Raw genomic sequence first — 53,878 nt, forward strand, 5'->3', positions numbered from 1 at the left:
CCGACGCCGCTGAAGCCACCCTGAAGCCTCCTGAAGCCCCGTTCAGGAACCGATATCTCGGGCCCGACTTCGGAGCTCGGGAACGACACGCCGCCGCGCGGCGGCCATGACCGGGGTGTCGTCGGGGATCTCCGAAACTGTGCCCGGGCGGTCGGTCAGGAGAGAGGGCCGGCGAGGGGGAGGGTGACGGTGAAGCGGGCGCCGCCCCACCGGGAGGTGTCCACCGTGATCGCGCCGTGGGCGGCGGTGGCGATGCCGTGCGCGATCGCGAGACCGAGCCCGCTGCCTCCCACGTCGCGACTGCGGGCCTCGTCGAGCCGGACGAAGCGTTCGAAGATGCGGTCCCGCTCCTCCGGCGGGATGCCGGCCCCGTCGTCTTCGACCGTGAGGACGACGTGCTCCGCCTGCGGCTCCACCCCGATCGCCACGCGGCCGTTGCTGTGCCGCGCGGCGTTGTCGGCGAGGTTCCGCAGCAGCTGGCCGAGCAGCCGGGGGTCGCCGACGGTGCGGGCCGCACGGATTCCGGAGCCGTCGACGTCGAGCCCGGTGGCTCGCAGCCGACGCACCTCCGCGAGGGCCAGGTCGTCCAGGTCCACCGGTTCGGTGCTCCCGGTGACACCCTCGTCGAGGCGGGCGAGGAGCAGCAGCGACTCCACGATGCCCTGCAGCCGCAGCCCCTCCTCGGACACCACCTCCGCGAGCTCGTCGATGCTCGTCACCTCCGGGTGCGCCTGGGCGAGCTCGGCGTGCTGACGGATCGTCGCCAGGGGCGAGCGGAGCTCGTGCGAGGCATCGGACACGAAGCGGCGCTGCGCGGTCGCCGCCGCGTCGAGCCGGTCGAGCATCCCGTTCATCGTCACGGCGAGGGAGTGGATCTCGTCCGCGGTGTCGGGAACGGGCACCCGGTGATCGAGGCGCTCGGCGGTGATGCCCTCGACCTCCTGGCGGATGCGGGTGACCGGGCGCAGCGCGCGCCCCGTGACGAGCCAGGTCGTGACGGCCACGAGCAGCAGCAGCGCGGGGACGGCGATCACGAGCAGCGTCGCCACCGTCGACAGGGTCTCCGCATCCTCGTCCATCGGCACCGCGAGGACGAGGGTCTGGTCGCCCTCGACGTCTTCCGACACCACGACCATCGGCTCGCCGTCGATCCGGACGACTTGCGGATCGTCGTCCACGGGCAGCGGGGTGGCGCCGAGCGCATCGGCGGCCTCCTCGCTCGCCGCGCGCACCGCTCCGTCCCGCCCGAGCAGCTGCACGAGGTCATCGTCGAGCTGGTCGGGTCCGCGTCGGCCCGGACCGTCGAATCGGCTGACGAGCTCCTCCAGCCGCTGTTCCGCCGCGCGTTCGGTGCTGCCGTGGATGCTCGCGCTCAGCACCCCGTAGAAGGAGAAGGCTCCGAGGAGCAGCGCGACCGCGACGACGAGGGTGGCGCCCAGGGTCGTCCGACCGCGGACCGACCGCCAGAGCCGCCTAGCCACCGTTGGCCGCCAGCCGGTAGCCTGCACCGCGGATGGTCTCGATCGCCTCGCGCCCGAACGGCTTGTCGACCTTGCGGCGGAGGTGGCCGATGTACACCTCGACGATGTTCGGGTCGCCGTCGAAGTCGTCGTCCCAGACGCCGGCCAGGAGGTCGCGCTTCGACAGCACCTGCCCGCGGTGGCGCATCAGATGCTCGAGCACCGCGAACTCGCGGGCCGTGAGGGAGATCGGGGTCTCGCCACGCCACACGTGGTGTCCGGCGGGGTCCAGCCGCAGGTCGCCGGCCTCCAGGATCGTCGGTCGTGCCACGGCACCGCGGCGCACGAGAGCCCGGAGCCGCGCCACGAGGATCGCAAACGAGAAGGGCTTGGTGACGTAGTCGTCGGCGCCGCTCTCCAGCGCCTCCACCTGATCCCACTCGCCGTCCTTGGCGGTGAGCATCAGCACGGGAGTCCAGTTCTCCTCGGCGCGCAGGGCCTCGCACACCTTCCACCCGCTCATGCCGGGCATCATCAGGTCGAGCACGATGGCGTCGTACCGGGTCTCGCGGGCCCGCCAGAGGCCGTCGATGCCGTTGTGGGCGACGTCGACCGCGAAGCCCTCCGCCTCGAGTCCGCGGCGCACGCCCTCGGCCAGACGCACCTCGTCGTCCACCACCAGGATCCGCATCCCTCCAGTGTGGTGGCTCGTCGCTGAATCGGGGCTGAAGCCGTCGGCCGCTTTCGAATCGCGCACCTGGTTCCATTCCGGGCTCAGATGCAGCAAGTTGCGCGATTCGAAGAGGGACTTACGACGAGAGGTGCGTCTGGATCTCGCGGATCACCACGCCGAGGGGGCCGGAGGAGAGGAGTCCGGGGCCGAGGGGGCCGGCGGGGTCGGTGCCCAGGGGCGGGAGGGTGCGCAGGGCTGCAGCGGCTTCGGGGGAGAGCTGCGCGAGTTGCCAGCGCACTTCGGCGGCACGGGCGTCGGGATCATCCGGGCGTGCCAGCTCGACAGCTCGCGCGGCGTAGGCGGCTGCCCCGAGAGCATGCGCTCCCATGTGCGCGACCCCGGCGGCCTGCGCCGCGGCGCGGGCGGCCGCGGTGCCGGCAGGGGTCACGGCACTGCGGGAGGCCCTGCCCGCGACGAAGCGGCGACGGATCTCGCCCGCAGCCGTGAGCTCGCCCCGCGCGAAGGCGCGCGTCCTGGCGATGGCATCGCGCGCACGGTCATCGTCCGGGGCCTCGCTCTCGAACAGCGGCAGCACGCGCGCGGCGCAGTCGGCCGCCCACACCGCGACGATCCGGCGGTCGGTCTCGGTCATGCCCTGCGGAGCGGACATGGGGTCACCTCGCCCGTCGTCCGGTGCGAGCGCGCGCGGCCTCGTGCGCCTCCCGGAGAAGGGCGAGCACGGTACCCGCCGTCGCCTCTGCGGGATCGATCACGCACACCCAGCCGGCGTCGCCGTACAGGGGGTGAGGGCGGAAGACGTCGACCGCCGTCGGGTCGGTGTCGCCGAGCGTGAGAGACGCCGCCGCGATGATCGACTCCGCGCGCTCGCGTCCGACGTGGATGTTCACCCGGAAGCGCCCGGGAGCATCCAGAGCGGAGGACGTGTCGTCGGGATAGTCCTTCGTGATGATCGTTCCGTACGGCTGCGTGCGCTCGGGCATCCGGCCGTCGGGGGCGTGGTAGAAGTACGCGTCTCCCCATGACAGCTCGGGGAAGTCGCTGCCCGCCTCCGGGGCCACGACGAGCACACCGTCGAACGAGCGGACCTCTTCGATGATCTCCTGCATATCCATCCTTCAATGCTGAGGCTGATGTGCTTATGTGGACGCAAGGGCCGGAAAGACGAGGAACCGCGTGCAGAACCCTCAAGAGCAGGTGATGACCACTGTGGCGCTCGGACGGCTGGTCGACTACTCGACGCAGCAGGTGCGCGACCTCGAGCGCCTCGGTGTCCTCCCCGCCGCCGAGCGCGGTGCGAACGGGTACCGGCGGTATCGGACGTCGCATGCCCTGGCGCTGCGCGCCTATCGCGCGTTGGCGACGGCGCTCCGTCCGGTACCCGCGCGTCGACTGATGCCCGCTCTCATCGGCGGATCGGTCGAGCACGCGGCGGAGGAGATCGACACTCTGCACGCGGATCTCGCCCTCGAACGCTCACGGGTGCGCGCGGCCCTGCGCGGACTCGAGGACGCGGTGGCGGAGGCCGACGATCCGTTCGTCGAGGACGATGCGATGACCATCGGCGAACTCGCCCAGGCTCTCGGCGTCCGGTCCTCCGCGCTGCGGCACTGGGAGCGAGAAGGGCTCGTGCACCCCCGTCGTCGTGCGGGATCGGTGCGCTCCTATGACTCCCTTGCGATCACCGAGGCGCGGATCGCCGCCGCTCTGCGCTCGGGCGGCTACGGCATCCCCGCCGTTTCGCGCATCATCGACGAGGTGCGCGCGCATGGTGACACCGAAGAAGTTCACCGCATCCTCGCGGAGCGGCTGGCCGACCTCACGCGCCGCAGCATCGCGCTTCTCGCGGCGGCAGGTCACCTGCATGCCCTGCTGACGGAACGCCTCGCGGAGGAGGAGGGTTCGTCGCTCACGCCCGCGCCGGGATCTGCGCCAGCACATCCGGGATCAGCGGATTCTCGTCGAGCGGGTCCGTGATGACCGCGGCGACCGCCTCGAACGGCAGCACCGGGTAGCGCGAGGCGGCGCCGATCTTCTCGTCGCTGGCCAGCACGATGGTCGCGGCGCATCGGGAGGCGATCGCCCGCTTGGTGACGGCATCGTCGAGTTCGCCCGTCGTGAGACCGTGTCGGGGGTCGACGCCCGTGACGCCGACGAAGAACACGTCGGCGGCGAGGTGCTGGATCGCCTCCATCGCGAGTCCCCCTCCGGCGACGAGGGAGTGCCGGGTGAGCTCGCCGCCGATCATGATCACGCGCGCATCCGAGTGCTCGGCGACGGCCAGGGCGACGGCAGGACTCGGGGTGATGACCGTGATGTCGGTGCCGGAGGGCAGCAGTCGCGCCATCGCGAGCGTGGTGGTTCCGGCATCCAGCACGATCGTCGATCCGGGGAGGATGGTCGTGACCGCCTGGCGGGCGACCCGCTCCTTGCTCTCGGTCGCCAGATCGTGGCGCTCCCGCACCGGGCGATCGGCCGCGGCGATGGGCAGCGCCCCGCCGTACACGCGCTGGAGCCTGCCCTCCTCGGCGAGCTCGCGGAGGTCGCGGCGGATGGCGTCCTCCGAGACTCCGAGTTCATCGGCCGCAGCCTTCGCCACGACCCGTCCCTCGCGGGCGAGCACGGCGAGCAGGTGGTCCTTGCGCTGAGCAGCGAGCATACGTTTCCTCACGAAGTTGCACGTTTATGCACGATTCAGACTACAGTCATCTCCATGATGAAGCCACTCCTGATCCTGATCGCGGGTCCCTACCGTTCCGGCACCGACGGCGACCCCGTCCTGATCGCTCGGAATCTGGCGCGCCTGGAGGAGGCGTCCGGTCCGATCTTCCGCCTCGGCCACGTGCCGATGATCGGGGAGTGGGTCGCGCTGCCGGTCCTGCGCACCCTCGAGCACGCCGACTCCGGCGAGGGCGACGTCATGTACGAGACCGCCCGCCGACTGCTCCTGCACTGCGACGCGGTGCTCCGGCTGCCGGGAGAATCGTCGGGCGCCGACAAGGACGTCGCCATCGCGCACGAGCTCGGGCTGCCCGTCTACCGATCGCTCGACGAGATCCCCGCAGCGTCGACTCCGTAGGCTGGAGGCATGACCAAGAACATCTGGACCGTCCTCGGCGTCATCCTCGCCGTCGTGATCGCGTGGTGGATCGTCAGCGCGCTGTTCTCGGTGCTCTGGTTCATCGCGAAGCTCGCCATCGTCGCTGTCGTCGCCGTGGTGGTCTTCCTCGTGCTGCGGAGCCTCTTCACCCGCGACGCCGACTGACCTGCCTTCGAATCGCTCACTTTGCGGCAAAACGGCCGGTTTTGCAGCAAAGTGGGCGACTCGAACGGGGTCAGAGGCGGTACTGGGCGGCGCGGTGCGTGGGCTGGACCCGGTCGCCGCGGCCGTGCAGTTTGTGGCGGAGCGTGCCGGGGACGTACTCCTCGGGGTACGCGCCCCGCTCGCGCAGCACCGGGATGACGTGCTCGATGACGTCCTGCCAGGTGCCGGGAGTGACCGCGTACGCGAGGTTGAAGCCGTCGATGTCGGTCTGCTCGACCCAGGACTGCAGCTCGTCGGCGATCTCGACCCCGGAGCCGACGATCGTCGGGCCGAGCCCGCCGATCGCGTTGTGGCGCCCGAAGTCGCCCACCGTCCACTCGCGACCGAGGTCGGCCTCCTCCTTGAGGTGCTGCAGCACCGACTGGATCGCGTTCGACTCGACGTTCCCGACCGGCTCGTCCTCCGCGTACAGCGACAGGTCGACGCCCATCCACCCCGACATGAAGGTGAGCGCCCCCTCCGGGCTCGCGTAGGAGAGGTACTCGGCGTGCTTCGCGGACGCCTCCTCGCTCGTCGCCGCGGTGATCACCGTCAGCAGCGTGTAGATGCGGGCGTCATAGCGATCGCGCCCCGCGGCCTCGAGGGCGTCGCGGATGCGCTTCACGGTGCCGGCGAGCACCTCCTTCGACGGGGCAGCGACGAAGATGGCCTCGGCGTTCTCCGCCGCGAACCGCACCCCGCGCGGACTCGCGCCGGCCTGGTAGATCACCGGGGTGCGCTGCGGGGACGGCTCCGAGATGTGGATGCCGGGTACGGAGAAGTGCTTCCCCTCGTGCCGGATCGGGTGCACCTTCGACGGGTCGGTGAAGATGCCGCGCTCGCGGTCCTCCACCACCGCGTCGTCCTCCCACGACCCCTCCCAGAGCTTGTAGAGCACCTCGACGTACTCGTCCGCGTGGTCGTAGCGGTCGTCGTGGGCGAGCTGGTCCTCCTGGCCCATGTTCCGCGCGGCGCTGGGCAGATACCCGGTCACGACGTTCCAGCCGACCCGGCCCTGGGTGAGGTGGTCGAGCGTGCTGAGTCGTCGAGCGAACGGGTAGGGGTGCTCGAAGGCGGTGCCGGCCGTGACGCCGAACCCCAGATGCTCGGTCACCGCGGCCATCGCGCTGACCAGGAGGATCGGGTCGTTCACCGGCACCTGGGCGCCGTTGCGGATGGCGGCCTCGTTCGTGCCGCCGTAGACGTCGTAGGTGCCCAGGACGTCGGCGATGAAGATGCCGTCGAAGGTCGCGCTCTCCAGCAGCTTCGCCAGGTCGGTCCAGTACGACAGGGTGTTGTACTGCCGCGAGCGGTCTTCCGGATGCCGCCAGAGGCCGGACGACTGGTGGGCGACGCAGTTCATGTCGAACGCGTTGAAGCGGATCTGCCGGGTCATGCCCCCATGAAACGGGACCGGACGGGGCCGGGGCGAGCGGGAACGACACGCACGGAAACAATCCGTGGTGTGGCTCAGCCCTCGTCGTCCGGACGACGGGGGCTCGGGTCGGGAGGGAGGATCTCGATCGGGCGTGCGGCCTGTCGCTGCGCTCGCCACCAGATCACGAATCCGACCGCCGTGAAGACGCCGTAGAACACGTACATGAGGCCGGTCGCGTAGTAGCCGGAGCTGAACAGCAGCGGCACCCCCACCACGTCCACGGCGATCCAGATGAGCCAGAACTCGGTCCAGCCCTTCGCCATGCCGTACGTCGCCAGCAGCGACCCGACGAAGGTCCAGGCGTCGGCCCAGACAGGTTCCCACGAACCCAGGGCGCGGAACAGGGGGGTGAGCGCCACGGTTCCGACGACGAGGACCACGACCAGACCGATGCGGGCCCCGGTCGGCGCCCACCGCGGCACGATGCGACCGCCGTCGGCATTCCGCCAGCGGATCCATCCATAGATCGCGACGGCGATGAACATGATCTGCCGCCCGGCCTGACCGAGGAGATGCGGGAGCGACGGGTCGGGGCTCAGCGCGGAGCCGAGGAACACCGTGAGCAGCAGGAGGTTGCCGACGATGCCGATCGGCCACGCCCAGACCTTGCGCCGCATGCCGCCGAGGGCGCTCGCGAGTCCGAACGCGTTCCCGACGACCTCACGCACCAGGAGCGTCTGCCCACCCGGAAGCACCCAGGACGAGGAGAAGGCGTCGACGAGCCACTGCAGGAAGCCCATCGCTAGAGCACCGCGTCGGGGGTGGGGCGCTCGTCGAGCACGAGCTGCAGCATGCTGAGGTCGAGCCACCGGCCGAACTTCGCGCCGACCTGGGGCATGCGGCCCACCTCCCGGAATCCGAGGCGTTCGTGGAGGGCGAGGGAGGCGGTGTTGCCACTCTCCACACCGCCGATCATCACGTGCATCCCGGCTGCCCGGGCCCGGGCGATGAGCTCGATCATGAGGAGCGTGCCGATGCCGCGTCCGCGCTGATCGCCGCGCACGTAGACGGAGTGCTCCACGGTGAGGCGGTAGCCGCTGTGCGGGCGCCACTGGGCGTAGGACGCATAGCCCACGACGCCGCTCTCGACGGCGGCGACGATGACGGGACAGCCGCGCGCGGTCCGGTCGGCGAGCCACGCCTCCCGGTCGGCGCGATCCACGGCTTCCTCGTTCCAGATCGCGGTCGTGTGCAGGACGGCGTGGTTGTGGATCTCGGTGATCGTGTCGAGGTCGGCGCTCTCGGCGGGCCTGAGGTGCACGGCGGTCATCGTCAGACGCGGATATCGGCGGGAGAGGCCTCGCCCTCGTGGAAGCTCGGCTTCCTGCCGAAGAGCTTCGCGATGCCGAGGACGACGCCGACGATCACGAGGCCCCAGACGAGACCGGCGATCGCGGAGATGATCGTGTCGACCACCCACACCACGAAGCCGCCGAGGGGCTCCAGCGCGTGCTCGACCGCGTGGAGAACATCGGCCGGAGCGTGCAGCCCGACCTCGCCGAGGTTGATGAGGACGAGGTGCCCGCCGACCCACAGCATCGCGACGGTGCCGAGCACGCTGATGAAGCGGAAGACCGCGGGCATGGACCGGACGATCCGGGTGCCGGTGTGCCGGACGCGCTGCGCGGGGTTCTTCGCCATCTTCAGGCCGATGTCGTCGATCTTCACCAGGAGCGCCACGGCCCCGTACACCGCGACGGTCATGACCAGCGCGATCACGGCGAGGATCGCCAGGGTGGACCAGATGCCGAGTCCCTTGTCGAGGCTGGCGAGGGAGATGAGCATGATCTCGGTCGAGAGGATGAGGTCGGTGCGGACGGCGCCGAGCACGAGCTTCCTCTCGTCGCGGGCGCCCTCGTCGGCGTGGCCGTGCTGCACGCCGAACCACTCCAGCACCTTTTCCGCGCCCTCGAAGCACAGGTACGAGCCGCCGAGGATCAGCAGGTAGGGCAGCACCCACGGCGCGAAGGCCGTGAGCAGCAGTGCGATGGGGATGATGATGACGAACTTGTTCACCAGCGACCCGAGGGCGATCTTGCCGACCACGGGGAGCTCGCGGGCCGGGGTGAGGCCCTGCACGTACTGCGGGGTCACGGCGGCGTCGTCGATGACGACTCCGGCTGCCTTCGCCGACGCCTTCATCGCGGCGCTCAGGATGTCGTCGACGACGGCGAGCAGTCCAACGGACATGCGGGTCCTCTTTCCGTGGTGGGAAAGTCAGACTACCGACTCCCGGGCTCAGGCCCGCACGTCCTCCGCGGTCGCCAGCACCCGCTGCAGCGGCTGGTAGTGCTCGATGACGGCCTGGCGGTAGCGCTCGACGTCGCCGGAGCGCGCGGCGTCCAGCATGTCACCGTGCGCCTTGGCGGTCTTGTGGATGTCGTCGGGCTGCGCGATGCCGAGCTGCGGGAGCACGGCGGTGTGCACGTCCCAGAACGCACCGACGAGCTGGCCGACCAGGCGGTTGTCGATGGCGCCGAAGAGGCGGGTGTGGAACGCCCTGTCCTCCTCGAGGAAGTACTCGCCGCGGCCGGCCTTGTCGACCATCTCGGCGACGAGCTCGTCGAGCTCCGGGTCCGCCTGCGCCTGAGCGGCCTCGACCACGCGCTCGGCCATGGAGAGGTCGAGCGCGAGACGCACCTCGACGACCTCGCGCAGGGCCTGCAGCGACCCCTCGGGGGACAGCACGCCCCGGAAGACGAGCGCCTCGACCATCGGGTCCAGCGACATCGGACCCACGTAGGTGCCGTGTCCGTGACGGACGTCGACGATGTCGAGGGTGGAGAGCGTGCGGATCGCCTCCCGGACCGAGGAGCGCGACACGTCGAGCTCCTCGCAGAGCTCGGCCTCGGTCGGCAGCGGGTCGCCGGGGGTGAGTCCGCGCGTCAGGATGAGCTGCTTGATCTGATCCGCCGTCGTGGCTCGCCGCATCCGCGACGCCCTCCCCGTGGTGGACTTCATAGGGTCCCTCTCCTGCCTGCCGGAAACGCTCCGATCCTCTCACTCTTGTGATCCGGTCGAACGTGTGTTTAGAGTACATCAGACGTCAGATGTCCTCAAGGCGTCGCCCCCCACCACCTGGAGCACACATGAACCGACACAGCACTCGCCGCCGCGCGGGTCGTCTCGCGATGGCGGTCGCCGGCACGGTCGCCGCGTCCCTCGCCCTCGCCGGCTGCGGCGGCGGCGCCGCCAGCACCGCCGAGAGCCCCGCCGCGAGCGACATCGACCCGGACGGCATCATCGAGGCCGGGATCTCGTACACCCTGAACGGCAGCTTCGACCCGATGGTCGCCTCCGGCGCCGTGACGGTCTCGGCGAACTGGCACGTCTTCGAGGGACTCATCGACCTCGACCCCGTCACGCAGGAGCCCGCCCCCGCCCTCGCCGCCGACTTCCCGACGCAGGTCGACGAGACGACCTACGACATCGACCTCCGCGAAGGCGCGACGTTCCAGAACGGAGACCCGGTCACCGCCGACGACGTGGTCTTCAGCTACGAGCGCGTCCTCGACCCCGCGAACAACTCCCTGTTCCGCTCGTTCGTCGAGTTCATCGACACCGTCACGGCCGTCGACGAGGACACCGTCCGGATCACCACCGACTACCCGTTCTCCCTCATCGACGACCGTCTCGGCGTCGTCAAGATCGTGCCGAAGGCCCTGGTCGAGGCCGATCCCGAGGAGTTCGGGGCGAACCCGATCGGCTCCGGTCCGTACGCGCTCGTCTCCGCCGTCCCCGAGGACAAGATCGTCTTCGAGCGGTACGACGACTACAACGGCCCGCGTCCCGCGCTCGCCGCGGGCATGAACTGGAACCTCCTCGCCGACGCCTCCGCCCGCGTCACCGCGATGTCGACCGGCACGGTGCAGGCGATCGAGGACGTGCCCTACATCGACGCCGACGGGCTGGCCGCCTCGGCCGAGGTCGAGAGCGTGCAGTCCTTCGGCCTCCTCTTCATGATGTTCAACACGAAGGCCGAGCCGTTCGACGACGTCCGCGTCCGCCAGGCCCTGCACTACGCGCTCGACATGGACAAGATCATCGAGACCGGCATGCTCGGCAACGCCACCCCGGCCACGTCGTTCCTTCCCGAGGACTACCCGAACTACCACGAGGCCTCCACGGTCTATTCGTACGACCCGGAGAAGGCGGAGGAGCTGCTGGCGGAGGCCGGGGTCTCCGACCTCGCGATCACGCTGCGCATGACCGACACCGGATGGGTGAAGGAGGTGGCCCCGCTCATCAAGGAGTCCCTCGACGCGATCGGCATCGACACCACCCTCGACATCAGCCAGTCGGCGTCGATGTACGAGAAGGTCGACTCCGGCGACTACACCGTCGCCATCGCCCCCGGTGACCCGTCGGTGTTCGGCGTGGACCCCGACCTGCTCATGAACTGGTGGTATGGCGAGAACGTCTGGACCCAGACGCGCACCGCCTGGGCCGACTCCCCGGAGTACGCCGAGCTGCGCACGCTGCTCGACACCGCCGTCACCCAGGAGGGCGAGGAGCAGCAGGAGTCCTGGAACCAGGCGTACGACCTGATCTCCGACCAGGCCGTGCTGTACCCGCTGTTCCACCGCAAGCTGCCCACCGCCTGGAGCTCGCAGGAGCTGGTCGGCTTCCAGCCGGTCCCCACGACCGGACTGTCGTTCCTCGACGTCGGCGTGGCCGCGAAGTAGCACCTGCCCGACAGGACGGGGGCGCGCTCGCCCGAAGAGCGCGCCCCCGCCACCCCACCCCCGGAAGGAGCGGCACGTGTCCCACACGCTCCGCCTCGTCGGCCGGCGACTGCTGCAGTTGCCGCTGATGATCCTCGGCATCACGTTCCTGGTCTTCTTCGTGATGTCCTTCTCGCCCGTCGACCCGGCACGCACCGCGCTCGGCGAGACCGCGTCCCCCGAAGCGCTGGAGGCGTACCGCGAAGACCACGGACTGAACCTCCCGCTGTTCGTCCGCTACGTGAACTTCCTGTTCGGCCTCGTCCAGGGCGACCTGGGCACCTACTCCGCCCGCAGCCTGCCGGTGGTCGACGAGGTCGCCAGGGCCTTCCCGGTGACGCTGGCCCTGACCTTCCTCGGGCTCGTGATCGCGGTGGTCGTGGCGTTCGTGATCGGCGTCCTCGCCGCGGTCTACCGCGACCGCTGGCCCGACCAGGTCATCCGCGTCTTCGGCGTCGCCGCGCTGTCCACGCCCTCCTTCTGGCTCGCGATCCTCCTCATCCAGGTGTTCACCCTGGCGCTCGGCGTGCTGCCGGCCTCGGGCCCGCTGCCGGCCTTCGCCGACGACCCGTCCGGGTGGCTCGCCCGGATGACCCTTCCCGCGGTCGCGCTCGCCGTGCCCGTGATCGGGCAGCTCTCCCGGGTCGTGCGCACCTCGATGGTCGAGGAGCTCGACCGCGACTACGTGCGCACCGCCCTCGGCGCCGGGATCCCGCGGGTGATCGTCGTCGGCCGCAACGTGCTGCGCAACGCGCTGATCACCCCCGTGACCGTGCTCGGTCTCCGCATCGGGTACCTGCTCGGCGGCGCCGTGGTGATCGAGATCATCTTCGCGATCCCCGGGATGGGCACGCTCATCCTCAACGGGGTCACCAACAACGAACCCAACCTCGTGCAGGGCGTGACGCTCGCGGTCGCGCTCGCGTTCGTCGTGATCAACATCATCGTCGACCTCCTGTACGTGCTCATCAATCCTCGAATCCGGGCGGTGTGACATGCGACGCAGACTCACGGAACGGCTCTCCGTCCCCGGCCTCCGCTGGGGCCCTCTCTCCTTCGGCTCGGTCATCTGCCTCGCCGTGCTCGCGATCATCGCGCTCGCCGCGATCCTCGCTCCGCTGATCTCGCCGTACGACCCGCTCGCCTCCGGCCCGCCGGTGCAGCCGCCGAGCGGGGAGCACTGGTTCGGCACCGACCGGCAGGGTCGCGACATCTTCTCCCGACTGGTCTACGGGGCCCGCTACTCCCTCGTGATCGGGCTCGGGGCCACCCTCGTCGCCCTCGCGGTCGCCTGCGTGCTGGGCACGATCGCCGCGACCGCGCCGAAGTGGATCTCCGAGACCCTCATGCGCGTCATGGACGTGATCATGTCGTTCCCCGGCATCGCGCTCGCCGCGGTGTTCGTGGCGGTGTTCGGCAAGTCGCTGCCGGTGCTCGTGCTCACGATCGCATTCCTCTACGTGCCGCAGCTGACCCGCATCGTCCGCGCGAACATCCTCGACCAGTACGGCGAGGACTACGTCTCGGCCGTCCGCGTGATGGGCGCGGGGACCCCGCGGATCATCGTGCGGCACGTCGCCCGCAACGCCATGGCACCCGTGCTCGTCTTCGCCACGGTGCTCGTCGCCGACGCGATCGTGTTCGAGGCCTCGCTGTCCTTCCTCCAGGCCGGTGTGCCGGACCCCGAGCCGTCCTGGGGCAACGTGATCGCCGCGGGGCGCAACCTGCTCATGAGCGGAGCCTGGTGGGCGACCTTCTTCCCCGGCATCCTCATCATGATCACCGTGCTGTGCCTCAACATCCTGTCCGAGGGGATGACCGACGCCATGGTCTCGCCGCGCGCCAGGAAGATCACCGCCGACGCCGCGAACACGGAGGAGTCGACGCACGACCTGGAGGAGGCCGCCGCCCCGGACGACACCCACGTCATCCCGACGGTCGACACCGCGGTCAACCTCTCGGTGCCCAGCGGTGTGCCCGACGTGCTCGTGCCCACCGCGGAGACGGTGCCGCTGGCGGAGCGCCTCGCCGAGCTGCGCGTCCGCGAACTCTCCCGTATCGATCGCCTGGTCTACACGGGAGACGCCGTGCCGCTGCTCGAGGTGCAGGACCTGTGCATCTCCTTCCCGCGCCACGGCGACGTCGACGTGGTCGACCACGTCAGCTTCACCGTGCGCCCCGGCGAGACCATGTCGCTCGTGGGGGAGTCGGGGTGCGGCAAGTCCATCACCTCGCTGGCGATCATGGGGCTGCTCGATCCGAAGGCCGACATCCGCGGGCGCATCCTGTTCGACGGGAAGGATCTGCTGCGGATGACGCCGAAGGAGCGCAACGCGCTGCGCGGCCACGACATCGCGATGATCTACCAGGACGCCCTGAGCTCGCTGAACCCCGCGATGCTGATCCGCGCGCAGATGAAGCAGCTCACCTCCCGCGGCGGCACTCGCACGGCCGAGGAGCTGCTGGAGCTCGTCGGTCTCGATCCGAAGCGCACGCTCGCCTCGTACCCGCACGAGCTCTCGGGCGGCCAGCGGCAGCGCGTGCTCATCGCGATGGCCCTGACCCGCGACCCGCGGCTGGTGATCGCCGACGAGCCCACCACGGCCCTCGACGTGACAGTGCAGGCGCAGGTCGTGGAGCTGCTCATGCGGCTGCAGCGCGAGCTCGGGTTCGCACTGGTGTTCGTCTCGCACGACCTCGCCCTCGTCGCCGAGCTCTCCCACCGGATAACCGTGATGTACGCGGGCCAGGTCGTGGAGCAGGGCACCACCCGCGAGGTGCTCACGCAGCCCGTCCACGAGTACACCCAGGGCCTGCTCGGGGCGGTGCTCTCGATCGAGGCCGGCTCCGACCGCCTGCACCAGGTGTCCGGTGTCGTCCCCTCCCCGCGGGACTTCCCGCAGGGCGACCGCTTCGCGCCGCGCTCCGCGGAACCCGCCCGGTACGCCGGAGTGGAACCCGTGCGGCGGCACATCGACGGCACCGAGCACTACTACTCCGCGCATCCCGACGATGCGCCCGTCGAACCGATCGGAGCAGGACGATGAGCGAACCCGTCATCCAGCTGCAGGACGTGCGCGTCCGCTACCGGGCCCGCAGCTCGTCGTTGTTCCGCCCGCACTACGTCGACGCGCTCGCCGGGGTCTCGCTCACGGTCCGCCGCGGACAGACGCTGGGCATCGTGGGCGAGTCCGGCTCGGGCAAGTCCACCTCCGCGAAGGTGCTGATCGGCCTCGAGAAGCCCACGAGCGGTCAGGTCGTCTTCGACGGGGAGACCGTGCGCTCCTTCACCCCCACGGTGCGCAAGCGCCTGGGACGCATCCTCTCCGTGGTCTTCCAGGACCCGGCGACGGCTCTGAACGCCCGCATGACCGTGCGGGACGCGCTGCTGGATCCGCTGCAGGTGCATCGCCTCGGCTCCCCGGCGAGCCGGGAGCGCAAGGTGCGCGACCTCATCGGGCTCGTGGGGCTGCCGTCGTCGGCGCTGGAGGCGCTGCCCAGCCAGCTTTCCGGCGGCCAGCGGCAGCGCGTCGCGATCGCCAGGGCCCTCGTCCTCGACCCCCAAGTCATCGTGGCGGACGAGCCGACCTCGGCCCTCGACGTCTCCGTGCGCGCGCAGATCCTGAACCTGCTGACCGACCTGAAGCAGCAGCTCGGGCTCGGCATGGTCTTCATCTCCCACGACATCCAGACCGTCCGCTACCTCTCCGACGAGATCGCCGTGATGAACAAGGGCCGCGTCGTCGAGCACGGCGACGCCGCCCGGGTCTTCGACGACCCCGCCGACCCCTACACCCGCACGCTGCTGGGCGCCGCGCCCTCGCTGCTCGAACCCCACCACTGAAAAGACGGAACACCTATGCCTTCCCCCGCTCCCGCCCTGTCGTTCTCCGGCGTCGTCCCGCCGGTCGCCACCCCGCTGCTCCCCGACGGGACGATCGACCACGCGTCGCTCACCCGCCTGGTCGAGCGCCTGATCGGGGAGGGCGTCTCCGGACTGTTCGCGCTCGGCTCCACCGGCGAGACGGCGTACTTCACGGACGACCAGCGCGTCGAGTTGCTGCAGACCATCGTCGCCGCGAACGCCGGACGCGTGCCCGTCATCGCCGGCGCGATCGAGCTCACGGCCCCGCGCATCATCGAGACCGCCCGCCGGCTCGTCGCCGCGGGCGCGCAGGCGATCGTGACCACCGCGCCGCTGTACACGCTGAGCTCCCCGGCCGAGGTCGCCGCGCACTTCCGGACGATCGCCGCCGCGATCGACGTGCCGCTCTGGGCCTACGACGTGCCGGTGCGGGTGCACTCCAAGCTCGGCATCGACCTGCTCGTGCAGCTCGGCCGGGAGGGCGTCATCCAGGGGGTGAAGGATTCCTCCGGCGACGACGTCGGATTCCGCCGACTGATCGCGGCGAACGAGGCCGCCGGTCGTCCGCTGCAGCTGCTCACCGGGCACGAGGTCGTGGTCGACGCGATGGCCCTCGTCGGTGCCGCCGGGGTCGTCCCGGGCCTGGCGAACGTGGAGGCCGCGGGCTACGTGCGCCTCTGGGAGGCCGCGCAGCGCGGTGACTGGGCGACCGCCCGGGCCGAGCAGGAGCGCATCAACCGGCTCTTCGACATCGTGTTCCAGCCGCAGGGGCTGTCCGGCGACGCCACCGGCGTCGGCGCGTTCAAGGCGGCGATGCACGCGCGCGGCATCATCGACCACGCGGCGATGGCCGACACGGTGGAGTCGCTCTCCCCGGAGGCCGTCGCCGGCATCCGCACGATCCTCGACGAGCTCGGTCTGCTTCCGGTCGCCGTCTGATGCGCGAGGTCGTCCTCGCCGTCGACATCGGCGGCACCAAGACGGCCGCGGCGCTCGCCGATCGGGCGGACGCGCTGCTGCGCACCGCCGCGGCGCCGACTCCCGCGAGCGCGGGACCCGCCGCCGTCGTGGCGACCGTCGCCGCGCTCGCGGAGGAACTGCTCGACGACGGGACAGCGCTCGCCGGCGTCGGCATCGGCACCGCGGGCGTGGTCGACGCGCGGACGGGGACGATCGTGTCGGCCACCGACACCTTCGCCGACTGGCCGGGCACCCCGCTGGCCGCCCTCATCCGGGAAGCCCTCGCGGACCGCCTCCCCGCCGCCGCCCCGGTCGCGGTGCAGAACGACGTCGACGCGCACGCCGCGGGGGAGCACCGGCACGGAGCCGCCGCCGGAGCCGCGAGCGCCCTCGTCGTCGCCGTCGGCACCGGCGTCGGCGCGGGCGTCATCCTCGACGGCCGTCCGGTGCGCGGCGCCCATCACGTGGCGGGCGAGCTCGCGCATCTCCCGATCCCGGGTGCCGCGCACCTCCGCTGTCCCTGCGGGCGGAACGGACACCTCGAAGCCCTCGGCTCCGGCATCGGCCTGCACCGGCACTACCTCTCGCTCGGCGGCGACCCGGCGCTGCGCGATGCGCGCGGGGTCGCCGTCGCGGCCAGCGCGGGGGACCCGCTCGCCGCCCGCGCCATCCAGGACTCCGCCGCCGCCGTCGGCCGCGCGCTCGCCGGAGCCGCGACCCTCCTCGACCCGGAGCGGATCGTCGTCACCGGCGGCGTGCCGCGCATCGGCGAGCTGTGGTGGGACTCCCTGCGTGCGGCCTTCTACGCGGAGGCCATCGACGCCCTGCACGACACCCCCATCCTGCCGGGAACCCTCGGCGACGACGCGCCGCTGCGAGGAGCCGCGGCATCCGCCTGGAGGCGACCATGACACCGACCCCCATCCTCGAACGCCTGCGCGGCGGCCTGATCGTCTCCTGTCAGGCGTACCCCGGGGAGGCGATGCGCGACCCGCGGACCATGGCGCAGGTCGCCGACGCCGCCCTCGTCGGCGGTGCCGCCGGGATCCGCGTGCAGGGGATCGACGACATCCGCGCGGTCGCGGATCTCCCGGTGCCGATCATCGGACTGTGGAAGGACGGCGATGCCGACGTCTTCATCACGCCGACGCTGGAGCATGCCGTGGCCGTCGCCGACGCGGGTGCCGACATCGTGGCGATCGACGGCACCCGACGCCCGCGGCCCGACGGCCGGACCCTCGCGGAGACCATCGTCGGGCTGCGCGCGCATTCCGACGCGCTCATCATGGCCGACTGCGGTTCCCTCGACGACGCGATCGCCGCCGAAGCCGCGGGCGCCGACATCCTCGGCACGACCCTGTCCGGCTACACCGGGGAGCGGCCGAAGGGCGACGGCCCCGACCTCGAGCTCATCGGCCTCATCGCGGCACGCTGCACCCGCCCGATCGTCGCGGAAGGGCGCATCCACACCCCGGTGCACGCCGCCGCCGCGATCGCCGCGGGAGCCTACGCGGTCTGCGTCGGCACGGCCATCACCCATCCGGCCACCATCACGTCGTGGTTCGCGCGGAGTCTCGCCGAGGCCCGTCCGTGACCCCCGTGCTCCTCAGCGCCTATCCGCTGTCGCCCGCGCACGCCCGGTGGGATCCGGCGCTGGAGGCCACGCTGCTGCCGCAGCTCTGCGCGCTCCCCGGGGTGGCCGGGCTCGAGGTGCCGTGGATGGGGGCGGTCCATCCGCACGACCCGTCCTGGTTCCTCGGCCATGTGCCGGGCGTGCCCCTCGCGGTCACCCCGGTGCCGTTCGTGATGCGGCGGCTCGCGGAGGACCCGTCGTACGGACTCGCCTCGCCGCAGGAGGAGGGGAGAGCCGCGGCGGTGGCGGATCTGCGGCGCGTGGCGGACGACGTCGCGCGGCTCACCGCCGAGAGCGCCCCATCGGTCGCGGTGGTGATGCTGCACACCGCGCCCCGCGGGAGGGGAGACGGGGACGCGCTCGCCCGGTCGCTGGAGGAGGTCGCGGCGTTCGACTGGAGCGGAGCCCGGCTCGTCATCGAGCACTGCGACGCCGCCGTCCCGGGGCAAACGCCCGAGAAGGGGTTCCTCCCGCTCGCTGCCGAGATCGCGGCCATCCGGTCCGCCGACGCCCCGGTCGGCCTCTGGCTCAACTGGGGGCGGTCGGCGATCGAGCTGCGAGACGCGGACGCGGTGACCGCGCAGATCGCCGACGCCGCGGCCTCGGGGCTGCTGACCGGGCTCGCGTTCTCCGGGGCCGCGCCGGTCGAGAGCCCGTACGGCCCCGCCTGGGTGGACGCGCACCTGCCCATCGCGGAGGCCCATCCCGCGTCCGCCTCGCTGCTCGACGCGGCACACGTCCGCGCGGGGCTCCGCGTCGCGGGCGACGTGCCCTGGCTCGGCCTCAAGGTCGCGCGACGGCCGGAAGATCGCACGGTCGCGGAGATCGTCCGCACCGCGGAACGGAACCTCGCCGTCGTCCGGGACGCGGGCTGAGCGCGAGAAACTCTCAGCCCGCTCCCAGCCCCGCGGGACCAAAACGGGCTCGTCCCTGGTTCTCCTCAGTGACGCCGCAGCCAGCGGCGTCGGACAAGGAGCCACTCATGTCGAACGACTACGGCAGGACCCCCGAGGCTGTCAGCGGTCTCACGAACCTGCAGTACGAGGTCACGCAGCAGGACGCCACCGAGCCGCCCTTCCGCAACGCCTACTGGAACAATCACGACGACGGCATCTACGTCGACGTCGTCTCCGGGCAGCCGCTGTTCTCCTCCCGGGACAAGTACGACAGCGGCACCGGCTGGCCGAGCTTCACGCGCCCGATCGACGCCGACGCCGTGACCACGAAGACCGACCGCACGCTGTGGATGACCCGCACCGAGGCGCGGTCGTCCGGCGCCGACAGCCACCTGGGACACGTCTTCGACGACGGACCCCGCGCCGAGGGCGGCCTGCGCTACTGCATGAACTCGGCGGCCCTCCGCTTCATCCCGGCGGAGGATCTCGAGAAGGAGGGGTACGGTCGCTACAGCCCCCTCTTCACCACCCACACCTCTGAGGAGCAGTCATGACCGACACCGGAACCATCACCCGCACCCCCGGGACCGAGACGGCCGTCCTCGCGGGCGGCTGCTTCTGGGGCATGGAAGACCTCATCCGCCGTCAGCCCGGGGTGATCGACACCCGTGTGGGCTACACCGGCGGGGAGAACGACCACGCGACCTACCGCAACCACCCCGGTCACGCGGAGGCCGTGGAGATCGTCTTCGACCCGAGCGCGACGACCTATCGCGACATCCTGGCGTTCTTCTTCCAGATCCACGACCCGTCGACGCTGAACCGCCAGGGCAACGACATCGGGTCGAGCTACCGGTCGGCGATCTTCCCGCTCACCCCCGAGCAGGAGCAGGTCGCCCGGGACACGATCGCCGACGTCGACGCCTCCGGGCTGTGGCCAGGGAAGGCCGTCACGACGATCGAGCCCGCCGGTCCGTTCTGGGAGGCCGAGCCCGAGCACCAGGATTACCTGATCAAGTACCCGAACGGCTACACGTGCCACTTCCCCCGCGCCGGCTGGGTCCTCCCGAAGCGCGAGGACGCCACCGCCTGATCCCCGAGACCCCGCTTTCCCGCCGAGACCCCCTCCTGCACGCGGGTGTAGGAGGGGGTCTCGGCGCGTAGACGGGGTCTCGCGGGGTCAGGACTCGGCGAAGAAACCGAGCGCGGCCTCCTTGAAGTCGCGGGAGCCGGGGGCGTTGAAGTGGTGGCGGTTCGGGAGCTCGACGAAACGGGCATCGGGAGCCGCGGCCGCCAGCGCCCGGGAGCCCTCGATGATCGCGTCCTTCGATCCCGTCGCGAACAGCAGCGGCACGACCGGGGCGTCCGCGGGATCGGGATCGATCGTGCCGGAGCCCCGAAGTCCCTCGGCCAGGGCGATGAGCGCGCGCAGATCGTTCCCGGGCACCCGCTCGGTCAGCGCGATGTAGTTCTGCGTCGTGCGGTCCTCCACCGGGGTGCCGTCCGTGATGTACGCGCGCACCTGGTCGAGGTCCAGACGCGCGAGGGGGATGCCGTCGGGGACCCCGCCCAGGACCGCCCGGCCGATCCGATGCGGGAGCTCGCGGGCCACCTCCCACCCCACCCGGGCGCCGAGCGAGTAGCCGAGGTAGAACGCGTCGTCGACGAGGTACGTGTCCATGACGGTCTCGACGTCGGTCACGAGGTTTCGGATGGCGTAGGCGTCGGACTCGTGCGGCTTGTCGCTCTGCCCGTGGCCCCGCTGGTCGAGTGCGAGCACGCGGTACCCGGCCCTGGTCAGCTCGCGCACCCAGCCGGTGAGCACCCAGTTGTCGCGCGCGCCCGAGGCGAAGCCGTGCACGGTCACCACGACGGGGGCGTCGAGCTCCCCCCACGTGTACGTCGCCAGTCGTGTGCCGTCCGCCGCGTAGACGTGCTGCGGGTCGGGCATCTCGGTGAGGTCGGAGAGGGGAACAGCCACCCCACCATCCTCCCCCCACTTCTCCCTTCCCTGGCGCCGAGACCCCGGTTACACGCCGAAACCCCCTCCCCGCGGTGTCGCGGAGAGGGGGTTTCGAGGAGAACCCGGGGTCTCGGGTCAGACGCGGTCGCGCAGAGCGGCGCCGAGCTCGGCGTCCACGTTCGTCCAGTACTGGAAGAAGCGCTCGCGGATGGCGTCGACCGTGATCGAGCGGCCCTGACCGGTCAGGACCTCCAGAAAGCGGGCGCGCTGCGGGCCGTCGAAGACCTCGCGGTACAGCGTGCCGGCCTGACCGAAGTCATCGTCTTCAGCGTGCAGCGTCGCGGCGGAGCGGGTGAGCTCGCCGTCCGCCGACCAGTTCACCTCGATGCCCTTCGCCGGGTCGGCCGCGGGGCCGCCGGGGGTCCCGAAGGAGTTCGGCTGGTAGGTGCGGTGCGCGGCGTCGTTGTACTGGTACCGCATCGAGCCCTCGTGCTGGTAGTTGCGGGTCTCGGCGGCGTGCGGCTGGTTCACCGGCAGCTGGTTGTAGTTCGCGCCGATGCGGTGACGCTGGGCGTCCGGGTAGGCGAACATCCGGCCCATGAGCATCTTGTCGGGGGAGATGCCGGTACCGGGCACCTGGTTCCCCGGCGCGAAGCCGGCCTGCTCGATCTGCGCGAAGAAGTTCTCCGGGTTGCGGTTCAGGGTCAGCGTGCCGACCTTGATGCGCGGGTAGTCCTTCTTCGAGATCGTCTTGGTGAGGTCGAAGGGGTTGAAGCGGTAGTCCTTGGCCTCGTCGTACGGCATGATCTGCACGTACAGGTCCCACTTCGGGAAGTCGCCCTCGGCGATCGACTGGAACAGGTCGCGACGGTAGTGGTCCGCGTCGGAACCGGCCAGCTGCTCGGCCTCCTCCGGGCTCATCGCCTCGACGCCCTGGTGGGAGATGAAGTGGTACTTCACCCAGAACACCTCGCCCTCGGCGTTGATCCACGAGTAGGTGTGCGAGCCGTAGCCGTTCATGTGACGCCAGCTGCGGGGCAGGCCGCGCTCGCCCATGAGGTAGGTGACCTGGTGGGCGCTCTCGGGCGAGAGGGTCCAGAAGTCCCACTGCATGTCCGCGTCGCGCAGGCCGGAGTCGCCGAGGCGCTTCTGCGAGTGGATGAAGTCCGGGAACTTGATGGCGTCGCGGAGGAAGAACGTCGGGGTGTTGTTGCCGACGATGTCGAGGTTGCCCTCGGTCGTGTAGAAGCGCAGCGAGAACCCGCGCACGTCGCGCCAGGTGTCGGGCGAGCCCTGCTCACCGGCGACGGAGGAGAAGCGGAGGAGGGTCTCCGAGGTGGCGCCCGGCTGGAACACGGCCGCACGGGTGTACTTCGAGACGTCCTCGGTGACGACGAACTCGCCGAACGCGCCGCCGCCCTTGGCGTGCGGGTTGCGCTCCGGCACCCGCTCGCGGTTGAAGGAGGCGAGCTTCTCGACCAGGTAGTGGTCGTGCAGCGCGGTGGGGCCGTCGGGGCCCACGGTCAGCGAGTGGGTGTCGCTCGCGATCGGCGCTCCGGCCTGCGTCGTCGTGGCCGGACGGCCCGCGTCGGTGGGGTTGGTCATGGTCTTCTCCTTCTCCGCGCGGACATGCCGAACGGACCCTCGGGGAGGGGATCGGTGGATGCGCCTACGCGGCGTTCTGGCAGCTGGGGCAGAGGCCCCAGAAGGTGACTTCAGCTGTCTGCACGGTGAAGCCCCCCGTCGAGGACGGGGTGAGACACGGCGCCTCGCCGACGACGCAGTCCACATCGCCGACCGCACCGCAGGAGGTGCAGACGACATGGTGGTGGTTGTCGTCGATGCGCCGCTCGTACAGCGCCGCGGAGCCTGCCGGTTCGATCCGGCGGATGAGGCCCGCCGTCGTCAGGTCCGCGAGGATGTTGTGCACCGACTGGATCGACGTGGTCGGAAGCACGTCGGACACGGCGCGGTAGACCCGCTCCGCATCCGTGTGGGCCATGGAGCCGAGAGCCTCGAGAACGGCGACACGGCCCGCAGTCGCACGCAGCCCGGCGTCGCGCAACGCCGAGTCGAGTTCCGTCTCCATGCCCTCGACTCTACACGTGTTTTGAGTGATTCAAAAGAGCATGCCGGGATGCCGGGCGCGTCGCCGCCGTCAGACGAAGCGGACCGTCTGCTGCAGACGCGTGCGGACATCGAACAGCTCGTTGCCGCCGATGGCCCGCGCCCCGGGGACGCCCTGCCGCAGGACCATCGCCAACGCGCTGCGCCGCACCACCACGACGGGGACCCCGCGGTTGCTGCCGAGCGGGGTGACCGCCTGGGCGAGGTCGTCGTCGGGGAGCACCACGATCGCCCCGCCGAACTTCACCTTCGCGGCCTTCGCCACCGCGCGCATCCGGGCGAGAGCCGCCGTGACCGGGGCCCGGGTGCCGAGGCTCGGGCCGGTGATCTCCCCGCGGCGGAACCCCACGACCCCGCCGAAGTCCTCGGACATGACGCCGTAGAGGCCGGACGGGCTGAGCACCACGTGGTCGAGCTTGTCCTCGGGGGTCTGTCCTGCGGCGACGTCGTGCCAGACCGTGAAGCCCATGCCGAGGTCGGAGACCGTGCGGGCCGTGGCCTCCTCCGCCAGCGCGTCGGCGAGCAGCCGCCGGAGCTCCCGTGGGGCGGCGCGCACGAGGGCCGGGGCGTACGGGTCGGGGACCTCGACCCCGTGACCCGCCCACTCGCGGATCAGGGAGAGGTAGCGTTCGCGGCGCCAGCCCCCGGGGTGTCCATAGGAGCGGGCGCGCGGCCGGGTGTCGGTGCGTACCGTCGGGGGACGCCAGCCGCTCCATTCGCCGCCGTCGTCGGTCAGGCCTGCGCGGCGGTCGTACGCGGCGCGGTCCTCCGCGGTGCCGATGAGCTCCCACGCGCGCTGGACCTGGATGAACACGGCCGCGTCGCCGCCGGTGTCGGGGTGGGTCTGCCGCAGTCGCAGCCGATACGCCCGCCGGAGCTCGGCGTCGTCGACGGCCGGATCCACGCCGAGGATCTCGTACGGCGAGGCCGAGAGCGGACTGTCGAACATCGCTCTCCTTCCGCGACCGCGGCGTCCAGGATATCCGTCGGACGGTGTGCGGCCGCCGGGAGGCCTCAGTCCGCGACGTCGACGATCCGTTCGATCCCGGCCACCGGGGCCACGGCGCCCCCGGACGCGGCGGCGAGGTCGGCGGTCAGGCGCGGAAGCGCGGCGGCGGGCACCCACAGCTCGAGCTGGGCGGAGGCCCCGTAGGTCGGCGTGCCGAGCGTGGCCCCGTGGGACGCCGCCCAGTCGCGGAGCAGGTTGTCGTAGCGGCCGGCCTCGGCGTGCGGGACCTCGACGGTCGCCTGGGTGAGCGCCGCGCGACGGACGAGTGCGGCGCGGTCGAGCGTCTCGGACACCGCGGTGGAGTAGGCGCGGATGAGGCCGCCCGCCCCGAGCTTCACCCCGCCGAAGTAGCGGGTGACCACCGCGACGACGTCCGTGAGGCCGCGGCGCCGGAGGACCTCGAGCATCGGGACGCCGGCTGTTCCGGAGGGCTCGCCGTCGTCCGAGGAGCGCGCCTGATCCCCGTGCAGACCGGTCACCATCGCGGTGCAGTTGTGGTTCGCGTCCCAGGCGCGCTTCCGGATCGTCGCGATGACGGCTTCAGCCTCGGCCACCGTCGACACCGGCGCGACGTGCGTGAGGAAGCGCGACTTGCGGATGACGAGCTCGTGGTCGACGGCCGCCGCGATCGTCGCCGGGAACGGGTGCGGTGTCGACATCGGCCCCACGATACCTCCGTTCGAATCGCCTGATTGGTCCCAGATCCGGCCCGGATGGCGCCAATCGGGCGATTCGAACCGGGTCGACCGAACGATGGAGGCGCACACCGGCCCGGCGGACGAGAATGTCAGCATGCCGACCGGAGACACCGCCGAGACCGACCACCCGGGAGGGCGGACGGGACGCACGCGCTCCTGGGGGCGCCTGGTCACGTCGCTCCGTATCGGCCAGGCCGTCATCACCGTCGTGCTCACGGTAGTCGGCGTCGTCCGCTCCCTCGCCGACGGGGTCCCGGTGCCGTGGTTGCTCGCGACCGCCCTCGCCTTCCTCGGCTGGTACGGCGGCGGGCTCCTGCTCTCCTCCCGCACGGACGACCGGGCGCTCGCCGCCGGCTGGCTGCTGGGGCTCACGGCCATCTGGCTGGGGGCGGTGGCGCTGTCGCCGGAGTTCGTCTGGCTGGCGTTCTCGCTGTGGCTGCTCGCCGGCTTCCTGCTGCGACTGCGATGGGCCGTGCTGCTCAGCATCCTCATCCTCGCCGTCGTCATCGTGGCGCCGCTGCTGCACACCGGGACGACCACCTACGCGAACGTCATCGGGCCGCTGGTGGGCGGCATCTTCGCCCTCGGGATCTCCCGCGGCTACCTGGAGCTCGTCCGCGACGGGCGGGAGCGGCGGCGACTCATCGCGTCCCTCGTCGCGACGCAGCAGGAGATGGCGGCCCTCCAGGACGAGCTCGCCCGGACCCAGCGGGAGTCCGGCGCCGCCGCCGAGCGCACCAGGGTGTCGCGCGACATCCACGACACGGTCGCCCAGAGTCTGTCGTCCATCGTCCTGCTGGCGCGGTCGGCGGCCGAGCACGAGGACGGCCGGGAGCGGGCGCTCGGGCAGATCGGGGCGCTCGCCGCGGAAGGGCTCGCCGACGCCCGACGCATCGTCGACGACCTCATGCCCGCCGAGCTGGACGGCTCCGCGCTGAGCGACGCCCTTGCCCGGATGCTCGAGCGCCTGACCGCCGAGACCGGGATCGCGGCCACCTTCCATGCCGACGAGGATCTGCCCGCCCTCGGCCTCGACGCGGAGGTCGCCCTGCTGCGGACGGCCCAGTCCGCACTCGCCAACGTGCGCAGCCATGCCGGCGCCACCCGTGTCGTGGTGACCCTCGCGGACGCCGGCGACGCGGTGCGGCTGGACGTTGTCGACGACGGTCGTGGCTTCGACCCGTCGCGGCTGGACTCGGCGGGGCCCGGCGGCGGCTACGGCCTGCGGGCGATGCGCGCCCGACTGCGCGAGCTCGGCGGCGGTCTCGACGTGGAGAGCGCCCCCGGCGACGGCACCGCGCTGTCCGCACACCTGCCCCTCGGAGGCCGGTCGTGACCCCCGTGCGGATCCTGCTCGTCGACGACCACCCCATCGTGCGCGCCGGCGTGCGCTCGTTGTTCGACCGCCGCGACGACGCCGAGGTCGTGGGCGAGGCCGCGTCGGGGGAGGAGGCGGTCGTCCTCGCCCGGCACCTGCGTCCCGACGTCGTCCTCTGCGACCTGCGGCTGGGCGCCGGCATGGACGGCGTGCAGACGACGGCGGCGCTCCGGGCGCTCGACCCGGCGCCGGCGGTGCTCATCCTCACCACGTTCGACCGCGACGCCCAGATCCTCGGCGCGATCGAGGCAGGGGCGGCGGGGTATCTGCTCAAGGACATCGACCCGGAGGACATCGTCCGGGCCGTGCGACAGGCCGCGTCGGGCGGGCAGGCGCTGACGCCGGAGCTCACGGCGCGCGTCGGCCGCGCCCTCCGCGCCCCGCGGGTGCAGCTCACGGGGCGCGAGCTCGACGTGCTGCGGCTGCTCGACACCGGGGCCTCGAACCGGGAGATCGCGAAGGCGCTGTTCGTCACGGAGGCGACGGTGAAGACCCACCTCGTGCACGTCTTCGAGAAGCTCGGGGCCGACAGCCGCGCGAAGGCGGTCGCGATCGCCAGGGAGTCCGGTCTGCTCTGACGCCCGCGGTCTCAACCGTTCGATGGATCCGCGGCGACGGCCCCACGGCGAGGCTGGAGGCAGACAGAAAGGACTCCCATGCGCAGGCTCTTCACCGCCGCGTTCGCCTCCATGCTGGTGGGCGTCGCCTCCGGACTCTTCTACCGTGAGTTCACCAAGATCAACCGCTTCCCGGAGGGGGCGCCGACGCAGCTCGGACTCGTGCACACGCATCTGCTCGTGCTGGGCTTCGTCGTCTTCCTCGTGGTGATGCTCCTGGAGAAGGCGTTCGCGCTCTCCGAGAGCCGGCCGTTCGGCTGGTTCTTCTGGACCTACACCGCCGGGCTCGTGCTGACCTCGGCGATGCTCGTCTGGCACGGCTGCCTCACGGTGCTCGGCCAGGAGTCGACGAAGATGATCGCCGGCATCGCGGGCGTGGGGCACATGCTGCTCGCCGCCGGCATGGTGCTGCTGTTCCTCGCGCTCCGCCCCCGCGTCTTCGCCCCGAAGGTCGCGGCCGCACGGCCCGCGACCCTCGAGTCGGTCGCCTGACGCTCAGTCGGCCGGGATCGTGTCGTCGCGCAGGTACGCGATGTGCGCGGCGTGGCGCTCCAGGTGGTGCGGCGACTTCCGCACGAACAGCCAGGCGACGATGAGGATCGCGAACCAGATCGGTGTCACGAGCAGGGCGATCAGGGTGTCCGGCTGAGTGGTCAGCGCCCAGAGGATGAACAGGAAGAACGCGAGCACCACGAACACCATGAACACGCCGCCCGGCATCTTGAACGCCGAGGTCGCCGCCTTCTCCGGACGCCGGCGCCGGTACACGAGGTAACTGCAGAGGAAGATCGTCCACACGAACATGAAGCACACGGCCGACACCGTGGTGACCATCTCGAACGCCGTGCCGATGTCCTTGCCCGCGTAGAGCAGCACGACGCCGGACAGCAGCAGGATGCAGGACAGGAACAGGGCGTTCTGCGGCACGCGGCGCTTCGAGAGCCGGCCGAAGAACCGGGGGGCGTCGCCGTCCTGCGCCAGCCCGAAGACCATGCGCGAGGTGGAGTAGATGCCGGAGTTCGCGCTGGACATCGCGGAGGTCAGCACCACGAGGTTGACGACGATGGCGGCGATGCCGAGTCCGGCGAGGGCGAACATCGCGATGAAGGGGCTCTCGCCGGCGACGTACTCGGTCCACGGCGTGACGGACATGAGGATGATGAGCGCGCCCACGTAGAACAGCAGGACCCGGATCGGGATGGCGTTGATGGCCTTCGGAAGGTTGCGCTTCGGGTCCTTCGTCTCCGCGGCGGCCGTGCCGACGAGCTCGATCCCGACGAACGCGAACACCGCGATCTGGAAGCCGGCGACGAAGCCGAGGAAGCCGTGCGGGAACATGCCGCCGTGCTCCCACAGGTTGGCGAAGCTCGCGGTGCCGGCGTCGTGCGAGAAGCCGGTGAGGATCATGACGAGACCGGTCACGATGAGGGCGACGATCGCGACGATCTTGATGAGCGCGAACCAGAACTCCATCTCGCCGAACGCCGCGACGGTGGGCAGGTTGAGCGCCAGGAGGATCACGACCACGAGGAGGCCCGGGATCCACAGCGGGATGCCGGGGATGAGCGCATCGGTGTACCCCGCGATCGCGATCACGTCGGCCACGCCCGTGACCACCCAGCAGAACCAGTACGTCCAGCCGGTGAAGAAGCCCGCCCACGGGCCGAGCAGGTCGCTCGCGAAGTCGCTGAACGACTTGTACTTGAGGTTCGACAGCAGCAGCTCGCCCATCGCCCGCATGACGAAGAACAGCATGAACCCGATGATCATGTAGACGAAGATCACGGAGGGGCCGGCGACGGAGATCGTCTTGCCGCTGCCCATGAACAGGCCCGTGCCGATCGCCCCGCCGATCGCGAGCAGCTGGATGTGCCGGTTGCTGAGCGCGCGCCGCAGGTGCTCCTCGCCTCCGGCTGCGGTCTGCCCCTGGCGGATGGCCCCCGTGTCTTCCTTCGTCACGCTCATCTCCTCCGGTCGTCCTCGACTGATGCAGAGTAACCACCGCGGCCCGCTCGTTCGAAATCGACGCCCCGGCGACGGCAATCCGGCCCGGGATGTTCCGTTCGCCCGAAACGATTCGATAAACTGGGCGCACCCCCGATCCATCCCCTCTTTCCCTGCGAGCCCCTTCCTTCATGGCCACCACCCTCACCACGGGCCGTCCGTGGCGCGTCATCCTCGCCTTCTCGATCCCGCTCCTGCTCGGCAACGTCGTGCAGCAGCTCTACCAGTTCGCCGACGCGATCGTCGTCGGACGCCACCTCGGCGTCCAGTCCCTCGCCGCCGTCGGCGCGACGGGCAGCCTGCTCTTCCTGCTCCTCGGCTTCGCCTGGGGTCTCACGAGCGGCTTCGCCATCCCCATCGCCCAGGCCTTCGGTGCGCGCGACGACGCCGCCGTGCGCCGCTCGGTCGCCACGGGCGTGCTCCTCAGCGGCATCACGAGCGTGGTCCTCACGGTGGTCGCGCCGCTCATCGCCGGGCCGATCCTCGCCCTGCTGCAGACGCCGCCCGAGCTCATGGCCGAGGCGACGGTGTTCACGCAGATCAGCTTCCTCGGCGCGGGCGCGACGATGTTCTTCAACTACCTCTCCGCCATCATCCGCGCCATCGGCGACTCGAAGACCCCGCTGGTGTTCCTCACGGTCTCCTGCGCGCTCAACGTCGGTCTCGTGGTGCTCATGGTCGGTCCGCTGGAGTGGGGCGTCGCGGGTGCCGCGCTCGCCACCGTGGTCGCACAGGCCGTCTCGGTGATCCTCTGCCTGGAGTTCGTGCGCCGGCGGCTGCCCATGCTGCACCTGCGTCGCTCCGACTGGCGCATCTCCCGGACCGACATCGCCGACCACCTGCGCCTCGGTCTGCCCATGGGCTTCCAGGCCTCGATCATCGCGATCGGGACCCTCACGGTGCAGGTCGCCCTCAACACGCTCGGCGCCGACGCGGTCGCGGCCTACACGACGGCGTCCCGCGTGGACAGCCTGGCGGTCGCCCTGCTCTCCTCGCTCGGGCTCGCCGTGTCGATGTACGCGGCGCAGAACCACGGTGGACGCCGCCCCGACCGCATCCGGCGCGGCGTGGTCGAGGCCACCTGGATGGCGGTCGCCGCGGCGATCGTCCTCGGCGGGCTGCTCATCGCGTTCGGCGCGCCGATGGTCCGGCTGTTCGTCGGCGACGGCTCGGACGACGTCGTCGACATGGCGCACCGCATGCTCATCATCAACGGCTGCGGCTACTGGGCGCTCGGCATGCTCTTCGTGCTCCGCGGCGCGCTGCAGGGGCTCGGCCACACGCTGGTGCCGACGGTCACCGGCGTGATCGAGCTCGTGATGCGCGTCGTCGCCGCGGTCGTCCTCGGGGCGATGATCGGGTTCGACGGCGTGGCCCTCAGCAACCCGCTCGCCTGGGTGGGCGCGATCGTGCTCCTCGTGCCGGCCTACGTCAAGGCGCATCGCGCGCTCGCGACGCAACCCGTGGCCCCGGCCGAGGGCACCGAGACCTCCGCGATCGCGATCGTCGGCCCCACCGACGGCTCGATGGTGGTCGACGCGGTCGTCACCCGCCCGGTCCGCGTCGTGCGCCCCCGCCGGCTGCGGTGGCCGGTCCGGCGCTGATCCGCGATATCCACCGGAAGGATGACCCGGATCGGACTTGAGACGGATGGCCTTCCGGAGAGACACTTCTAATGTCGAAGGTGCGGAGGGGTTCCGCCGGACGGGGGGTCGTCATGACGACATTGGGAGTGGCCAGAGACCTGGCCGCCATTCTGGTACCGATCGGATACGTGGGTGCGGCGCTCGCCGCGGTCTGCGCGATCGTGGCCGCGATCGCGATCATCCGCGGAGCCGGGGGGCTCGCGGGCGGCGCGGTCGGACTGTGGATCGTGTGCGCGCTGATGAGCTTCACCGCGAGCTTCGCGAATCAGTGGCTTCCGCTGATCGTGGCGGGCGCGTCGCTCGTGGGCATGCTCGTGATCGGCGGGATCGTGCGCGCGATGCTCACGGCGGGCGGCTTCGAGTCGCGACGCCGGGCCGCGCGCGTGAAGCCGGCGCCGGCGACCACGACGACGGCCACGCTCAAGACCGGCTCGACCGCGACGCCCACCGCGCCGGTCGCCGTCGTCTCCTAGCGCTCAGCGGTAGTCGCGGTCGCGGTGCTGCCGCGCCTCGTCGCCCGCGGCCACGCGGGCGCTCTCGCGTGCCCGCAGCTCGACGCGGCGGATCTTCCCGGAGATCGTCTTCGGCAGCTCGGGCACGAACTCGATGATCCGCACCCACAGGTGCGAGGACAGCCGTTCGTGCGCGTAGCCGAACACGGCGCGCGCGGCGGCGGCCTCGTCCGCGCCCGCGTCCGGCGTCAGGCACACGTACGCCTTCGGGACCGCCAGGCGCGTGGGGTCCGGGCTGGGGATGACGGCCGCTTCGACCACGAGGTCGTGCTCCAGCAGCACGGACTCGAGCTCGAACGGCGAGACCTTGTAGTCGGAGGCCTTGAACACGTCGTCGGAGCGCCCGATGTAGGTCAGGTAGCCGTCGGCGTCGCGCACGGCGATGTCACCGGTGTGATGGAAGCCCCCGGCCCGCGACTCCGCGGTCTTCTCCGGATCGTCGTAGTACCCCGCCATGAGGCCGAGCGGCGGCTGGGCGAGGTCGAGCGCGATCTCGCCCTCGTCCTCCACGACCTCGCCCGTCGACGGGTCGAGCAGCACGACCGGGTAGCCGGGCAGCGGACGGCCCATCGATCCCACCTTGACCGTCTGCCCCGGGGAGTTGCCGATGCAGGCGGTCATCTCGGTCTGGCCGAAGCCGTCGCGGATCGTGCCGCCCCACGCCTCGCGCACCCGGTCGATGACCTCGGGATTCAGCGGCTCGCCGGCGCCCACGAGCTCGCGCGGAGGGTGCGCGAGCCGGGAGAGGTCGGCCTGGAGGAGCATGCGCCAGACCGTGGGCGGGGCGCAGAACGTCGAGACGTGATGGGTGTCCATGACCTCCATGAGCGTGTTCGCGTCGAAGCGGTCGTAGTTGTAGACGAACACCGTCGCCTCGGCCAGGAAGGGGGAGTAGAAGCTCGACCAGGCGTGCTTGGCCCACCCGGGGGAGGAGATGTTGAGGTGCACGTCGTCCGGGCGCACGCCGAGCCACCACATCGTGGAGAGGTGGCCGACCGGGTAGGAGACGTGGGTGTGCTGCACGAGCTTCGGGCGGTTCGTCGTGCCGGACGTGAAGTACAGCAGGGCCGTGTCGCCGGCGGGCGTCGGGCCGTCCGGAACGAACTCCTCCGTGGTGGCGGCGGCGTCCGCGAACCGCTTCCAGTCGGCAGGCAGCGACGCGCCCACGCCGATGCGCAGCACCGCGGAGTCGATCCCCTCGAGGCGGTCGGCCAGGCTGCCGAGGGTGACGACGGCGCCGGCGCGGCCGTGCTCGATGCGGTACGCGAGGTCGGAGGCCGACAGCAGCGTCGAGGTCGGGATCGACACCGCGCCCAGCTTCGTGATCGCGAGCATCACCTCCCACAGCTCGATCGTGTTGTTGAGCATGACGATCACGTGGTCGCCGCGGCCGATGCCGAGGCCGCGCAACCAGGCGGCGACCTGGTCGGAGCGGGCGGAGAGCTCCCCGTACGTCCAGGAGCGGAGGCTGAGGTCGGCCTCGACGATCTGCACGGCCGGACGGTCGGGGTTCTCCCCGGCGACGACGTCGAACCACTCGAGCGCGAAGTTGAAGGCGGTCAGGTCCGGCCAGGCGAACTCGCGGCGCGCGGCGTCGTAGTCCGTGGCGTGCGTGAAGAGGAGGTCCCTCATCCCGCGGATCGCTTCGGTGGCGGGGGTGGCACGACGGCTCATGGTGCTCCTTTGCAACGGCGTCCCTCCATCCTGCCCCCTCGTTCAGCGGGGGAGGAAACCCGTGCCGTCGCGGAGCTCGAACACGAGCTGCGTCTCGGTGCCGCGGACGACGGGGTGGACGGTGATGTGCTCGAGCACGATGTCGCGCAGAGCGGTCGCATCCTGGACGGCCACGTGCACGAGGAAGTCGTCCACCCCGGCGACGTGGAACACCTGGAGCACGCGGGGGATCGCGACGAGCGCGTCGAAGAGTGCCGTGACCTTGGGGCCGGTGTGATGCGCGAGACGGACCTTGATGATCGCCTGCAGCGGGTAGCCGAGAGCGGAGCCGTCGAGGCGGACGCGCGTGTCGCGGATGACTCCGCGCTCGCGCAGGCCGCGGATCCGGTGGGCGCAGGTGGATTCCGCGAGTCCGAAGCGGTGGGCCAGAGCCTTGTTGGTGACGGCCGCATCGCGGCTCAGGGCGGCGAGCAGCTCCAGGTCGATCTCGTCGAGTTGCGCTTTCGCCAACGTGCCCTCCTCGGTACGGCCGGATGTTGCACAGAATAGCGAGGATCCCGGATTCGATGAGTTGTTCTGTCGAAGACCAGCGAGAACCCCGCGATTCGGCCAGCGTGGAGGGATGACCGCACCGCTGCATCCCGACACCGTGGCCGTCCACAGCGGCCGTGCCGACCTCGAGGCGCTCGGGGTCCACGCCCTGCCGATCGACCTCTCCACGACCAATCCCCTGCCCGACGTCGAGCGCGGCGGTGACTCGTACGAGGCGATGGCCACCGGGGGCCGCCCGCCGCAGGACGGCAGCATGGTCTACGCCCGCCTCTGGAATCCGACGGTCGCGCGCTTCGAGGATGCGCTCGCCGAGCTGGAGCACGCCGAGGCCGCCGTCGCCTTCGGCTCCGGGATGGCGGCCATGACCGCCGTGATCCTCGCGCACACGGGTGCCACGGGAGCGCGGCACGTCGTCGCGGTGCGTCCGCTCTACGGGGGGACCGACCACCTGCTCGGGTCCGGTCTGCTCGGCGTGGAGACGACGTACTGCCGTCCCGACGAGGTCGCCGCCGCGCTGCGCGCCGACACCGGACTCGTCGTCGTGGAGACGCCGGCGAACCCGACCCTCGAGGTCGCGGACATCGCCGAGGTCGTGCGGCAGGCGGGGAGCGCGCCGGTCGTGGTCGACAACACGTTCGCGACCCCCGTGCTGCAGAACCCGATCGATCACGGCGCGGCGATGTCGCTGCACAGCGCCACCAAATACCTCGGCGGCCACGGTGATGTCATCGCCGGCGTCGTCGCCTGTGACGAGACGACCGCGGAGGCGCTGCGTCGCGTGCGTGCGGTGACCGGGGGGCTCCTGCACCCGCTCGGCGCGTACCTGCTGCACCGCGGTCTCACGACCCTGCCGGTCCGCGTGCGGCACCAGCAGGAGAGCGCTCGTCGCATCGTGCAGTGGCTGGTCGATCGGCCGGAGGTCGCCGAGGTCTTCTATCCCGGGCTCGACGGGGATCCGCGCGGCATCCTGGAACGGCAGCTCCGCGGGCCGGGGGCGATGATCGCGTTGCGGCTGCGCGGCGGCTATGCAGCGGCCGCAGCGGTGGCCGGGGCGACCCGCCTCTTCACGCACGCCGTGTCGCTCGGGGGCGTGGACTCCCTCATCCAGCACCCCGCCGCGCTCACGCACCGCCCGGTCCCCGCGGAGGCGCGTCCCGCCGCCGACGTCCTGCGCCTGTCCATCGGCCTCGAGGACGTCGACGATCTCCTCGCCGACCTCGCGAACGCCTTCGCGACTCTCGCCGACCCACCCCTTTCCGTGCGACCCACCCCCGAAAATGCGTCACATATGGGGGTGGCTCGCACATAAGGGGCCGGATCGGCGATTGTGTGAGGACGACAAGAAACTGAGTATCGCCTGAGGTGGGACTTGGTTCCTAGCGGCAAAACCGGGGGGTGGTGGAGAGGGCGGGCCTACAGTCGCGGGTGGCAACGACGCCACTGACCCCGGGAGTCCTCAATGACGAGTGAAAAGACCCACGCGCACGGCCTCGGCATGCGCATCGCCGTGATCGTCCTCAGCCTTCTGCTGGCGGCGATGGTGCTGTTGTTCTTCGCCACGATGAGCAAGGTGTCCGCGGGCGCTTCGGAACTCGCGGACGGCACCACCACCGCGCAGGGGGGATCCGCGGACCTCGCCGCCGGAGCTGCCGACCTCGCCGCGGGGGCCGACGAGCTGGCCGCGGGCACGCAGGATCTCGCGGCAGGCACCGCGACCGCGCAGCAGGGATCGGCGAAGCTCAGTGACGGCGCGACGACCGCCGCCGCGGGCGCCACCACGCTCGCGGAGGGTGCGGGCACCCTCGCCGCGGGAGCCGCCACGGCCCTCGACGGTGCGGGACGGGTGAGCGGCGGAGCCCAGACGGCGCTCGCCGGATCGCAGGAGCTCGCGGCGAAGATGGCGGCGGCGGACGCCGGGGCCCGGCAGCTCGTCGACGGCGCGACCACTCTCGCCGCCGGTGTCGACGGCGCGCACCGGTACGCGAACGGTGTGCTCGAGGGGGCGACGACCCTCAGCACCACCCTGCGCGCCGGAGTGAGTGCCGATGTGCAGAAACTCGCCCATCCGGAGACGAAGGCCCTGCTGACGGGCGTCGCCACGAGTGCTCCCGGCAATGCGCGGACGCTCGCCGCCGGTCTGCAGGGTCTCCTCGCGGCGAACCCTGCCGATGTGCAGCTCCAGCAGCTCGCGGGGCTCGCCGCCGGCGTCGAGAAGCAGGTCGGCGCGCTGGCCGCCCCCGCCGCGGCTGCTCCGGGCCTCGCACAGGGACTCATCGGCGCCGCCGACGGCTCCGCTCGTGTCACGGCCGGCGTCGGTGCGCTCATCAACGGCGACACCTCGAAGGGCTGGCCGGGAACCGTGGCGCTGGTCTCCCCGAAGGGCGCTCCCGCCCTCGTCGCCGGAGCGCAGACGCTGCAGGACGGCACCTCCCGGCTCGCGGCGGGCGCGGCGGATCTCTCGTCCGGGCTGCAGACCCTCTCGACCGGAGCATCGTCGCTGTACTCCGGCACCGCGGAGCTCAGCGCCGGCGCGGCCCGGCTCGACGAGGGTGCCGGGACTCTGGCCACGGGCGTCGGCGCGCTGCAGTCGGGTGCCGGTGACCTCCGGTCCGGGATGACCGAACTCCGTACCGGCGCCGACGCGGTCGCCGAGGGGTCCGGTACCCTCGCGGCCGGAAGCGCGAAGCTCGACGCGGGTGCCGCCGACCTCGCGGCGGGCAACGGGCGCATCGCCGACGGCTCCGGCACCCTCGCGACGGCCACGGCCGGCGCCGCACCCTCTCTGCTCCCGTGGATCCTCGGGATCGGTCTGGTCGGCCTGATCGCGATCGGCTTCTGGATCGGTCACCGCGTCACCCACCGCTGATCGTTGACCCACCCCCTTCCGTGCGACCCACCCCCCTAAGTGACGCACTTTCGGGGGTGGGTCGACCTCAAGGGGGTGGGTCGGCGAATGAGGGTCAGCGCTTCGGGAGGGGGATCGTGCCGGTGGCGATGCGCTCGGTGGGCATGCGGTCGCGATCGTAGGTGATCTCGTCGTAGCCGTGCGGGGTGGGCAGGCCGTCCTCGCCGATGCTGACGAACACGATCTCGTCGATGGTGAGGATGCGCTTGCGCGTGATCATGTTGCGCGCGACGGCCCGCATGGTGAGCGACGTGGTGCCGAAACGGGTGGCCTGCAGCCCGATCTCGATGAGGTCGCCCTGCACCGCCGACGCCTCGAACGTGATGGCGGAGATGTGCCGGGTGACGACGCGGTAGTTGCCGAGTTGCACGATCGCGTAGATCGCGGCCTCCTCGTCGATCCACTTCAGCAGGCTTCCGCCGAACAGCGTGCCGTTCGCGTTGAGGTCTTCCGGGCGCACCCACTTGCGGGTGCGGAAGTTCAGGCCGTCCTCGGACTGCCATGCGGGTGCTTTCTGTTTCGCCATGCCCCGAGGCTAGGCGGGTCGTGCGTCGGCGGTGTTACGTCGCGTTTTCCGGCGGGTGCACACGCCGCCGCCCACAGCGGATCTGCTCCGGGCGGATTCGCTTCCGCGGCCGCAGCCGGAGCCGGAGGCTGGGGTCATGAGCGAAGACAAACCTCTCCCGCAGTTCGGCCCCGAGGCCCGGCGCGCCCTGTTCCACGAGCGGGTGCTCGTCCTCGACGGCGCCCTCGACGACGACAACGGCACCCTCCTGATGACGCAGCTCCTCGGCCTCTCCGCCGAGGATCCGGCGGCCGACATCGCCCTCTGGATCCACTCGCCCGGCGGGTCCGTGCCGTCGATGCTGGCGATCCGCGACCTCATGCACCTCATCCCGAACGACGTCTCCACCCTCGCCCTCGGTCTCGCCTGCAGCGCCGGGCAGTTCCTGCTCTCCGCGGGGACGAAGGGCAAGCGGCGCGCTCTCCCGCACGCGCGGATCCTCATGCACCAGGGCTCGGCGGGGATCGGCGGATCGGCGGTGGAGATCGAGGCACAGGCCGACGACCTCCGGCACATGCGCGACACCGTCCTCGGCCTCATCGCCGACGACACCGGTCAGCCCCTCGCGCGGATCTTCGAGGACTCCCTCCATGACCGCTGGTACACCGCCGCCGAGGCGCGGGACTACGGGTTCATCGACGAGATCGTGCAGTCGACGGCGGAGATCCTGCCGCGTCGTCGTGCGCGGGTGGGACTGGGGGCGGACGCATGAGCAGCTACACGATCCCGAACGTCATCGCCCAGCATCCGCGGGGCGAGCGGGTCATGGACGTGTACTCGCATCTGCTCGCCGAGCGGGTCATCTACCTCGGCACCGGCATCGACGCGGGGGTGGCGAACGCCCTCATCGCGCAGCTCCTGCACCTCGACGCGGACAGCCCGGAGACCGGCGTCCAGTTCTACATCAACAGCGAGGGCGGGGATCCCGGTGCCGCGCTGGCGATCTACGACACCATGCAGCACATCCGTCCGCGGATCGCGACGACGTGCGTCGGGCAGGCCATCGGTCCTGCGGCCCTGCTCGTCGCGGCGGGAGCGCCGGGGGAGCGGGCGGCCCTCGCCCACGCGCGCATCGTGCTGCACCAGCCGGCCGGTCAGTCGCGCGGAGCCATCCCGGACCTCATCCTCGCGGCCGACGAGGTCGTGCGGGTGCGCGCGGACATGGAGACGATCCTGGGTCGGCACACCGGCCGCTCTCTCGCGGAGCTCCGCGCCGACACCGACCGGGACCGGGTCTTCACCGCCGCCGCCGCCCTCGACTACGGCCTCATCGACACTGTGCTCGGTCCCCGTGATCCGGAGGCACGATGAAGTGACGGGTGCACGACGGATCTCCAGGATCCGTCGTGCACCCGGACTCCGGTCGTGCAGGGGAAACGGGTCAGGCGGCGAGGGCGAAGGCGCCGCGGGAGGCCGACACCACCGCCGCGGCGGGGGTGGCCTGACGAAGCTCCTCGGCGACCGCGCTCGTGAGCTCCACGAGGGTGGCGTCCAGGGCCCCGGCGATCGCGGCGATCATCTCGCTGGACGGTTCCTTCCTGCCGCGCTCGACCTCGGAGAGGTACTGCGGCGAGACCCCGGCCTTCTCCGCGGTCTCGCTGAGCGTCTCGCCGCGGTCATGGCGCCGCCGCCGGAGCTGATCCCCGAGCAGGTCGCGCCACAGCGGTTCGGGGCCGTTCGACGGCGGACGGACGGGATGCGGGGCGTGGGGGAACGGGACGATGTCGGCCATGCCTCACGATAAGCCGCCGTCTGTGCGGCGATCGAGACGTTCTGCTCAGAGCAGAAAGCGGCTCACAGCGCCGCCGTGACGCCGGGAAGCAGCGCGCCCAGGATGTCCTGCAGCCGCTGCCGATCCTCCGCGGACAGCGGGTCGAGGATGAGCTCGCGGATCTGGGCCACGTGGACGGGCGCGGCCGCCCGGAGCATCTCCCGCCCCGCCGGGGTCAGCGTCGCGGAGAGCGTGCGCTTGTCCGTGGAGCACGACGTCCGCTCCACCCACCCGCGCTCCTCCAGGGAGTCCAGGGCGTGGCTCAGACGCGACCGGCTGAGTCCGGCGATGCGCGCGAGCTCGGTCATGGTGACGGCCTCCTCCCCCTGCCCGGCGAGGGTCACCAGGATCGCGTAGCGGGCGTGGTTCAGGCCCACCTCGTCCTTCAGCGCCCGGTCGAGGACCTGGGGCAGCAGCTGGACGAACCGGATGATCGGGAGCCACGTCGCGAGCTCGTCGTCGTCGAGCCGCCGCGGGTGCCGCGTCTCGTTCATGTCGTGCTCCTCGGAGGTCACGCCGCGGTCAGGTCGATCGTGTGCGCCGTGTGGTCGCGCTTCGCCTGGAGGTAGCGCGAGTTCGCCTCGGACAGGTGCACCTCGGTGCGCACCCGCTCGGTGACATGGATGCCGAGCCCGTCGAGCTGCGCGGCCTTGTCGGGATTGTTGCTCAGCAGGCGGATGCGGTCCACGCCCAGCGCGCGCAGCATCTGCGCCGCGACGGTGTAGTCCCGCTCATCCTCGCCGCGTCCGAGGGCCACGTTCGCCTCATAGGTGTCGAGGCCGGCGTCCTGCAGCGCGTACGCGTCGAGCTTGGCGTAGAGCCCGATGCCGCGGCCTTCCTGCCGGAGGTAGAGGAGGAAGCCGCCCTCGGCGGCGATCCGCTCGACGGCCTCCCGCAGCTGCGGCCCGCAGTCGCAGCGCTCGGAGCCGAACACGTCTCCCGTGAGGCACTCGCTGTGCGGGCGGACGAGGGGAGCTTCGCCGCCGGCGGCAGAGCGGGCGAGCGCCGCCTGCCAGTCACCGAGTCCGAGCAGCAGGTGCTCGCGCCCGTCCACGAGTCCATCGAAGGTCACGACGTCGGCCGTCGTCGCGAAGCCGTCCGCGAAGCGCAGGGGCACCCGCACGCGGGTGCGCTCCGCGGCGACCGTTGAAGTTTCAATCATGTGAGGGGAAACGCCGTGGGCGCGTGGCTATTCCCGGGCCGCGAGGACCGTGTCGGTCCGTGACGGCGATCGACGCGTGGCGCCGCGGACTCGGTAGCCTCGCACCATGAGTCACTTCGTCTCCGCGGCAGAACTCCACGACCTCCTCGAGAACGGCGCCCCGATCCGGGTCGTCGACGTGCGCTGGCGCCTGGACCGTCCCGAGGCGGGCCCGGGCGACTACCGCTCTGGCCACATCCCCGGCGCCGTGTTCGCGTCGTTGGATCAGGAGCTCTCCACGCCCGGAGCGCCCACCGAGGGCCGGCATCCGCTCCCCTCGACGGAGACCCTGCAGGCGGCGGCACGGCGCTGGGGCGTGCGGCAGGGCGACACGGTCGTGGCCTACGACGACACCAAGGGACTCGCGGCGGCTCGGGCGTGGTGGCTGCTCCGGCAGGCCGGCGTCGAGGTCCGGGTGCTCGACGGCGGGCTGCGGGCCTGGACCGCGGCCGGATACGACCTGGCGACCGACGACGTCGTGCCGGAGACCGGTGACGTCGTCCTCGCGGATCCCGGGCAGGACGCCCTCTCGATCGACGAGGCGGCGGCGTTCCCGGAAACCGGGGTCCTGCTCGACGTGCGCGCCCCGGAGCGCTACCGGGGCGAGACCGAGCCGCTCGACCCGATCGCCGGACACATCCCCGGGGCCCGGAACCTCCCCACCACGCGGCACCTCGACGAGAGCGGGCGCATCCGTGACCGCGACACGGTCCTGGCGACGCTCGCGGAGGTCGGCATCACGACGGAGACGCCGGTCGCGGCCTACTGCGGCTCCGGCATCACGGCGGCGCATACGGCTCTCGTGCTGCAGGAGGTCGGCATCCCGGCGAAGGTCTTCCCCGGCTCCTGGAGCCAGTGGTCCAACACGCCGGGACGACCGGTCGCGACGGGTGATCAGCCGGGCTGATCGCCGCCGCGAGGGCCGTACCCCCAGCGCAGACCGAGGGCGCCCGGACCGAACGCCCGGCGGACCTGATGCACCGACGTGCCGCGAGGTCGCGGGAGCGCGGTGACGACGGTGCCTCCAGCGGTCTCGACGAGCTCGTCGCACCAGTCCGGCACGGCATCGGGGTGGAAGCGCGTCCACACCAGGAGCTCGCGAGCCTGGCGGGACAGAGCATGCCCGGTCTCCCGATCCGAGGGGCGACCGGGCTCGTACTGCACCGACCACTCGACGACCGCGGTGTCCGGAGCCTCGAGCGGGACATCGAGCTCGATCAGCGCGCCGTGCGCCTCGCCGTTCGGGTGGGAGTAGCGCGCGGCGATCCGTCCGCCGGCCACGGCCGTGAGGAGCGGTGGAGGCCCGGGGACGCCGGGGGTGAGGTCGAGGACGGGGATGGCGGTGATCACGCCGCTCGTCGACTGCACGATGCTGCGGGTGAGGCAGGAGGACACCTCGCCGTCGGCGTCCACCTCCGTGACGGAGTGGACGGTGAGCTCCCGCGACGGATCCGGGTACGTGGCGCCGAGGGCCGCGTAGACCTCGCGGACCGCCCGCTCCATGTCGACCTGCTCCAGCGGGAACCCCTGCGGCCCCAGGGGCCCGGTGCGGTGCGGACGCAGGAGCCTGCTCAACGCACCGGACTCGAGGCACAGCAGGTCCTCGATGTCGGCGAGGGCGGCGAGCGACTGCGGTCCTTCCGGGCGGCGGGCTCCCGACCGCCAGTAGCTCAGCGTGGCCATCGAGACGCGGTTGCCCCGGTCGCGGAGCTGTCGCTGCAACCACGACAGCGTCACCGGTCTCGCGTTGATCGCATCCCGCAGCGCCGCCGCGAACGCGTCCGGCGTCGCGGCCCTCTTCTCGTCGTCCCCAAAACCCATCACAGCCCCCACCCGGTATGTGAATAACACACCTCTAGAGTGAGCATACGACCGCACGCGCACACCTCAGGGGACCAGGTGGGCAAGTGGGTCACGGGGCTGTGATGTCGCGGGGAGGGTGCCCGACCCTGCGGCAGCGGCCCGACGCAGTGATGCCCCCCTTGCTGCGTATGTCGTGAAGCCCGGCAATCGATCTGGGGAGATCCGCCGGGCTTCACGAGCATCCCCCGGCGCGTGCGGCTCGCGGCCCCGCGTAGACTGGTGGGGAAACCCCGGAGGATCTGGCCGTTATGTCTGCCCCTGCTCGCGCGTTCACCATGCGCCACGTGCAATTGCTGCGCGCGCTGTTCGCGGCCGTCGCCGCCCTGATGATCACCTTCTCCTCGGATCACTCCGCCGCGGTCGGTCTCGCCGTCTTCAGCGGCTTCGCGCTGGTCACCGCCCTGGTGCACATCCTCGCGGCCTGGCTCGTCCTCCCGTCGGGGTCGCGCTGGTCGGCGATCCTCCCGGCGGTCGTGAGCGCGATCGCCGGAATGGCCGGGGGCGTGCCGGCCTGGCGCACGGACGACATGTTCTTCATCGTGCTCATCACCTGGGGCGTGCTCAGCGGCGGCCTCGAGCTGCTCGCCGGCTTCCGCGCCCGCCGCGTCGGGGGAGCGCTCGCCACCGACGCGATCACGGTCGGGGCGCTGGGCGTGCTCCTCGCGGTCGTCCTGCTGCTGATCCCGTCGGGCTTCGTCCAGGAGTACACGATCGAGAAGGCGGGCACGTTCGAGCTGTCCGGCATCATCCTCGGCGTGGGGATGTTCGGCGGGTATGCGGCCATCGTCGCCGTCTTCCTCGGCATCGCCGGCCTCACCCCGAAGCGCGCGGACGCCGATGACGTCGCTGCCGCCCCCGAGAACGATGCGGCTCCTGTGGAGCACGGAGGAGAGCGATGAGCGACGACAAGCCCACCCGACGGGACATCCTGCGGCCCCTCCACCTGCTCGGCATCGCCCTGGGCTGCGGCGTGTTCGCCATGGTGGTCACCCTCGTCTCCACCGGCGCCTTCACCCTCCGCGTGAACACCGCCATCGCGAACGGCACCTATGAGGGTCTCACCCCGGTGGCACTGAGCCTCGTCGTGGGCGGCGGCGCCTTCATCGCGACCCTTCTGATCCTCGCGATGCTCATGCTCGCTGTCGATCCCGCCGACGTCACGAAGACCGTCGACCGCCCCGTGCTGTACGACGCGGAGGGCGAGGGCGCGAGCGACGGCCCCACCGACGAGCCGGGACGCCCCGCCTCGTCGTGACGCGGAGATCGGGCGGAATATCGGTGAGGTCGTCCCGCTTGTCTCTGGAGTGACTGCCTCCGTCGACCGCGCCTCCATCGGACTCCGGTCGGAGCGGGGACCCATCCTCGGCGCGCTCATGCTCGCCACCGGCCTCATCGCGATCGACGCCACGATCCTGGCGACCGCGGTGCCGAGCATCGTGCGCGACCTCGGCAGCTACCAGCAGTTCCCGTGGCTGTTCTCCGTGTATCTGCTGGCACAGGCCGTGAGCGTGCCGATCTACTCGCGGTTCGCCGACACCGTGGGCCGCAAGCCGATCATCCTGCTCGGCATCGCCCTCTTCCTGCTCGGATCCGTCCTCTGCGGGTTCGCCTGGAGCATGCCGGCGCTGATCGTCTTCCGCATCATCCAGGGCATCGGTGCCGGTGCCGTCGCGCCGATGTCGATGACCATCGTCGGCGACATCTACACGGTCGCCGAGCGCGCGAAGGTGCAGGGATACGTCGCCAGCGTCTGGGCCATCTCCTCGGTGGTGGGCCCCGCACTCGGCGGCATCTTCGCCCAGCTCGACGCCTGGCGATGGATCTTCTGGATCAACGTGCCCCTGTGTCTGATCGCCGGATGGATGCTGCTGCGCACGTACAAGGAGCAGAAGCGGACCCAGCGGCACAGCATCGACTACGGGGGCGCGGTGCTGCTCACGATCGGGTTGACCGCGCTCATCCTCGGCATGCTGGAGGGCGGGAACGCCTGGGCGTGGCTGTCCGTGCCGAGTGCCCTCTGCTTCGGGATCGGGGTGGTCGCGCTCGGGGCCTTCGGGTTCGTCGAGCGCCGGGTGGCGGAGCCGATCGTCGATCTGCGCCTCGTGACCCGTCGGCTCATCCTCACGACCACGGTGGTCTCGCTCGGCATCGGGGCCCTCATGCTCGGCGTGACCAGCTTCGCCCCTGCCTACCTCGAGGGGTCCATCGGCATCGCTCCGCTGCTGTCGGGTCTGGCGGTGGCCGCTCTGACCCTCGGCTGGCCGCTCGCCGCCGCGAACGCCGGACGGCTGTACCTGCGCATCGGCTTCCGTCGCACCACGCTCATCGGCATGAGCATCACGACCGTCGCAGCCGTCGCGCTCGCCGCCGTCGCCTCCTGGCCGAACCCGTTCGTCGTCGCCGGCATCGCGTTCCTCCTCGGCTTCGGGCTCGGGTGGAGTGCGGCCCCGACCCTCATCGCCGCACAGGCCTCGGTCGGCTGGGGGGAGCGGGGCGCGGTGACCGGGATGAACGCGTTCGCACGGTCAGCGGGAAGCGCCGTGGGCGTGGCGGTGTTCGGGGCGATCTCGAACGCGGTCATCGCGCAGGGTGCGGGACCCGATGACCCCGACACGATCGTCCGCGCGTCGGTGTGGGTGTTCGTCGCGGTCGCCGTGACCGCGGTTCTCACCCTCCTGGCGGCGTCGTTCATGCCGAAGGACAGGGTCGAGGAGCACTCCGGGGAGTCGGGCTCCTAGCTCCTCAGCGGGCGAGGCGCTCCGCGATGCCGGTGTAGGTCGCGGGGGTCAGCGCGAGGAGCCGCTGCTTGGCCGCGTCCCCGATCTCCAGACCCTCCACGAACGACGCGAGGTCGGCGGCGCCGACGCGGTGCCCGCGGGTGAGCTCCTTGAGCAGCGCGTACGGGTCCTGGATGCTCGACCGGCCGGCGACGACCTCGGCGCGGATCACCGTCTGGATCGCCTCGGCCAGCACCTCCCAGTTCACGTCGAGGTCGGCGAGCAGCACATCGCGCGAGAGCGAGATCGCGTTCAGGCCGCGGCGCAGGTTGTCGAGAGCGAGCAGCGAGTGCCCGAACGCGACGCCGATGTTGCGCTGCGTCGTGGAGTCGGTGAGGTCGCGCTGCAGGCGGCTCGTGACCAGCGTCTGGCCCAGCGACGCGAGCAGGGCGCCCGAGATCTCGAGGTTGGCCTCGGCGTTCTCGAAGCGGATCGGGTTGATCTTGTGCGGCATGGTCGACGAGCCGGTGGCGCCGGCGACCGGGATCTGCGCGAAGTAGCCGAGCGAGATGTAGGTCCAGATGTCCGTCGCGAGGTTGTGCAGGATCCCGCCGGCGTGACGCACGCGGTCGTAGAGCTCGACCTGCCAGTCGTGCGACTCGATCTGCGTCGTGAGCGGGTTGAAGCCCAGGCCCAGTCCCTCGATGTACTCGCGGGCGATGGTCGGCCAGTCGGCGTCCGGGTCGGCCGCGAGATGGGCGGACCACGTGCCGGTCGCGCCGGAGAACTTCGCGAGGTACTCGGAGCCGGCGATCTGGCTGCGCACGCGCTCGAGGCGCCAGGCGAAGACCGCGAGTTCCTTGCCCATCGTCGAGGGGGTGGCGGGCTGCCCGTGCGTGCGGGACAGCATGGCGGCGTCGGCGTGCTCGACCGCGAGCTCGCGCAGCTTCGCGATCACGGTGTCGAGGGCCGGGAGCCAGACCTCCTCGACCGCGCGCTTGACGGTGAGGGCGTAGGACGCGGAGTTGATGTCCTCGCTCGTGCAGGCGAAGTGCGTCAGCTCGGCGATGCGGTCGAGGCCCAGCGTGGAGAGCCGGTCGCGGACGAGGTACTCGATGGCCTTCACGTCGTGCTGCGTGACGGCCTCCTTCTCGGCGAGCCAGTCGATCTCGGCCTGCCCGAAGTCGCGGTACAGGGCGCGCAGACGCTCCTTGTCGTCGTCCGACAGCGGGGTCGTCTCGAACAGCGAACGGTCGGTGAGGGCGATCAGCCATTCCACCTCCACCTCGACCCTGGCGCGGTTGAGTCCGGCCTCGGAGAGGAAGTCGGCGAGCCCGGTGACGGCACCGCGATAGCGGCCGTCGAGGGGGCTGAGGGGCTGCGGCGGGAGTGAAGGCTGGAAAGTCAGGGGAGTCCTCCTGATGAGGCCCCGAAGGTTCGGGGCGTGCGGGGCAGGCGCAGGGCGGGTTCGAGCTGGCGGAACAAGCCGCGAGTCGCCGTCTCGATCATACCGAGCACCGAATCGAACATCTCCGGGCCGGCGTAGTACGGGTCGGGGACGTCGTGCGTCGAGGCGTCGGGATCGAAGGCGAGGAGGAGGGTCACCTTGCCGTCCTCGTCCTCGTCCCCGGCCCATTCGCGGAGGATGCGCTCGTGCGTGCGGTCCAGGGCCACCACGAGGTCGTTCTCGGCGAAGGAGGCGGCGGTGAACTGGCGGGCGCGGTGCAGCGAGCCGTCATAGCCACGGCGGGCGAGGGCGTCGATGGTGCGGTGGTCGGCGCGCTCTCCGAGGTGCCAGTCCCCGGTGCCCGCGCTGCGCGAGACGATCTGGGAGCCGAGGCCCTGCCGCTCCGCGAGGTCCCGGAACACGACCTCCGCCATGGGGGAGCGGCAGATGTTGCCGGTGCAGACGAAGATCACGCGGAAGGGATCTCGGGCTGTCACGGATCCATTCTGCCGGTCGATGCCGTTCCTGCACAGCGGGCATCGGATCGCGGGGCGGCTCGACCCTCCTGCACGGTCCTGGGGGAGAACCCGCTCTCCACTGGTCGTGGCCGCACGAGGGGCCCTGGCCGCAACGGACGCGGCCCGGCGGAAGGCTGGGTCCATGTCGTCCTTCGCCCTCACCGCGCTCGCTCCCGGCGTCGATCCTGCGCTGCGGGCCGGAGTGCTGTCCGAGCTGGACGCCGCCATCGCGGGGCTCGACGATCTCGCTTCCACGCTGACGGCGCTGCGTGACGCGTGCGCCTGGGAGTCCGACGGCGTCGAGGCGCTGCGGTGGGCCCTCTGGCGGCTGTCGGACGACACGGCGACGGTGCACCGGACGCTGCAGGCGTGCCACGGGGAGGTCGAGGGTGCATGAGCGGGCTCGACATCGACCACGGCGGGGCGATAGCGGTGGACACGGCGCAGCTCCGCGAGCTCGCGGTGCGCGTGCGGGCCGCCGAGCCGGTGTGCGCGGAGGTGCAGGACGCGGTGGGGCGTGTCGAGGCGCTGCTCGGCTCCGCCGCATGGACCGCGCTCGCCTCGGCGGCGTGGTCCCTGCGGTCCGCAGTGACGGCGCTGGAGGCGCTCGCGGCGCGTGTCCAGGAGACGGCCGCCGATCTCGACCTCATGGCCGAGGTCTACGAGGTGGTCGAGCTGCGGGCGCAGGCGGAGGCGCTGGCGCGGACGGATACGGCTGCGGCCGCTGCGGTGGAGGGGCGCCTGCGGCTGCTCCTCGCCGGCGACGAGCGTCTGGCCGCGCTGGCCGACGCGCGGGAGCGGATGGCGGACGACCGACGCTTCCGTGGCTTGGGCGACCAGTTCGACGCCGGGGGACTGCTTCCGCCGGTGTTCCTGGGCGGCGCTGTCGTCGGCGTGACGTCGGGGCTGGGACGGGTGCGACCAGGGATGGCACTCGGCGCGACGGCGGATCCGGTGCGGGTATCGGTCACCTCGCGCTCCCGCCCGGCCGGGGCTCCGAACGGACTGGCCAGCGCCTTCGGGCGCCTGCCCTCCGCTTCCGGGGCGCAGGTGGCGATCGAGAAGTACACGGTTCCGGGCGAGTCCCCGCGCTACGTCGCCTACGTCTCGGGCAGCCGCTCGATGTCCCTCCGGGAGGGCGGGGGTGTCGAGGCCTGGGACATGAAGTCGAACATCGAGCTCTACACCGGGGGCCGGTCCGCGTCGTATCAGGCGACCCTCGACGCGCTGGCCGCGGCGGGCGCGAGACCCGGGGATCGGGTGGACGTCGTCGCCCACTCGCAGGGTGGCATGATCGCGGCGCACCTGTCGATGGAGAGCGCGTTCACGGTGACGACCCAGATCACCGCCGGGAGCCCGGTCGAGCCGACGCTGCCCGCCGACCAGACGCTCGTGCAGCTCCGGCACACCGACGACGCGGTGTCCGCGCTCGCCGCAGGAGGGGCGAGGGAGGGCACGGGGTCCGCCGACAGCTTCACCGCGAGCCGGGTGGGCGACACGGATGCCGGTCGCCAGGACCTCGCGCTCGAGACCCACTCCCTGGAGAACTACATCGATACCGCGGCGATGGTGGACGCCTCCGCCGACCCGCGGGCGGTGGCTCTCGACGCCTACTGGGCCGACCTCGACCGCGCCGTCACCGTCGAACGCACCGAGTACCGCGCGGAGCGGGTGCTCCCCGATCCGTGAGCCGTACGCGCCCTCCGCAGACGGGTCAGTCGCGGCGGGAGCGCTTGTTCTGCGGACGCAGGATGAAGCCGAAGATGCCGTTGATGATCGAGATGATCAGCGCGGCGAGCACTCCCCACCAGAACGACTCGACCGACAGGCCCCACCCGAAGCTGCTGGTGATCCACGCGGTCAGCCAGAGCAGGAAGCCGTTGATGAGGAAGCCGATGAGGCCGAACGTGAGGATGTACAGCGGGAAGGCGACGATCTTCACGATCGTGCCGATGATGGTGTTCACCAGCGCGAAGAGGGCGCCGACCGCGAGGAGCGTCAGGACGAGCTGCAGCGTCTCGCCCGGCGGGAAGGCGCGCACCGTGACCTGGAGCACGGGGATGAGCGTGACGACCCAGATGGCGAACGCGTTGACGACGACCCGGATGATGAAGCGCATGATGCGTTCAGTCTCCCACGCGGGGCCCGCGGTGTCAGCCGCGGTCGTCCACGGGACGGATGTGGGCGGCGAGAACCTGGGCGATCTCCCCGAGATCCATCCGGCTCTGCGCGACATCGATGACGAACTCGAAGGCTTCGTCGTTCGTGAAGGTGATGTCGTAGCCGTTCAGCCGGATGAAGATGAAGGTGAGATAGAGCGCTGTGCGCTTGTTCCCGTCGAACAGTGCGTGATTCTGGGCGACGGAGCTCATCAGGGCCGCCGCCTTCTCCGCGAACGTCGGATACGCATCGACGCCGAACATGCCGGCGGCGGGTCGCGCCAGAGCGGAGAAGAGCAGCCCCTCGTCGCGCACATGCAGGCCGAGCTTCGCGATCAGCGCGAGGGCCTGCTCGGGCTCGACGTACTCGGTGGCCATCGATCAGGCGTCTTCGAGGCGCGTAATGGCGTCGCCGTAGCGTTCGGTCACCTCGTCCGCGAGCGCCAGAACTCGATCCGTCTTGGACTCGCTGTTCGCGAACCGGGTGGCCGCCTCGATGATCACGGCGTGCTTGGAGACGTGCCGGGCTCGTGCGATGTCTTCGAGCCGCGCATCGAGTTCCTCAGGGAGTCGCACCGTCATAGCCATACCAGAATGGTATCACCGCACCCTCGGCCTCGAAAGGGTGGCGGGCCGCACGTCCTAGACTCGACGCGTGACCGAGCCGACCCTGCCCCGCATCCGTCCCGCCATCGCCTCCCTCGCGCCGTATCGACAGGGCAAGCAGGCCGGTCCCGAGGCCTTCAAGCTCTCCAGCAACGAGAACCCGTTCGATCCGCTGCCCTCGGTCCTCGACGCGCTGCAGCACACGACGCCGATGAACCGGTATCCCGATGCCACCGCCGGCCGCCTGCGTGCGCGGCTCGGGGCCCGCTACGGGGTCGAGCCCGAGCAGGTCCATGTCGCCTCCGGCAGTGTCGCGATCCTGCATCAGCTCGTCCTCGCCACTGCCTCGGTCGGCGACGAGGTCGTCTACGCCTGGCGGTCGTTCGAGGCGTACCCGAGCCTGCCGCTGGTCGCGGGCGCGACCGGGGTGCAGGTGCCGCTGACGGCCGACTCCCGCCACGACCTCGACGCGATGGCCGACGCCGTGACCGACCGCACACGCGCGATCATCGTCTGCACGCCGAACAACCCGACCGGACCCATCGTCACGTCTGCCGAGTTCGCGGCGTTCGTGGACCGCGTGCCGTCCGACGTGCTCATCATCCTCGACGAGGCCTACGCCGAGTTCGTCACCGCCCCCGATGCCGTCGACGGCCTGGCCGAGCGCGTCTTCGAGGCGCACCCGAACGTGGTCGTCCTCCGCACGTTCTCCAAGGCCTACGGTCTGGCCGGGCTCCGGGTCGGCTATGCGGTCGGCCACGAGAAGGTGCTCGACGCGGCACGGACGACCGGCATCCCGCTGTCTGTCACGTCCGCGGCCGAGAACGCCGCCATCGCGAGCCTCGACGCCGAAGCCGAGCTCCTGGAGCGCGTCGCCGTGATCGTCGAACGCCGCGCCCGTCTCGTCGAGGGGCTCCGCGCGCAGGGCTGGGAGGTGCCGGACGCCCAGGGCAACTTCGTCTGGCTGCCGACCGGCGCGCGCACCGACGAGGTCGCAGCGGCGTTCATCGACGCCGACCTGATCGTGCGTCCGTTCTCCGGCGACGGCATCCGGATCTCCGTCGGCGAGGAGGCGGCCGTCGCCCGCGTGCTCGAGGTCGCGGCGACCCTCCGCTGAGCGCGGCACCGCCCTGCGAACCGCGGAATCTCGGGGTTCCGGGGAGATACGAGGGCGTCCTAGGTATGCGTGACCCGGCATGCCGACGCGGGTAGCGTGGGGGCCGTGAGCACCTCTGAGACCCCCCTCGTGCGCGTTCTGGACGAGACCGGAAAGGTCGCCCCGACGCCGGCCGCGGAGCAGTACCTGCCGCTCATCGAGGCCATCCCCGACGACGAGCTCGCGCAGTTCTACCGCGACATGGTGGGCATCCGCGCGATCGACACCCAGGCCACCAACCTGCAGCGCCAGGGCCAGCTCGCCCTGTGGCCGCCGAGCCGCGGACAGGAGGCGGCGCAGGTCGGCTCCGGTCGGGCGGCGCGCGTGCAGGACACGATCTTCCCCTCGTACCGCGAGCACGCGGTCACCCGGATCCGCGGCGTGGATCCGTTGGACATCATCAAGCTCATGCGCGGCGTCTCCCACGGCGGCTGGGATCCGACCGACCCGAAGAACGGCAACACCCGGCTCTACACGCTCGTCCTCGGCTCCCAGGTGCTGCACGCCGCCGGCTATGCGATGGGCCTCACGTTCGACGGCCGCACCGGCACCGGCGACCCCGAGCGCGACGAGGCGGTCGTCGTTTACTACGGCGACGGCGCCTCCAGCCAGGGCGATGTGCACGAGGCCATGGTGTTCGCGGCCAGCTACCAGGCCCCGACGCTCTTCTTCCTGCAGAACAACCACTGGGCGATCTCGGTCCCCGTCACCACGCAGTCCCGGGTGCCGCTCGTGCAGCGCAGCGCAGGGTACGGCATCCCGAGCGTCCGCGTGGACGGCAACGACGTACTCGCCAGCTACGCGGTGTCCCGCGTGGCCCTCGACGAGGCGCGCGCCGGCGGCGGACCCCGTGCCATCGAGGCCGTGACGTACCGGCTCGGCGCGCACACGACCAGCGACGATCCCACGAAGTATCGCGGCGACGACGAGGAGCTCGCGTGGGCTGGGCGTGACCCGATCGTCCGTATGCGCGCCTTCCTGGAGAACCGCGGCGCCGAGGAGAGCTTCTTCGCCGAGGTCGACGCCGAGGCCGCCGATGCCGCGGAAGACCTCCGCGCCCGCACCGTGCAGCTCGGCCCGCCCCGCGCCGACCTCATGTTCGACCACGTGTACAGCGAGCCGCATCCGCTGATCGAGGAGCAGAAAGCGTGGCGCGCCCGCTACGAGGCGTCGTTCGAAGGAGAGGGCCAGTGACCCGGGAGACCATGCCGCTGGGCAAGGCGCTGAACGCCGGAATGCGCAAGGCGATGGAGGACGACCCCAAGGTCCTCCTCATGGGCGAGGACATCGGCAAGCTCGGCGGCGTGTTCCGCATCACCGAGCACCTGCAGCGCGACTTCGGGGAGCAGCGCGTGCTGGACACTCCGCTCGCGGAGTCAGCCCTGGTGGGCACCGCGATCGGCCTCGCGATGGCCGGGTTCCGTCCTGTCGTCGAGATCCAGTTCGACGGCTTCGTCTTCCCCGCGTTCGACCAGATCACCACCCAGCTCGCCAAGCTCACCAACCGGCACGAGGGGTCGCTGCGGCTGCCCGTCGTGATCCGTATCCCGTACGGCGGGCACATCGGGGCGGTCGAGCACCACCAGGAGAGCCCGGAGGCCTACTTCACGCACACCCCCGGTCTGCGGGTGGTGTCGCCGTCGACCGCGAACGATGCCTACTGGATGATCCAGGAGGCCATCGCGTCGGACGATCCGGTGATCTTCCTGGAGCCGAAGAGCCGGTACTGGCCGAAGGGCGAGGTCGAGCTCGACGCCCCCGCCGTCCCGCTGCACTCCTCGCGGGTGGTGCGGACCGGGACCGACGTGACGCTCGTCGGACACGGCGCCATGGTCACGACGCTGCTCCAGGCCGCCGCGCTCGCCGAGGCCGAGGGCACGAGCTGCGAGGTCGTCGACGTGCGGTCGCTGTCGCCCGTGGACTACGAGCCGATCCTCGGGTCGGTGCGCAAGACCGGTCGCATGGTCTACGCGCAGGAGGCTCCGGGCTTCACGAGCCTCGGCAGCGAGATCGCCGCGACCGTGATGGAGCGCGCGTTCTACGCCCTCGAGGCTCCGGTGCTGCGGGTCTCGGGGTACGACACCCCGTTCCCGCCCGCGAAGCTCGAGGGCGCCTACCTGCCGGATGCCGACCGCATCCTCGAAGCCGTCGACCGCTCCCTGGCCTACTGACACCCGGCATCCGCCGAAAGGACCCGTCATGAGCACGCAGAACTTCCCCCTTCCGGACGTCGGCGAAGGGCTGACCGAGGCCGAGATCGTCGCGTGGAAGGTGGCCCCGGGTGACCGGGTGGCCATCAACGACGTCATCTGCGAGATCGAGACCGCCAAGTCCCTGGTCGAGCTGCCCTCCCCGCACGCGGGCGTGGTCGGTGAGCTGCTCGTCGACGAGGGGGCGACGGTCGAGGTCGGCACCCCGATCATCACCTTCGTGACCGACCCCGCGGCCGGCTCGGGGACCGGTTCGGTCGCCCCCGGCACCGTCGCGACGGCGGAGGCGCCCGCGCCCGAGGAGGGCGGCGGGTCGGTGCTCGTCGGCTACGGCTCCGGAAGCGGTGCGACCTCGCGGCGCAAGCGCCCGGCCGAGCGCCCCGTGCGGTCGTCGGTCGGCGTGATCGCGAAGCCGCCGATCCGCAAGCTCGCCCGCGACCTCGGCGTCGACCTCACGAGCGTGACGCCCACGGGTGCCGACGGCGAGGTCACCCGGGACGACGTCATGAAGCACGCCTCCCAGGCCAGCGTCTTCCGCAACATCGAGACCCCGGAGTGGGGGAGCGTGCGCGAGGAGACCGTCCCCGCCCCGCAGGCCCCGTCCGGCCTGGCGCGCGGCCTCGCGCCGGTGCGCCCGTCGGCGGCCGGCGACGACCGCACCGAGTCCATCCCCGTCAAGGGCGTGCGCAAGGCGACGTCGTCGGCGATGGTGCAGAGCGCGTACTCCGCCCCGCACGTGACGGTGTGGAAGGAGATCGACGCCACCCGCACGATGGAGCTCGTCAAGCGCCTCAAGGCCTCGCCCGACTACGCCGACATCAAGGTCTCGCCGCTGCTCATCATGGCCCGCGCGGTGATCTGGGCGGTGCGCCGGACGCCGATGGTCAACGCAGCCTGGATCGACACCGAAGCCGGGGCCGAGATCGCCGTGCGTCACTACGTGAACCTCGGCATCGCCGCCGCCACGCCCCGGGGTCTGCTCGTGCCGAACATCAAGGACGCGCAGGACCTCAGCATGAAGGACCTCGCCCGCGCCCTGAACCGGCTCACGCTCACGGCACGCGAGGGCAAGACGCCGCCGGCCGACCAGCAGAACGGCACGATCACCATCACGAACATCGGCGTGTTCGGGATGGATGCGGGCACTCCGATCATCAACCCGGGCGAGGCCGGCATCGTCGCCATGGGCACGATCAGCCAGAAGCCCTGGGTCGTCGACGGCGAGGTGCGCCCGCGCTGGGTGACCACGGTCGCCGGCTCGTTCGACCACCGCGTGATCGACGGCGACGGCATGAGCCGCTTCATCGCCGACGTCGCCTCCATCCTCGAGGAGCCCGCGCTCCTGGTGGACTGAGGGAGTCGACACTTCGGCGCGGCCCGAACAATCGGGTGGCGAGAATGGACGGATGAGAACCACGCGGAGCGTCGACCTGCCGGTGTTGTACTTCGGGACTCCCGTCGCGCTGATCACCACGGTCAACCCCGACGGGTCGTCGAACATCAGCCCGATCTCGTCCGCATGGGCGCTGGGGACGCGGTACATGCTCGGGCTCGGTGCCGAAGGACAGGCGGCCGCGAACATCGAACGGGTCAGGGACCTCGTCATCAA

61 protein-coding genes (1 of these 61 cut by a window edge) are annotated in these 53,878 nt (G+C 71.2%); 33 read left to right on the plus strand and 28 right to left on the minus strand.

The features are described 5' to 3' along the window. Positions 1-155: 155 nt before the first annotated feature. From BV453_RS06585 to BV453_RS06600, 4 genes are all read right to left on the minus strand, one after another. Positions 156-1,481, minus strand: a complete 1,326-nt coding sequence (locus BV453_RS06585; RefSeq protein WP_025102803.1) for a cell wall metabolism sensor histidine kinase WalK — start codon at positions 1,479-1,481, stop codon at positions 156-158. After that, positions 1,474-2,151, minus strand: coding sequence for a response regulator transcription factor (locus BV453_RS06590; protein ID WP_025102802.1), 678 nt, complete (start codon positions 2,149-2,151; stop codon positions 1,474-1,476). Before BV453_RS06590 ends, BV453_RS06585 begins: the two co-directional genes overlap by 8 nt. A 118-nt stretch (positions 2,152-2,269) precedes the next feature. Further along, the gene (locus tag BV453_RS06595; protein WP_249521169.1) at positions 2,270-2,803 is read right to left on the minus strand and encodes a putative immunity protein; all 534 of its coding nucleotides are present in this window, start codon (positions 2,801-2,803) and stop codon (positions 2,270-2,272) included. A gap of 4 nt (positions 2,804-2,807) precedes the next feature. Next, entirely contained in the window at positions 2,808-3,266 is a 459-nt protein-coding gene (locus tag BV453_RS06600; protein ID WP_249521170.1) for a DUF6194 family protein, read from the minus strand. 61 nt (positions 3,267-3,327) lie between these two features. Here BV453_RS06600 and BV453_RS06605 point away from each other — a divergent pair, with 61 nt between their 5' ends. Then, positions 3,328-4,128 carry a MerR family transcriptional regulator gene (locus tag BV453_RS06605; protein WP_249521171.1) on the plus strand — a complete coding sequence of 267 codons (801 nt, stop codon included), beginning with the start codon at positions 3,328-3,330 and terminating at the stop codon, positions 4,126-4,128. Here BV453_RS06605 and BV453_RS06610 read toward each other — a convergent pair. Then, positions 4,061-4,810, minus strand: a complete 750-nt coding sequence (locus BV453_RS06610) for a DeoR/GlpR family DNA-binding transcription regulator (RefSeq protein WP_126894523.1) — start codon at positions 4,808-4,810, stop codon at positions 4,061-4,063. The genes BV453_RS06605 and BV453_RS06610 overlap by 68 nt on opposite strands. 54 nt (positions 4,811-4,864) lie before the next feature. Between BV453_RS06610 and BV453_RS06615 the strand changes: the two genes are divergently transcribed. Together BV453_RS06615 and BV453_RS06620 are read left to right on the plus strand one after the other, a co-directional pair. Then, complete coding sequence (locus tag BV453_RS06615) at positions 4,865-5,230, plus strand: DUF4406 domain-containing protein (protein ID WP_126894524.1); 366 nt, start codon at positions 4,865-4,867, stop codon at positions 5,228-5,230. 9 nt (positions 5,231-5,239) lie between these two features. Next, positions 5,240-5,416, plus strand: coding sequence for a hypothetical protein (locus tag BV453_RS06620; protein ID WP_025102796.1), 177 nt, complete (start codon positions 5,240-5,242; stop codon positions 5,414-5,416). 70 nt (positions 5,417-5,486) lie between these two features. On the opposite strand, the gene BV453_RS06625 is transcribed toward BV453_RS06620, so the two are convergent. From BV453_RS06625 to BV453_RS06645, 5 genes are all read right to left on the minus strand, one after another. Next, entirely contained in the window at positions 5,487-6,851 is a 1,365-nt protein-coding gene (locus BV453_RS06625) for an LLM class flavin-dependent oxidoreductase (RefSeq protein WP_249521172.1), read from the minus strand. 74 nt (positions 6,852-6,925) lie between these two features. Continuing rightward, on the minus strand, positions 6,926-7,633 hold the full coding sequence (gene pnuC, locus BV453_RS06630) for a nicotinamide riboside transporter PnuC (protein WP_249521173.1): 708 nt from the start codon (positions 7,631-7,633) through the stop codon (positions 6,926-6,928). A gap of 2 nt (positions 7,634-7,635) precedes the next feature. Further along, on the minus strand, positions 7,636-8,163 hold the full coding sequence (locus tag BV453_RS06635) for a GNAT family N-acetyltransferase (protein ID WP_249521174.1): 528 nt from the start codon (positions 8,161-8,163) through the stop codon (positions 7,636-7,638). A 2-nt stretch (positions 8,164-8,165) separates the two neighbouring features. Further along, a complete protein-coding gene (locus BV453_RS06640; RefSeq protein ID WP_062765786.1) occupies positions 8,166-9,083 on the minus strand; it encodes a DUF808 domain-containing protein in 918 nt (305 codons plus the stop codon). A 48-nt stretch (positions 9,084-9,131) separates the two neighbouring features. Then, positions 9,132-9,854 (minus strand): FadR/GntR family transcriptional regulator, encoded by a 723-nt coding sequence (locus tag BV453_RS06645; RefSeq protein WP_249521175.1) that lies wholly within the window; start codon positions 9,852-9,854, stop codon positions 9,132-9,134. A gap of 128 nt (positions 9,855-9,982) precedes the next feature. Here BV453_RS06645 and BV453_RS06650 point away from each other — a divergent pair, with 128 nt between their 5' ends. The 10 genes from BV453_RS06650 (at position 9,983) to msrA (ending at position 20,064) form a co-directional block, all read left to right on the plus strand. After that, positions 9,983-11,578, plus strand: coding sequence for an ABC transporter substrate-binding protein (locus BV453_RS06650; RefSeq protein WP_085605232.1), 1,596 nt, complete (start codon positions 9,983-9,985; stop codon positions 11,576-11,578). Between the two features lie 76 nt (positions 11,579-11,654). Next, entirely contained in the window at positions 11,655-12,611 is a 957-nt protein-coding gene (locus tag BV453_RS06655) for an ABC transporter permease (RefSeq protein WP_062637823.1), read from the plus strand. A gap of 1 nt (position 12,612) precedes the next feature. Then, positions 12,613-14,664: a dipeptide/oligopeptide/nickel ABC transporter permease/ATP-binding protein gene (locus BV453_RS06660; RefSeq protein WP_249521176.1), complete on the plus strand. Its 2,052-nt coding sequence runs from the start codon at positions 12,613-12,615 to the stop codon at positions 14,662-14,664. Further along, the gene (locus BV453_RS06665; protein ID WP_249521177.1) at positions 14,661-15,461 is read left to right on the plus strand and encodes an ABC transporter ATP-binding protein; all 801 of its coding nucleotides are present in this window, start codon (positions 14,661-14,663) and stop codon (positions 15,459-15,461) included. The genes BV453_RS06660 and BV453_RS06665 overlap by 4 nt, the downstream gene beginning before the upstream one ends. A gap of 15 nt (positions 15,462-15,476) precedes the next feature. After that, a complete protein-coding gene (locus BV453_RS06670; RefSeq protein WP_249521178.1) occupies positions 15,477-16,421 on the plus strand; it encodes a dihydrodipicolinate synthase family protein in 945 nt (314 codons plus the stop codon). Next, positions 16,421-17,353: an ROK family protein gene (locus BV453_RS06675; protein WP_249521179.1), complete on the plus strand. Its 933-nt coding sequence runs from the start codon at positions 16,421-16,423 to the stop codon at positions 17,351-17,353. The genes BV453_RS06670 and BV453_RS06675 overlap by 1 nt, the downstream gene beginning before the upstream one ends. After that, complete coding sequence (locus tag BV453_RS06680; RefSeq protein ID WP_249521180.1) at positions 17,350-18,036, plus strand: N-acetylmannosamine-6-phosphate 2-epimerase; 687 nt, start codon at positions 17,350-17,352, stop codon at positions 18,034-18,036. The genes BV453_RS06675 and BV453_RS06680 overlap by 4 nt, the downstream gene beginning before the upstream one ends. Then, positions 18,033-18,950, plus strand: a complete 918-nt coding sequence (locus BV453_RS06685) for a DUF4862 family protein (RefSeq protein WP_249521181.1) — start codon at positions 18,033-18,035, stop codon at positions 18,948-18,950. Before BV453_RS06680 ends, BV453_RS06685 begins: the two co-directional genes overlap by 4 nt. Positions 18,951-19,057: 107 nt before the next feature. Next, positions 19,058-19,525, plus strand: coding sequence for a peptide-methionine (R)-S-oxide reductase MsrB (msrB, locus tag BV453_RS06690; RefSeq protein WP_062637836.1), 468 nt, complete (start codon positions 19,058-19,060; stop codon positions 19,523-19,525). After that, complete coding sequence (gene msrA / locus BV453_RS06695; protein ID WP_025102782.1) at positions 19,522-20,064, plus strand: peptide-methionine (S)-S-oxide reductase MsrA; 543 nt, start codon at positions 19,522-19,524, stop codon at positions 20,062-20,064. The genes msrB and msrA overlap by 4 nt, the downstream gene beginning before the upstream one ends. 87 nt (positions 20,065-20,151) lie before the next feature. On the opposite strand, the gene BV453_RS06700 is transcribed toward msrA, so the two are convergent. The 5 genes from BV453_RS06700 to BV453_RS06720 form a co-directional block, all read right to left on the minus strand. Continuing rightward, a complete protein-coding gene (locus BV453_RS06700; RefSeq protein WP_139833270.1) occupies positions 20,152-20,952 on the minus strand; it encodes an alpha/beta fold hydrolase in 801 nt (266 codons plus the stop codon). A 117-nt stretch (positions 20,953-21,069) separates the two neighbouring features. After that, positions 21,070-22,539 carry a catalase gene (locus tag BV453_RS06705; RefSeq protein ID WP_025102780.1) on the minus strand — a complete coding sequence of 490 codons (1,470 nt, stop codon included), beginning with the start codon at positions 22,537-22,539 and terminating at the stop codon, positions 21,070-21,072. A gap of 64 nt (positions 22,540-22,603) precedes the next feature. Next, positions 22,604-23,023: a Fur family transcriptional regulator gene (locus BV453_RS06710; RefSeq protein WP_025102779.1), complete on the minus strand. Its 420-nt coding sequence runs from the start codon at positions 23,021-23,023 to the stop codon at positions 22,604-22,606. 69 nt (positions 23,024-23,092) lie between these two features. Then, positions 23,093-24,010, minus strand: coding sequence for a DnaJ domain-containing protein (locus tag BV453_RS06715; RefSeq protein ID WP_025102778.1), 918 nt, complete (start codon positions 24,008-24,010; stop codon positions 23,093-23,095). Positions 24,011-24,075: 65 nt separating this feature from the next. Then, positions 24,076-24,729 (minus strand): YigZ family protein, encoded by a 654-nt coding sequence (locus tag BV453_RS06720; protein ID WP_249521182.1) that lies wholly within the window; start codon positions 24,727-24,729, stop codon positions 24,076-24,078. Between the two features lie 133 nt (positions 24,730-24,862). Between BV453_RS06720 and BV453_RS06725 the strand changes: the two genes are divergently transcribed. The 3 genes from BV453_RS06725 (at position 24,863) to BV453_RS06735 (ending at position 27,255) form a co-directional block, all read left to right on the plus strand. Beyond that, a complete protein-coding gene (locus BV453_RS06725; protein ID WP_249521183.1) occupies positions 24,863-26,104 on the plus strand; it encodes a sensor histidine kinase in 1,242 nt (413 codons plus the stop codon). Further along, on the plus strand, positions 26,101-26,724 hold the full coding sequence (locus tag BV453_RS06730) for a response regulator transcription factor (RefSeq protein ID WP_025102775.1): 624 nt from the start codon (positions 26,101-26,103) through the stop codon (positions 26,722-26,724). Before BV453_RS06725 ends, BV453_RS06730 begins: the two co-directional genes overlap by 4 nt. 78 nt (positions 26,725-26,802) lie before the next feature. Next, complete coding sequence (locus BV453_RS06735) at positions 26,803-27,255, plus strand: DUF2871 domain-containing protein (RefSeq protein WP_249521184.1); 453 nt, start codon at positions 26,803-26,805, stop codon at positions 27,253-27,255. A 3-nt stretch (positions 27,256-27,258) separates the two neighbouring features. On the opposite strand, the gene cycA is transcribed toward BV453_RS06735, so the two are convergent. Further along, positions 27,259-28,728 carry a D-serine/D-alanine/glycine transporter gene (gene cycA, locus BV453_RS06740; protein WP_374209025.1) on the minus strand — a complete coding sequence of 490 codons (1,470 nt, stop codon included), beginning with the start codon at positions 28,726-28,728 and terminating at the stop codon, positions 27,259-27,261. A gap of 170 nt (positions 28,729-28,898) precedes the next feature. Between cycA and BV453_RS06745 the strand changes: the two genes are divergently transcribed. Then, complete coding sequence (locus BV453_RS06745; protein ID WP_249521186.1) at positions 28,899-30,371, plus strand: MATE family efflux transporter; 1,473 nt, start codon at positions 28,899-28,901, stop codon at positions 30,369-30,371. Positions 30,372-30,484: 113 nt separating this feature from the next. Further along, complete coding sequence (locus tag BV453_RS06750; RefSeq protein ID WP_249521187.1) at positions 30,485-30,886, plus strand: hypothetical protein; 402 nt, start codon at positions 30,485-30,487, stop codon at positions 30,884-30,886. Between the two features lie 3 nt (positions 30,887-30,889). Here BV453_RS06750 and BV453_RS06755 read toward each other — a convergent pair whose 3' ends face one another. Beyond that, positions 30,890-32,599: an AMP-binding protein gene (locus tag BV453_RS06755; protein ID WP_249521188.1), complete on the minus strand. Its 1,710-nt coding sequence runs from the start codon at positions 32,597-32,599 to the stop codon at positions 30,890-30,892. A gap of 42 nt (positions 32,600-32,641) precedes the next feature. Next, positions 32,642-33,109, minus strand: a complete 468-nt coding sequence (locus tag BV453_RS06760) for an Lrp/AsnC family transcriptional regulator (protein WP_249521189.1) — start codon at positions 33,107-33,109, stop codon at positions 32,642-32,644. Positions 33,110-33,221: 112 nt separating this feature from the next. Here BV453_RS06760 and BV453_RS06765 point away from each other — a divergent pair, with 112 nt between their 5' ends. Then, on the plus strand, positions 33,222-34,460 hold the full coding sequence (locus BV453_RS06765; protein ID WP_249521190.1) for a PLP-dependent aspartate aminotransferase family protein: 1,239 nt from the start codon (positions 33,222-33,224) through the stop codon (positions 34,458-34,460). A gap of 150 nt (positions 34,461-34,610) precedes the next feature. After that, the gene (locus tag BV453_RS06770; RefSeq protein ID WP_249521191.1) at positions 34,611-36,017 is read left to right on the plus strand and encodes a hypothetical protein; all 1,407 of its coding nucleotides are present in this window, start codon (positions 34,611-34,613) and stop codon (positions 36,015-36,017) included. A 94-nt stretch (positions 36,018-36,111) separates the two neighbouring features. Here the strand turns inward: BV453_RS06770 and BV453_RS06775 are convergent, their stop codons facing one another. After that, positions 36,112-36,582, minus strand: coding sequence for an acyl-CoA thioesterase (locus BV453_RS06775; protein WP_081811533.1), 471 nt, complete (start codon positions 36,580-36,582; stop codon positions 36,112-36,114). A 136-nt stretch (positions 36,583-36,718) separates the two neighbouring features. On the opposite strand from BV453_RS06775, the gene BV453_RS06780 reads away from it, so the two are divergent. After that, positions 36,719-37,333 carry a ClpP family protease gene (locus BV453_RS06780; protein WP_025102765.1) on the plus strand — a complete coding sequence of 205 codons (615 nt, stop codon included), beginning with the start codon at positions 36,719-36,721 and terminating at the stop codon, positions 37,331-37,333. Then, positions 37,330-37,932 (plus strand): ClpP family protease, encoded by a 603-nt coding sequence (locus tag BV453_RS06785; RefSeq protein WP_025102764.1) that lies wholly within the window; start codon positions 37,330-37,332, stop codon positions 37,930-37,932. Before BV453_RS06780 ends, BV453_RS06785 begins: the two co-directional genes overlap by 4 nt. 70 nt (positions 37,933-38,002) lie before the next feature. Here BV453_RS06785 and BV453_RS06790 read toward each other — a convergent pair whose 3' ends face one another. The 3 genes from BV453_RS06790 to ribA all read right to left on the minus strand — a co-directional run bounded on the left by BV453_RS06790 (position 38,003) and on the right by ribA (position 39,554). Then, entirely contained in the window at positions 38,003-38,353 is a 351-nt protein-coding gene (locus tag BV453_RS06790) for a helix-turn-helix domain-containing protein (protein WP_249521192.1), read from the minus strand. Between the two features lie 62 nt (positions 38,354-38,415). After that, complete coding sequence (locus BV453_RS06795; protein WP_025102762.1) at positions 38,416-38,886, minus strand: MarR family winged helix-turn-helix transcriptional regulator; 471 nt, start codon at positions 38,884-38,886, stop codon at positions 38,416-38,418. Between the two features lie 17 nt (positions 38,887-38,903). Then, complete coding sequence (gene ribA / locus BV453_RS06800; protein WP_025102761.1) at positions 38,904-39,554, minus strand: GTP cyclohydrolase II; 651 nt, start codon at positions 39,552-39,554, stop codon at positions 38,904-38,906. A 106-nt stretch (positions 39,555-39,660) separates the two neighbouring features. Between ribA and BV453_RS06805 the strand changes: the two genes are divergently transcribed. After that, the gene (locus BV453_RS06805; RefSeq protein ID WP_025102760.1) at positions 39,661-40,500 is read left to right on the plus strand and encodes a sulfurtransferase; all 840 of its coding nucleotides are present in this window, start codon (positions 39,661-39,663) and stop codon (positions 40,498-40,500) included. Here the strand turns inward: BV453_RS06805 and BV453_RS06810 are convergent. Beyond that, the gene (locus tag BV453_RS06810) at positions 40,488-41,414 is read right to left on the minus strand and encodes a hypothetical protein (protein WP_025102759.1); all 927 of its coding nucleotides are present in this window, start codon (positions 41,412-41,414) and stop codon (positions 40,488-40,490) included. The genes BV453_RS06805 and BV453_RS06810 overlap by 13 nt on opposite strands. 290 nt (positions 41,415-41,704) lie before the next feature. Here BV453_RS06810 and BV453_RS06815 point away from each other — a divergent pair, with 290 nt between their 5' ends. The 3 genes from BV453_RS06815 to BV453_RS06825 are packed head-to-tail and all read left to right on the plus strand — an operon-like array spanning position 41,705 to position 44,194. Next, positions 41,705-42,355 (plus strand): acyl-CoA synthetase, encoded by a 651-nt coding sequence (locus BV453_RS06815; RefSeq protein WP_249521193.1) that lies wholly within the window; start codon positions 41,705-41,707, stop codon positions 42,353-42,355. Continuing rightward, positions 42,352-42,711 carry a hypothetical protein gene (locus tag BV453_RS06820; RefSeq protein ID WP_126894419.1) on the plus strand — a complete coding sequence of 120 codons (360 nt, stop codon included), beginning with the start codon at positions 42,352-42,354 and terminating at the stop codon, positions 42,709-42,711. Before BV453_RS06815 ends, BV453_RS06820 begins: the two co-directional genes overlap by 4 nt. Before the next feature lie 49 nt (positions 42,712-42,760). Then, positions 42,761-44,194 carry an MFS transporter gene (locus tag BV453_RS06825; RefSeq protein ID WP_249521194.1) on the plus strand — a complete coding sequence of 478 codons (1,434 nt, stop codon included), beginning with the start codon at positions 42,761-42,763 and terminating at the stop codon, positions 44,192-44,194. A gap of 4 nt (positions 44,195-44,198) precedes the next feature. On the opposite strand, the gene purB is transcribed toward BV453_RS06825, so the two are convergent. Both purB and BV453_RS06835 read right to left on the minus strand, forming a co-directional pair. Further along, positions 44,199-45,581 carry an adenylosuccinate lyase gene (gene purB, locus BV453_RS06830; RefSeq protein WP_051582177.1) on the minus strand — a complete coding sequence of 461 codons (1,383 nt, stop codon included), beginning with the start codon at positions 45,579-45,581 and terminating at the stop codon, positions 44,199-44,201. Next, a complete protein-coding gene (locus tag BV453_RS06835; RefSeq protein WP_025102754.1) occupies positions 45,578-46,117 on the minus strand; it encodes a low molecular weight protein-tyrosine-phosphatase in 540 nt (179 codons plus the stop codon). Before BV453_RS06835 ends, purB begins: the two co-directional genes overlap by 4 nt. A 163-nt stretch (positions 46,118-46,280) precedes the next feature. Between BV453_RS06835 and BV453_RS06840 the strand changes: the two genes are divergently transcribed. Together BV453_RS06840 and BV453_RS06845 are read left to right on the plus strand one after the other, a co-directional pair. Further along, on the plus strand, positions 46,281-46,535 hold the full coding sequence (locus BV453_RS06840; RefSeq protein WP_249521195.1) for a hypothetical protein: 255 nt from the start codon (positions 46,281-46,283) through the stop codon (positions 46,533-46,535). Continuing rightward, positions 46,532-47,827 (plus strand): hypothetical protein, encoded by a 1,296-nt coding sequence (locus tag BV453_RS06845; RefSeq protein ID WP_249521196.1) that lies wholly within the window; start codon positions 46,532-46,534, stop codon positions 47,825-47,827. Before BV453_RS06840 ends, BV453_RS06845 begins: the two co-directional genes overlap by 4 nt. 25 nt (positions 47,828-47,852) lie before the next feature. Here the strand turns inward: BV453_RS06845 and BV453_RS06850 are convergent, their stop codons facing one another. Genes BV453_RS06850 through BV453_RS06860 form a run of 3 tightly spaced genes read right to left on the minus strand, consistent with a single transcriptional unit; the run spans position 47,853 to position 48,885 of the window. Then, positions 47,853-48,257: a phage holin family protein gene (locus BV453_RS06850; protein ID WP_025102751.1), complete on the minus strand. Its 405-nt coding sequence runs from the start codon at positions 48,255-48,257 to the stop codon at positions 47,853-47,855. Positions 48,258-48,291: 34 nt separating this feature from the next. Next, positions 48,292-48,675 carry a type II toxin-antitoxin system death-on-curing family toxin gene (locus tag BV453_RS06855; RefSeq protein ID WP_025102750.1) on the minus strand — a complete coding sequence of 128 codons (384 nt, stop codon included), beginning with the start codon at positions 48,673-48,675 and terminating at the stop codon, positions 48,292-48,294. Positions 48,676-48,678: 3 nt separating this feature from the next. Continuing rightward, a complete protein-coding gene (locus tag BV453_RS06860) occupies positions 48,679-48,885 on the minus strand; it encodes a ribbon-helix-helix protein, CopG family (protein WP_029989149.1) in 207 nt (68 codons plus the stop codon). Positions 48,886-48,952: 67 nt separating this feature from the next. Between BV453_RS06860 and BV453_RS06865 the strand changes: the two genes are divergently transcribed. The 5 genes from BV453_RS06865 to BV453_RS06885 form a co-directional block, all read left to right on the plus strand. After that, positions 48,953-50,020 (plus strand): histidinol-phosphate transaminase, encoded by a 1,068-nt coding sequence (locus BV453_RS06865; protein WP_062765724.1) that lies wholly within the window; start codon positions 48,953-48,955, stop codon positions 50,018-50,020. 105 nt (positions 50,021-50,125) lie between these two features. Then, positions 50,126-51,253 (plus strand): thiamine pyrophosphate-dependent dehydrogenase E1 component subunit alpha, encoded by a 1,128-nt coding sequence (locus BV453_RS06870; RefSeq protein ID WP_249521197.1) that lies wholly within the window; start codon positions 50,126-50,128, stop codon positions 51,251-51,253. 11 nt (positions 51,254-51,264) lie between these two features. Then, positions 51,265-52,230 carry an alpha-ketoacid dehydrogenase subunit beta gene (locus BV453_RS06875; protein ID WP_029989147.1) on the plus strand — a complete coding sequence of 322 codons (966 nt, stop codon included), beginning with the start codon at positions 51,265-51,267 and terminating at the stop codon, positions 52,228-52,230. A gap of 28 nt (positions 52,231-52,258) precedes the next feature. Further along, positions 52,259-53,623: a dihydrolipoamide acetyltransferase family protein gene (locus BV453_RS06880; protein WP_025102745.1), complete on the plus strand. Its 1,365-nt coding sequence runs from the start codon at positions 52,259-52,261 to the stop codon at positions 53,621-53,623. Between the two features lie 52 nt (positions 53,624-53,675). After that, positions 53,676-53,878, plus strand: partial view of a flavin reductase family protein gene (locus BV453_RS06885; RefSeq protein ID WP_249521198.1) — the start only. 421 nt of this gene lie beyond the right edge of the window; 203 of the gene's 624 nt are visible here — the first part of the coding sequence; the start codon lies at positions 53,676-53,678; the stop codon falls past the right edge of the window.

The sequence above is a fragment of the Microbacterium sp. ER1 genome (assembly GCF_023383675.1).
Lineage (GTDB): Bacteria > Actinomycetota > Actinomycetes > Actinomycetales > Microbacteriaceae > Microbacterium.

Excerpts from the sequence above, each read along its gene's own strand:
- BV453_RS06590 (WP_025102802.1), bottom strand. The coding sequence starts at position 2,151 with ATGCGGATCCTGGTGGTGGACGACGAGGTGCGTCTGGCCGAGGGCGTG.
- BV453_RS06595 (WP_249521169.1), bottom strand. The coding sequence starts at position 2,803 with ATGTCCGCTCCGCAGGGCATGACCGAGACCGACCGCCGGATCGTCGCG.
- BV453_RS06600 (WP_249521170.1), bottom strand. The coding sequence starts at position 3,266 with ATGGATATGCAGGAGATCATCGAAGAGGTCCGCTCGTTCGACGGTGTG.
- BV453_RS06610 (WP_126894523.1), bottom strand. The coding sequence starts at position 4,810 with ATGCTCGCTGCTCAGCGCAAGGACCACCTGCTCGCCGTGCTCGCCCGC.
- BV453_RS06615 (WP_126894524.1), top strand. The coding sequence starts at position 4,865 with ATGATGAAGCCACTCCTGATCCTGATCGCGGGTCCCTACCGTTCCGGC.
- BV453_RS06620 (WP_025102796.1), top strand. The coding sequence starts at position 5,240 with ATGACCAAGAACATCTGGACCGTCCTCGGCGTCATCCTCGCCGTCGTG.
- BV453_RS06625 (WP_249521172.1), bottom strand. The coding sequence starts at position 6,851 with ATGACCCGGCAGATCCGCTTCAACGCGTTCGACATGAACTGCGTCGCC.
- pnuC (WP_249521173.1), bottom strand. The coding sequence starts at position 7,633 with ATGGGCTTCCTGCAGTGGCTCGTCGACGCCTTCTCCTCGTCCTGGGTG.
- BV453_RS06635 (WP_249521174.1), bottom strand. The coding sequence starts at position 8,163 with ATGACCGCCGTGCACCTCAGGCCCGCCGAGAGCGCCGACCTCGACACG.
- BV453_RS06640 (WP_062765786.1), bottom strand. The coding sequence starts at position 9,083 with ATGTCCGTTGGACTGCTCGCCGTCGTCGACGACATCCTGAGCGCCGCG.
- BV453_RS06645 (WP_249521175.1), bottom strand. The coding sequence starts at position 9,854 with ATGAAGTCCACCACGGGGAGGGCGTCGCGGATGCGGCGAGCCACGACG.
- BV453_RS06650 (WP_085605232.1), top strand. The coding sequence starts at position 9,983 with ATGAACCGACACAGCACTCGCCGCCGCGCGGGTCGTCTCGCGATGGCG.
- BV453_RS06660 (WP_249521176.1), top strand. The coding sequence starts at position 12,613 with ATGCGACGCAGACTCACGGAACGGCTCTCCGTCCCCGGCCTCCGCTGG.
- BV453_RS06665 (WP_249521177.1), top strand. The coding sequence starts at position 14,661 with ATGAGCGAACCCGTCATCCAGCTGCAGGACGTGCGCGTCCGCTACCGG.
- BV453_RS06670 (WP_249521178.1), top strand. The coding sequence starts at position 15,477 with ATGCCTTCCCCCGCTCCCGCCCTGTCGTTCTCCGGCGTCGTCCCGCCG.
- BV453_RS06675 (WP_249521179.1), top strand. The coding sequence starts at position 16,421 with ATGCGCGAGGTCGTCCTCGCCGTCGACATCGGCGGCACCAAGACGGCC.
- BV453_RS06680 (WP_249521180.1), top strand. The coding sequence starts at position 17,350 with ATGACACCGACCCCCATCCTCGAACGCCTGCGCGGCGGCCTGATCGTC.
- msrB (WP_062637836.1), top strand. The coding sequence starts at position 19,058 with ATGTCGAACGACTACGGCAGGACCCCCGAGGCTGTCAGCGGTCTCACG.
- msrA (WP_025102782.1), top strand. The coding sequence starts at position 19,522 with ATGACCGACACCGGAACCATCACCCGCACCCCCGGGACCGAGACGGCC.
- BV453_RS06705 (WP_025102780.1), bottom strand. The coding sequence starts at position 22,539 with ATGACCAACCCCACCGACGCGGGCCGTCCGGCCACGACGACGCAGGCC.
- BV453_RS06710 (WP_025102779.1), bottom strand. The coding sequence starts at position 23,023 with ATGGAGACGGAACTCGACTCGGCGTTGCGCGACGCCGGGCTGCGTGCG.
- BV453_RS06715 (WP_025102778.1), bottom strand. The coding sequence starts at position 24,010 with ATGTTCGACAGTCCGCTCTCGGCCTCGCCGTACGAGATCCTCGGCGTG.
- BV453_RS06720 (WP_249521182.1), bottom strand. The coding sequence starts at position 24,729 with ATGTCGACACCGCACCCGTTCCCGGCGACGATCGCGGCGGCCGTCGAC.
- BV453_RS06725 (WP_249521183.1), top strand. The coding sequence starts at position 24,863 with ATGCCGACCGGAGACACCGCCGAGACCGACCACCCGGGAGGGCGGACG.
- BV453_RS06735 (WP_249521184.1), top strand. The coding sequence starts at position 26,803 with ATGCGCAGGCTCTTCACCGCCGCGTTCGCCTCCATGCTGGTGGGCGTC.
- cycA (WP_374209025.1), bottom strand. The coding sequence starts at position 28,728 with ATGAGCGTGACGAAGGAAGACACGGGGGCCATCCGCCAGGGGCAGACC.
- BV453_RS06745 (WP_249521186.1), top strand. The coding sequence starts at position 28,899 with ATGGCCACCACCCTCACCACGGGCCGTCCGTGGCGCGTCATCCTCGCC.
- BV453_RS06750 (WP_249521187.1), top strand. The coding sequence starts at position 30,485 with ATGACGACATTGGGAGTGGCCAGAGACCTGGCCGCCATTCTGGTACCG.
- BV453_RS06755 (WP_249521188.1), bottom strand. The coding sequence starts at position 32,599 with ATGAGCCGTCGTGCCACCCCCGCCACCGAAGCGATCCGCGGGATGAGG.
- BV453_RS06765 (WP_249521190.1), top strand. The coding sequence starts at position 33,222 with ATGACCGCACCGCTGCATCCCGACACCGTGGCCGTCCACAGCGGCCGT.
- BV453_RS06770 (WP_249521191.1), top strand. The coding sequence starts at position 34,611 with ATGACGAGTGAAAAGACCCACGCGCACGGCCTCGGCATGCGCATCGCC.
- BV453_RS06775 (WP_081811533.1), bottom strand. The coding sequence starts at position 36,582 with ATGGCGAAACAGAAAGCACCCGCATGGCAGTCCGAGGACGGCCTGAAC.
- BV453_RS06780 (WP_025102765.1), top strand. The coding sequence starts at position 36,719 with ATGAGCGAAGACAAACCTCTCCCGCAGTTCGGCCCCGAGGCCCGGCGC.
- BV453_RS06785 (WP_025102764.1), top strand. The coding sequence starts at position 37,330 with ATGAGCAGCTACACGATCCCGAACGTCATCGCCCAGCATCCGCGGGGC.
- BV453_RS06790 (WP_249521192.1), bottom strand. The coding sequence starts at position 38,353 with ATGGCCGACATCGTCCCGTTCCCCCACGCCCCGCATCCCGTCCGTCCG.
- BV453_RS06795 (WP_025102762.1), bottom strand. The coding sequence starts at position 38,886 with ATGAACGAGACGCGGCACCCGCGGCGGCTCGACGACGACGAGCTCGCG.
- ribA (WP_025102761.1), bottom strand. The coding sequence starts at position 39,554 with ATGATTGAAACTTCAACGGTCGCCGCGGAGCGCACCCGCGTGCGGGTG.
- BV453_RS06805 (WP_025102760.1), top strand. The coding sequence starts at position 39,661 with ATGAGTCACTTCGTCTCCGCGGCAGAACTCCACGACCTCCTCGAGAAC.
- BV453_RS06810 (WP_025102759.1), bottom strand. The coding sequence starts at position 41,414 with ATGGGTTTTGGGGACGACGAGAAGAGGGCCGCGACGCCGGACGCGTTC.
- BV453_RS06815 (WP_249521193.1), top strand. The coding sequence starts at position 41,705 with ATGTCTGCCCCTGCTCGCGCGTTCACCATGCGCCACGTGCAATTGCTG.
- BV453_RS06820 (WP_126894419.1), top strand. The coding sequence starts at position 42,352 with ATGAGCGACGACAAGCCCACCCGACGGGACATCCTGCGGCCCCTCCAC.
- BV453_RS06840 (WP_249521195.1), top strand. The coding sequence starts at position 46,281 with ATGTCGTCCTTCGCCCTCACCGCGCTCGCTCCCGGCGTCGATCCTGCG.
- BV453_RS06845 (WP_249521196.1), top strand. The coding sequence starts at position 46,532 with ATGAGCGGGCTCGACATCGACCACGGCGGGGCGATAGCGGTGGACACG.
- BV453_RS06850 (WP_025102751.1), bottom strand. The coding sequence starts at position 48,257 with ATGCGCTTCATCATCCGGGTCGTCGTCAACGCGTTCGCCATCTGGGTC.
- BV453_RS06855 (WP_025102750.1), bottom strand. The coding sequence starts at position 48,675 with ATGGCCACCGAGTACGTCGAGCCCGAGCAGGCCCTCGCGCTGATCGCG.
- BV453_RS06860 (WP_029989149.1), bottom strand. The coding sequence starts at position 48,885 with ATGGCTATGACGGTGCGACTCCCTGAGGAACTCGATGCGCGGCTCGAA.
- BV453_RS06875 (WP_029989147.1), top strand. The coding sequence starts at position 51,265 with ATGCCGCTGGGCAAGGCGCTGAACGCCGGAATGCGCAAGGCGATGGAG.
- BV453_RS06880 (WP_025102745.1), top strand. The coding sequence starts at position 52,259 with ATGAGCACGCAGAACTTCCCCCTTCCGGACGTCGGCGAAGGGCTGACC.